This window comes from Heliobacterium chlorum, assembly GCF_014502795.1.
Taxonomy (GTDB): domain Bacteria; phylum Bacillota; class Desulfitobacteriia; order Heliobacteriales; family Heliobacteriaceae; genus Heliobacterium; species Heliobacterium chlorum.
In genome coordinates, this window is sequence record NZ_JACVHF010000001.1 from 403,699 (window position 1) to 461,369 (window position 57,671).

59 protein-coding genes and 1 riboswitch (2 of these 60 only partly in view) are annotated in these 57,671 nt (G+C 51.9%); of the genes, 56 read left to right on the forward strand and 3 right to left on the reverse strand.

All coding sequences use genetic code 11. The annotated features are described in order from the left end of the window. The 10 genes from murB to H1S01_RS01915 all read left to right on the forward strand — a co-directional run. A protein-coding gene (gene murB, locus H1S01_RS01870; protein ID WP_188038414.1) for a UDP-N-acetylmuramate dehydrogenase crosses the window boundary here: on the forward strand, positions 1-391 show its final stretch. It extends 572 nt beyond the left edge of the window; the window shows 391 of its 963 coding nt (coding positions 573-963); the start codon falls outside the window, past its left edge; it ends in the stop codon at positions 389-391. Continuing rightward, a complete protein-coding gene (gene murA, locus H1S01_RS01875) occupies positions 363-1,625 on the forward strand; it encodes a UDP-N-acetylglucosamine 1-carboxyvinyltransferase (protein ID WP_188038415.1) in 1,263 nt (420 codons plus the stop codon). The genes murB and murA overlap by 29 nt, the downstream gene beginning before the upstream one ends. Before the next feature lie 125 nt (positions 1,626-1,750). Beyond that, positions 1,751-2,539, forward strand: a complete 789-nt coding sequence (locus tag H1S01_RS01880; RefSeq protein ID WP_188038416.1) for a cell division protein FtsQ/DivIB — start codon at positions 1,751-1,753, stop codon at positions 2,537-2,539. 178 nt (positions 2,540-2,717) lie between these two features. After that, entirely contained in the window at positions 2,718-3,872 is a 1,155-nt protein-coding gene (gene ftsZ, locus H1S01_RS01885; RefSeq protein WP_188038417.1) for a cell division protein FtsZ, read from the forward strand. Between the two features lie 159 nt (positions 3,873-4,031). After that, entirely contained in the window at positions 4,032-4,850 is an 819-nt protein-coding gene (locus H1S01_RS01890) for a sigma-E processing peptidase SpoIIGA (protein WP_188038418.1), read from the forward strand. A 60-nt stretch (positions 4,851-4,910) separates the two neighbouring features. After that, positions 4,911-5,618 (forward strand): RNA polymerase sporulation sigma factor SigE, encoded by a 708-nt coding sequence (gene sigE / locus H1S01_RS01895; RefSeq protein ID WP_188038606.1) that lies wholly within the window; start codon positions 4,911-4,913, stop codon positions 5,616-5,618. A 79-nt stretch (positions 5,619-5,697) separates the two neighbouring features. Next, on the forward strand, positions 5,698-6,471 hold the full coding sequence (gene sigG / locus H1S01_RS01900) for an RNA polymerase sporulation sigma factor SigG (protein ID WP_170291535.1): 774 nt from the start codon (positions 5,698-5,700) through the stop codon (positions 6,469-6,471). Between the two features lie 135 nt (positions 6,472-6,606). After that, positions 6,607-6,867 carry a YlmC/YmxH family sporulation protein gene (locus tag H1S01_RS01905; protein ID WP_170291536.1) on the forward strand — a complete coding sequence of 87 codons (261 nt, stop codon included), beginning with the start codon at positions 6,607-6,609 and terminating at the stop codon, positions 6,865-6,867. Between the two features lie 302 nt (positions 6,868-7,169). Then, a complete protein-coding gene (gene nrdR / locus H1S01_RS01910) occupies positions 7,170-7,628 on the forward strand; it encodes a transcriptional regulator NrdR (RefSeq protein WP_188038419.1) in 459 nt (152 codons plus the stop codon). Between the two features lie 201 nt (positions 7,629-7,829). Continuing rightward, on the forward strand, positions 7,830-9,959 hold the full coding sequence (locus H1S01_RS01915; protein WP_188038420.1) for an anaerobic ribonucleoside triphosphate reductase: 2,130 nt from the start codon (positions 7,830-7,832) through the stop codon (positions 9,957-9,959). 73 nt (positions 9,960-10,032) lie between these two features. Here the strand turns inward: H1S01_RS01915 and H1S01_RS01920 are convergent, their stop codons facing one another. Further along, positions 10,033-10,704 carry a DUF4397 domain-containing protein gene (locus H1S01_RS01920; RefSeq protein ID WP_188038421.1) on the reverse strand — a complete coding sequence of 224 codons (672 nt, stop codon included), beginning with the start codon at positions 10,702-10,704 and terminating at the stop codon, positions 10,033-10,035. A gap of 148 nt (positions 10,705-10,852) precedes the next feature. Here H1S01_RS01920 and H1S01_RS01925 point away from each other — a divergent pair, with 148 nt between their 5' ends. After that, positions 10,853-11,362 (forward strand): ferritin-like domain-containing protein, encoded by a 510-nt coding sequence (locus H1S01_RS01925; RefSeq protein WP_341479006.1) that lies wholly within the window; start codon positions 10,853-10,855, stop codon positions 11,360-11,362. Positions 11,363-11,402: 40 nt separating this feature from the next. On the opposite strand, the gene recQ is transcribed toward H1S01_RS01925, so the two are convergent. After that, a complete protein-coding gene (gene recQ / locus H1S01_RS01930; RefSeq protein ID WP_188038422.1) occupies positions 11,403-13,541 on the reverse strand; it encodes a DNA helicase RecQ in 2,139 nt (712 codons plus the stop codon). A 200-nt stretch (positions 13,542-13,741) separates the two neighbouring features. On the opposite strand from recQ, the gene H1S01_RS01935 reads away from it, so the two are divergent. The 26 genes from H1S01_RS01935 (at position 13,742) to H1S01_RS02060 (ending at position 37,113) form a co-directional block, all read left to right on the forward strand. Further along, on the forward strand, positions 13,742-14,392 hold the full coding sequence (locus tag H1S01_RS01935; RefSeq protein ID WP_188038423.1) for a histidine phosphatase family protein: 651 nt from the start codon (positions 13,742-13,744) through the stop codon (positions 14,390-14,392). Between the two features lie 137 nt (positions 14,393-14,529). Then, positions 14,530-14,700: riboswitch (cobalamin riboswitch) on the forward strand. 365 nt (positions 14,701-15,065) lie between these two features. After that, positions 15,066-16,070 carry an ABC transporter substrate-binding protein gene (locus H1S01_RS01940; protein ID WP_341479007.1) on the forward strand — a complete coding sequence of 335 codons (1,005 nt, stop codon included), beginning with the start codon at positions 15,066-15,068 and terminating at the stop codon, positions 16,068-16,070. Further along, a complete protein-coding gene (locus tag H1S01_RS01945; protein WP_188038424.1) occupies positions 16,067-16,924 on the forward strand; it encodes an ABC transporter ATP-binding protein in 858 nt (285 codons plus the stop codon). The genes H1S01_RS01940 and H1S01_RS01945 overlap by 4 nt, the downstream gene beginning before the upstream one ends. Next, on the forward strand, positions 16,914-17,672 hold the full coding sequence (locus H1S01_RS01950; protein ID WP_188038425.1) for an ABC transporter permease: 759 nt from the start codon (positions 16,914-16,916) through the stop codon (positions 17,670-17,672). The genes H1S01_RS01945 and H1S01_RS01950 overlap by 11 nt, the downstream gene beginning before the upstream one ends. A 99-nt stretch (positions 17,673-17,771) precedes the next feature. Beyond that, positions 17,772-18,458 (forward strand): zinc metallopeptidase, encoded by a 687-nt coding sequence (locus tag H1S01_RS01955; protein ID WP_155474686.1) that lies wholly within the window; start codon positions 17,772-17,774, stop codon positions 18,456-18,458. 153 nt (positions 18,459-18,611) lie between these two features. Further along, positions 18,612-19,115 (forward strand): anaerobic ribonucleoside-triphosphate reductase activating protein, encoded by a 504-nt coding sequence (gene nrdG / locus H1S01_RS01960; protein WP_188038426.1) that lies wholly within the window; start codon positions 18,612-18,614, stop codon positions 19,113-19,115. A gap of 76 nt (positions 19,116-19,191) precedes the next feature. Then, a complete protein-coding gene (gene pgeF, locus H1S01_RS01965) occupies positions 19,192-20,046 on the forward strand; it encodes a peptidoglycan editing factor PgeF (RefSeq protein WP_188038427.1) in 855 nt (284 codons plus the stop codon). A gap of 9 nt (positions 20,047-20,055) precedes the next feature. Continuing rightward, complete coding sequence (locus H1S01_RS01970) at positions 20,056-20,757, forward strand: response regulator transcription factor (RefSeq protein ID WP_188038428.1); 702 nt, start codon at positions 20,056-20,058, stop codon at positions 20,755-20,757. Next, positions 20,758-22,188 (forward strand): two-component system histidine kinase PnpS, encoded by a 1,431-nt coding sequence (gene pnpS / locus H1S01_RS01975; RefSeq protein WP_188038429.1) that lies wholly within the window; start codon positions 20,758-20,760, stop codon positions 22,186-22,188. Positions 22,189-22,444: 256 nt separating this feature from the next. Beyond that, positions 22,445-22,630, forward strand: a complete 186-nt coding sequence (locus H1S01_RS01980) for a hypothetical protein (protein ID WP_188038430.1) — start codon at positions 22,445-22,447, stop codon at positions 22,628-22,630. Positions 22,631-22,932: 302 nt separating this feature from the next. After that, the gene (locus H1S01_RS01985; RefSeq protein WP_188038431.1) at positions 22,933-24,171 is read left to right on the forward strand and encodes a methyl-accepting chemotaxis protein; all 1,239 of its coding nucleotides are present in this window, start codon (positions 22,933-22,935) and stop codon (positions 24,169-24,171) included. Between the two features lie 34 nt (positions 24,172-24,205). After that, positions 24,206-25,984 carry an EAL domain-containing protein gene (locus H1S01_RS01990; RefSeq protein ID WP_188038432.1) on the forward strand — a complete coding sequence of 593 codons (1,779 nt, stop codon included), beginning with the start codon at positions 24,206-24,208 and terminating at the stop codon, positions 25,982-25,984. 182 nt (positions 25,985-26,166) lie between these two features. Next, a complete protein-coding gene (locus H1S01_RS01995; protein WP_207732123.1) occupies positions 26,167-27,066 on the forward strand; it encodes a phosphate ABC transporter substrate-binding protein in 900 nt (299 codons plus the stop codon). A gap of 119 nt (positions 27,067-27,185) precedes the next feature. Further along, entirely contained in the window at positions 27,186-28,148 is a 963-nt protein-coding gene (gene pstC, locus H1S01_RS02000; RefSeq protein ID WP_188038433.1) for a phosphate ABC transporter permease subunit PstC, read from the forward strand. Position 28,149: 1 nt separating this feature from the next. Beyond that, on the forward strand, positions 28,150-28,995 hold the full coding sequence (pstA, locus tag H1S01_RS02005) for a phosphate ABC transporter permease PstA (protein WP_188038434.1): 846 nt from the start codon (positions 28,150-28,152) through the stop codon (positions 28,993-28,995). A gap of 8 nt (positions 28,996-29,003) precedes the next feature. Then, entirely contained in the window at positions 29,004-29,762 is a 759-nt protein-coding gene (gene pstB / locus H1S01_RS02010) for a phosphate ABC transporter ATP-binding protein PstB (RefSeq protein WP_188038435.1), read from the forward strand. A 28-nt stretch (positions 29,763-29,790) separates the two neighbouring features. Further along, positions 29,791-30,447 (forward strand): phosphate signaling complex protein PhoU, encoded by a 657-nt coding sequence (gene phoU, locus H1S01_RS02015; protein WP_188038436.1) that lies wholly within the window; start codon positions 29,791-29,793, stop codon positions 30,445-30,447. Positions 30,448-30,682: 235 nt separating this feature from the next. Beyond that, positions 30,683-31,954 (forward strand): uracil permease, encoded by a 1,272-nt coding sequence (gene uraA / locus H1S01_RS02020; RefSeq protein ID WP_188038437.1) that lies wholly within the window; start codon positions 30,683-30,685, stop codon positions 31,952-31,954. Between the two features lie 28 nt (positions 31,955-31,982). Further along, entirely contained in the window at positions 31,983-32,972 is a 990-nt protein-coding gene (locus H1S01_RS02025) for a biotin/lipoyl attachment domain-containing protein (RefSeq protein WP_188038438.1), read from the forward strand. 94 nt (positions 32,973-33,066) lie between these two features. Then, complete coding sequence (locus H1S01_RS02030; protein WP_188038439.1) at positions 33,067-33,756, forward strand: YggS family pyridoxal phosphate-dependent enzyme; 690 nt, start codon at positions 33,067-33,069, stop codon at positions 33,754-33,756. Between the two features lie 18 nt (positions 33,757-33,774). Continuing rightward, entirely contained in the window at positions 33,775-34,251 is a 477-nt protein-coding gene (locus H1S01_RS02035; protein WP_155474702.1) for a cell division protein SepF, read from the forward strand. Positions 34,252-34,265: 14 nt separating this feature from the next. After that, complete coding sequence (gene proC, locus H1S01_RS02040; protein ID WP_207732124.1) at positions 34,266-35,090, forward strand: pyrroline-5-carboxylate reductase; 825 nt, start codon at positions 34,266-34,268, stop codon at positions 35,088-35,090. Positions 35,091-35,144: 54 nt separating this feature from the next. Then, complete coding sequence (locus tag H1S01_RS02045) at positions 35,145-35,408, forward strand: YggT family protein (RefSeq protein WP_243236879.1); 264 nt, start codon at positions 35,145-35,147, stop codon at positions 35,406-35,408. A gap of 60 nt (positions 35,409-35,468) precedes the next feature. Beyond that, complete coding sequence (locus H1S01_RS02050; RefSeq protein ID WP_188038440.1) at positions 35,469-36,200, forward strand: YlmH family RNA-binding protein; 732 nt, start codon at positions 35,469-35,471, stop codon at positions 36,198-36,200. A gap of 17 nt (positions 36,201-36,217) precedes the next feature. Further along, complete coding sequence (locus H1S01_RS02055) at positions 36,218-36,808, forward strand: DivIVA domain-containing protein (RefSeq protein WP_188038441.1); 591 nt, start codon at positions 36,218-36,220, stop codon at positions 36,806-36,808. Further along, a complete protein-coding gene (locus tag H1S01_RS02060) occupies positions 36,808-37,113 on the forward strand; it encodes a DUF167 domain-containing protein (RefSeq protein WP_188038612.1) in 306 nt (101 codons plus the stop codon). Before H1S01_RS02055 ends, H1S01_RS02060 begins: the two co-directional genes overlap by 1 nt. A 32-nt stretch (positions 37,114-37,145) precedes the next feature. Here H1S01_RS02060 and H1S01_RS02065 read toward each other — a convergent pair whose 3' ends face one another. After that, entirely contained in the window at positions 37,146-37,301 is a 156-nt protein-coding gene (locus tag H1S01_RS02065; protein WP_188038442.1) for a hypothetical protein, read from the reverse strand. A 178-nt stretch (positions 37,302-37,479) separates the two neighbouring features. On the opposite strand from H1S01_RS02065, the gene ileS reads away from it, so the two are divergent. From ileS to H1S01_RS02160, 19 genes are all read left to right on the forward strand, one after another. After that, entirely contained in the window at positions 37,480-40,209 is a 2,730-nt protein-coding gene (ileS, locus tag H1S01_RS02070) for an isoleucine--tRNA ligase (RefSeq protein WP_243236919.1), read from the forward strand. A gap of 96 nt (positions 40,210-40,305) precedes the next feature. Continuing rightward, the gene (locus H1S01_RS02075) at positions 40,306-40,914 is read left to right on the forward strand and encodes a phosphate propanoyltransferase (protein WP_341479008.1); all 609 of its coding nucleotides are present in this window, start codon (positions 40,306-40,308) and stop codon (positions 40,912-40,914) included. A 127-nt stretch (positions 40,915-41,041) separates the two neighbouring features. After that, positions 41,042-41,332: an ACT domain-containing protein gene (locus H1S01_RS02080; protein ID WP_155474932.1), complete on the forward strand. Its 291-nt coding sequence runs from the start codon at positions 41,042-41,044 to the stop codon at positions 41,330-41,332. Between the two features lie 28 nt (positions 41,333-41,360). Further along, positions 41,361-42,728: a PFL family protein gene (locus tag H1S01_RS02085; protein ID WP_188038445.1), complete on the forward strand. Its 1,368-nt coding sequence runs from the start codon at positions 41,361-41,363 to the stop codon at positions 42,726-42,728. Positions 42,729-43,141: 413 nt separating this feature from the next. After that, positions 43,142-43,453 (forward strand): DUF5665 domain-containing protein, encoded by a 312-nt coding sequence (locus tag H1S01_RS02090; RefSeq protein ID WP_155474708.1) that lies wholly within the window; start codon positions 43,142-43,144, stop codon positions 43,451-43,453. A gap of 18 nt (positions 43,454-43,471) precedes the next feature. After that, complete coding sequence (locus tag H1S01_RS02095) at positions 43,472-44,197, forward strand: TraR/DksA C4-type zinc finger protein (protein WP_188038446.1); 726 nt, start codon at positions 43,472-43,474, stop codon at positions 44,195-44,197. A gap of 160 nt (positions 44,198-44,357) precedes the next feature. Next, positions 44,358-44,639, forward strand: coding sequence for an alpha/beta-type small acid-soluble spore protein (locus H1S01_RS02100; RefSeq protein ID WP_155474710.1), 282 nt, complete (start codon positions 44,358-44,360; stop codon positions 44,637-44,639). Positions 44,640-44,742: 103 nt separating this feature from the next. Next, a complete protein-coding gene (lspA, locus tag H1S01_RS02105; protein WP_188038447.1) occupies positions 44,743-45,261 on the forward strand; it encodes a signal peptidase II in 519 nt (172 codons plus the stop codon). Between the two features lie 34 nt (positions 45,262-45,295). After that, positions 45,296-46,207, forward strand: coding sequence for an RluA family pseudouridine synthase (locus H1S01_RS02110; RefSeq protein ID WP_188038613.1), 912 nt, complete (start codon positions 45,296-45,298; stop codon positions 46,205-46,207). Positions 46,208-46,285: 78 nt separating this feature from the next. Beyond that, entirely contained in the window at positions 46,286-46,477 is a 192-nt protein-coding gene (locus H1S01_RS02115) for a hypothetical protein (protein WP_188038448.1), read from the forward strand. Beyond that, the gene (pyrR, locus tag H1S01_RS02120; protein WP_207732150.1) at positions 46,470-46,991 is read left to right on the forward strand and encodes a bifunctional pyr operon transcriptional regulator/uracil phosphoribosyltransferase PyrR; all 522 of its coding nucleotides are present in this window, start codon (positions 46,470-46,472) and stop codon (positions 46,989-46,991) included. Before H1S01_RS02115 ends, pyrR begins: the two co-directional genes overlap by 8 nt. A 79-nt stretch (positions 46,992-47,070) precedes the next feature. Next, positions 47,071-48,006, forward strand: a complete 936-nt coding sequence (locus H1S01_RS02125) for an aspartate carbamoyltransferase catalytic subunit (protein WP_188038450.1) — start codon at positions 47,071-47,073, stop codon at positions 48,004-48,006. Further along, a complete protein-coding gene (locus tag H1S01_RS02130) occupies positions 47,990-49,291 on the forward strand; it encodes a dihydroorotase (RefSeq protein ID WP_188038451.1) in 1,302 nt (433 codons plus the stop codon). Before H1S01_RS02125 ends, H1S01_RS02130 begins: the two co-directional genes overlap by 17 nt. A 352-nt stretch (positions 49,292-49,643) precedes the next feature. Further along, entirely contained in the window at positions 49,644-50,738 is a 1,095-nt protein-coding gene (gene carA, locus H1S01_RS02135) for a glutamine-hydrolyzing carbamoyl-phosphate synthase small subunit (RefSeq protein WP_188038452.1), read from the forward strand. Then, positions 50,731-53,952: a carbamoyl-phosphate synthase large subunit gene (carB, locus tag H1S01_RS02140; protein ID WP_188038453.1), complete on the forward strand. Its 3,222-nt coding sequence runs from the start codon at positions 50,731-50,733 to the stop codon at positions 53,950-53,952. The genes carA and carB overlap by 8 nt, the downstream gene beginning before the upstream one ends. Positions 53,953-54,043: 91 nt before the next feature. Further along, positions 54,044-54,853, forward strand: coding sequence for a dihydroorotate dehydrogenase electron transfer subunit (locus tag H1S01_RS02145; protein WP_188038454.1), 810 nt, complete (start codon positions 54,044-54,046; stop codon positions 54,851-54,853). Further along, positions 54,846-55,757, forward strand: a complete 912-nt coding sequence (locus H1S01_RS02150; protein ID WP_188038455.1) for a dihydroorotate dehydrogenase — start codon at positions 54,846-54,848, stop codon at positions 55,755-55,757. Before H1S01_RS02145 ends, H1S01_RS02150 begins: the two co-directional genes overlap by 8 nt. Positions 55,758-55,850: 93 nt before the next feature. Then, positions 55,851-57,329, forward strand: a complete 1,479-nt coding sequence (locus tag H1S01_RS02155) for an alkaline phosphatase family protein (RefSeq protein ID WP_188038456.1) — start codon at positions 55,851-55,853, stop codon at positions 57,327-57,329. Between the two features lie 110 nt (positions 57,330-57,439). Then, positions 57,440-57,671 carry the start of an NlpC/P60 family protein gene (locus tag H1S01_RS02160; protein WP_188038457.1) on the forward strand. Its footprint extends 560 nt past the window's final position, so 232 of the gene's 792 nt are visible here — the first part of the coding sequence; the start codon lies at positions 57,440-57,442; the stop codon falls past the right edge of the window.

Below are 57,671 nucleotides of genomic sequence, written 5' to 3' on the forward strand. Positions count from 1 at the left end.
GCTTCGCGCATGTATGGATCTCCGTCCCGGTTCGACTGAAGAAACAGAAGCATTTATGGATACGATTCTAGCCAAGCGAAAAGCGACTCAACCCCTGGAGTGGCCTAACGCTGGCAGCGTCTTTCTAAATCCGCCGGCTGATTCGGCCGGCAGACTGATTGAAAAAGCAGGCATGAAGGGCCTTGCCATCGGCGGTGCGCAAGTATCACCGAAGCATGCCAACTTCATCATCAATACCGGTGAGGCTACGGCAAAAGACGTATTGGCATTGATCGAAGCCGTTAAAGAAAAAGTGCGGGTCACCTGCGGAATTGAACTGAACTCAGAAGTACGTGTCATCGGTGAATCAGGGGGGCAGGTTGATGATAGGGGAACCAAGGATTCGCATTAAGGGGGGAATCCCTCTCACCGGAACAGTACGGATTAGCGGTGCAAAAAATGCCGTACTGCCCATTTTGGCAGCTTCTTTAATGTCTTCAGGCTGCTGTCGGATCAAAGATGTACCGCAATTGACCGACGTCGATGTGATGTTGGAACTGTTGTCAGTTCTCGGAGCGAAAGTCCAGTGGGAAGGGGAGCGCTTAAGCATCGACGCGTCAAAAGCGGATACGGTGGAAATATCGGCCGATTTGATGCGTCGCATGCGCGCTTCCAATCTTGTATTGGGACCACTGCTTACCCGTTTTCGCAAGGTTCGTCTCTTCCACCCCGGAGGCTGTTCGATTGGCAGCCGGCCCATGGAATTGCATCTGCGGGGACTGCAGAAGATGGGTGCTCGCTACGCAGAAAAGCACGGTTACTTCGAGGTAGAGACCGATCACTTGGAAGGTACTGAAATCCATCTTGATTTTCCCAGTGTTGGAGCGACGGAAAACTTGATGATGGCTGCTTGCTTGGCTAAGGGAACCACGGTGATCCGAAATGCGGCCAAAGAGCCGGAAATTGTGGACCTACAAAACTTCCTCAACTCCATGGGCGCCAGAGTGCGCGGTGCCGGTTTGGATATAGTTCGCATCGACGGTGTTGAAAAATTAGGTGGCTGTTCCCATCAAGTGATTCCGGACCGCATCGAGGCGGGCACTTTCATGGTGGCCGCCGCCATCACTGACGGCGATATCACTTTGACGAACGTCATTCCCGAACACCTGGAGCCGATCACGGCGAAGCTGCGGGAGACTGGTGCAACCGTAAAGGAAGAGGGAGACACGATCCGAGTGGTAGCAGCAAAAACCAGCCAATCGGTAGACATCAAAACGATGCCTTACCCCGGCTTCCCGACGGATATGCAGCCGCAAATGATGGCGCTCATGGCTGTTAGTGAGGGAACGAGCGTCATCTCTGAATCCATCTTTGAGAATCGATTTAAGCATGTTGACGAATTGCGGCGCATGGGTGCCAATATTCGTCAAGAAGGACGGCTCAGCATCGTCAAAGGGGTTCATCGTTTGAGCGGTGCTGTCGTGGAATGTACCGATCTGCGAGCAGGAGCCGCCTTAATTCTGGCAGGGCTCTCCGCTGAAAACGGTACAACCGTCGAAAAAATCTATCACATTGACCGAGGCTATGAGAATTTGGTGCAGAAGATGGCTTTCCTAGGGGCCAACATTATCCGAGAAGAACCATAAGGGGATTGAGCCCTGTGTGAAAACTCGGGGCTTTTTTACATTTTAGGCCTATAGACCTTTTACAGTTGAATAAATAGCTGCTATAATAAATATATGGCAGTTTTTCCCACGAAGGGGGCTGAATAATGCGCCGGGGACGCGCCAGCGTGCTCCTTTTCTTTTTTGGTTCACTGTTGTTGCTGGCCGCTTATTATTTTTTACATTCTCCATACTTTGGCGTCTCCCAGGTTAATGTGCAGGGTATCAGCCTCATCAATCAAGAGGAAATCGTCAAGCTCTCCGGGATTCATTCGGGAGAGAACATTTGGCGCCTTGATACCCAACGTATCAAGCAACAGCTCTTGTTTCATCCGCAAGTGGAGACCGTAGAAATTGATCGGCAGTGGCCTTCGACTGTTCTCATCGAGATCAAAGAGCGAAAACCGATCGCTGTGGTCGGACAAGCTGGATCTTTTATACTCATCGATCAGCAGGGAATATTTTTACGCAAGGTGGAAAGCCTTTACGGTATACCTTTGCCGATCATTACGGGCGTCCAGGTGCCACTAAACGCTGGTCCCGGTCAACCGATTGATGCCGAAGGTTTACCAGTGGCTTTGAAAGTGTGTACAGAGCTGACTTCGTCGGTTTTGGCCCGCGTTGGAGAGATTCATGTATCAGCCGGTCATCGCTTGGTCCTCTACACAGAGGAAGGTCTGGAGGTTCGTTTTGGGACTGCCGAGGACATTTCCGCCAAGGGGGATATGCTCACGGAAATGTTGAAGCAGTTAACGAACAACGGCGGTTCGGAAAAGATACAGTATATCGATATTTCTTCTCCTAAAGCACCTGTAGTAAAACCGCGAGAGACCAACGAAACGAAAAAAGAACCTTTGCGGAATCCTTACCAACCTCGTTCGAATAAACGTCAGTAGTGCAAAAACAAGTACATAATAAATATAAAAAAGTAGTCGACAGAGAGAGGAAAATTAAGGTTTTTCGCGAAGATATAGCGACAACAACGTAAAAAGCATATAAAATAATGCCATAACGTACATAAGATTATCTTTTTCGTATCAGATATCAAGCCAGCTTATAAAGGAGGTTCTCCGTGTGTTCGAGCTAGACGTAGATCTGAATCCGCTGGCAGTGATTCGGGTCGTTGGTGTAGGCGGAGGCGGCAATAATGCAGTGAATCGCATGATCTCCCACGGGGTACGTGGTGTACAGTTTATATCTGTCAACACGGATGCCCAAGCGTTGCATCTTTCCAGAGCGGAGACAAAGATGCAGGTCGGTACGAAACTGACTAAAGGGCTTGGCGCCGGAGCCAATCCAGACATCGGCAAGAAGGCAGCGGAAGAAAGCCGGGAAGATCTGCTGAACGCCTTAAAAGGAGCCGACATGGTTTTCGTGACGGCTGGCATGGGGGGCGGCACAGGAACTGGAGCTGCACCGGTCGTCGCTGAGGTGGCCAAAGAACTGGGTGCCCTTACGGTTGGTGTTGTAACCCGGCCCTTCACCTTTGAGGGACGCAAACGGGCGATGCAGGCGGAGAGAGGAATTCAGGAACTCAGAGCAGCTGTCGATACGTTGATCGTCATCCCGAACGACCGGCTCCTGCAGGTTGTGGACAAACATACTCCCATGAATGAAGCCTTCCGGCTGGCTGACGACATCTTGCGTCAAGGTGTACAGGGCATATCAGACCTCATTGCTGTTCCCGGTTTGATCAACCTGGACTTTGCTGATGTAAAGACGATCATGACCGATACGGGATCGGCTCTGATGGGTGTCGGTGTCGCTTCCGGTGAACATCGTGCTGTTGATGCAGTGAAGAAGGCCATCTCCAGCCCCTTGTTGGAGACGTCTATTGAGGGTGCCAAAGGTGTTCTGATGAACATCACCGGCGGTGTCAATTTAGGCATGCTGGAAGTCAACGAAGCTGCCGAGATTGTCACCGAAGTGGCCGACCCAGAAGCCAACATCATCTTTGGCGCTGTCATTGACGAATCGATGGAAGACGAAGTACGGGTCACCGTGATTGCTACAGGATTCGATCAACGACATGCCCAACCGGTTCCACAACCGGTGACGAGAGTGGTATCTCCTGGAATACCGTCGGGTTTTGCTCCTTCGGCTGGAACAAAGGAAAAATTTGTTCAACCTCAACCGGTGGTAACTCCCCAACCGACCATGGAAGTCAAGCCGGTTCCCCTTGTGGACGACATAGATATTCCCGTCTTTTTGCGGAAATACAAAGGATAACTGAAAAAATCGAGAAATTATGAAACCCTACAGCCCCAGGCTGCAGGGTTTTATTTTTTTTACATTTCCTTCATTTAGCGCAGGAACTGACAAATTTTGTAAATTAAATTCGGTATAATTATTCCTGTAAACGGAATGGCACATCGGTGGTGAACCAGTTTGGGCGAAAGCCTGATTATCTATTGGGATATTTTATGGATCATCAACTTTATGATGGACGCCATCCTGCTGAGCATAACCGGCGCTGTACTGCGATTACCGATCCGGCCTCTACGGTTGGCTTTGGCAGCCTTCCTCGGGGCCACCCTTTCTTTAGCTTTTCTTTGGTATAGTGCCGGAATCGTGCTCACCTGGGTGATGAAATTGCTTCTGGGCGGCCTGATGGTCAAAACGGCCTTTTCGTTACAGGGGTGGAGGAAGACCCTTCAGGCCTGGTCGATCTTCTACCTCAGCGCCTGGGTTGCCGGAGGGATCCTCTACTCGTTGGCGCCTTCAGAGACAGGGATAGGAACCTTTTGGTTTCTTTTGCTGCTGGCAGCAGCCTTGACAGCAGCAGGGATGCTCCTCTGGCGGCAAGCCCGCCAAAAAGGTGCCTGGCAGGCTGAATTAACTGTCCACATGCCCGGTGGAGTATCAACCATACGGGCGCTCATTGACAGCGGCAATCGGCTCGTAGACCCCCTCACTGGAGCACCAGTCATCGTCGTCGAACAAGACAGCCTGGATCCGTTCCTTCCGGACGGATGGAAAGAGAACTCCATCGCCAGTGAATCTCCCCTAAGCCCTCGCTTTATCCCCTACAAATCCATAGGCAATCCCGACGGACTGATATTAGGGTTCCGCCCGTTGCGGGTGGAGCTGCGTTCCGCCGAGGGACGAAAGATGGAGTGTACCGGTGCGCTCATCGGTATTACCCGGCAAAAACTTGATCCGTCCGGTCAATATAGGGCCCTGGTGCCTGATGCCTGGGGATGGTGATTCCAAAGGAGGATGTCAAGCGTGAACAAATCTGCTGTAACCAGTATATCGCCAAAGGCGGTGAAAAATTACTTCCAATCAGAATTTTACAATCTTTTGCGCCGGTTTAACCTCATTCCTGAGGTCCACTACATCGGTTCCAGCGAGACCTTGCCGCCGCCCTTAAGCAATGATGAAGAACATCATCTTTTAGACGCTCTAGAGAGAGGCGATCTGACGGTCAAGTCGATTCTGATCGAGCGCAATCTCCGCCTTGTCGTCTATATCGCCCGTAAATTCGAAAACACCGGTGTGGGCATAGAAGATCTCGTCTCCATCGGTACTATCGGTCTCATCAAAGCGGTGAACACCTTTGATCCCTTAAAAAAGATCAAGCTGGCCACCTATGCCTCCCGGTGCATTGAAAATGAAATTCTCATGTACTTGCGGCGCAACAATAAAACCCGCTCGGAAGTGTCCTTTGACGAGCCTTTGAACATCGATTGGGATGGCAACGAATTGCTCTTGTCCGATGTCCTCGGCACGGAAAATGACATCATCTATAAATCGATCGAAGAAGAAGTGGACCGGAAACTCCTGCAGGCGGCCATGAGTAAACTAAGCACACGGGAACGGCGCATCGTCGAATTGCGGTTCGGTCTGCGCGACAGCCGGGAAAAGACGCAGAAAGAAGTGGCCGACATGCTCGGCATCTCCCAGTCTTACATATCACGGTTAGAGAAACGGATCATCAAGCGCTTGCGCAAAGAAATGAATCGGATGGAATAAGTTCCTGACGGCGGTATAAGGCAAAAAGGCCGGGTAATACTAGAGGGTGTAATGAATGCCGCCGTCGGGAGGGTTGCCCATGATGGTCAACAAGGTGGAAATCTGCGGCGTGAACACCTCTAAGTTGCCCGTGCTCACCAATGCAGAAATGAGAACCTTGTTTCAGGCCATGCAGTCAGGGGAAACGCATGCCCGGGAAAAGTTAATTAGTGGCAATTTGCGATTAGTATTAAGTGTCATCCAACGCTTCACCAATCGCGGTGAATACGTGGATGACCTTTTTCAAGTCGGATGCATCGGACTGATGAAAGCCATTGATAACTTTGACCTTAGCCAGAACGTAAAATTCTCCACCTATGCCGTACCGATGATCATCGGTGAAATTCGCCGCTACCTGCGGGACAACAACCCAATTCGGGTCAGCCGTTCCTTGCGGGATATCGCCTACAAAGCCCTCCAGATTCGTGATCAACTGGTCAACCAACTGTCTCGGGAACCTTCTGTATCAGAGATTGCTGATGCGCTCGGTTTTCCCCGGGAAGATGTGGTCTTTGCCCTCGATGCGATTCAGGAGCCTATCTCGCTCTTCGAACCGATCTACCATGACGGAGGAGATCCCATCTTTGTCATGGATCAGATCGGCGATGAGAAAAACCAGGACACCCAGTGGCTCGAAGGCATTGCCGTCCGGGAAGCTTTGCGGCGATTGAACGACCGGGAGAAGCTCATCCTTACGTTGCGATTCTTCGAAGGCAAGACGCAGATGGAGGTGGCCGACGAGATCGGCATCTCCCAAGCCCAGGTGTCACGACTGGAGAAGGCTGCTTTGACCCATATGCGCAAACATGTTTAACAAAAAAAGATTTAACAAAAGAGAGATTTAACGAAGACAGGCCATAAATAAATATGTCTGGTTTTTGGTGGAAATGAAGTCACGGTTCAGCCACTTTCCTCATAATATGTAGCAGCAAGAGGGAGGTGGCAGACTGTGATTAAGATTTCGGACTTGCGCTTGCGTGATATCGTCAACGTCGCTGATGGGCGCCGGCTAGGGATGATCAAGGATATCGACATCGATCCGGAGATGGGGAAGGTAAAGGCGATCGTACTACCGGGACAAGGAAGAATGAACTTCTTCAGTCGGGGAGACGACCTGGTTGTTCCCTGGGACCGGATCCGAAAAATCGGCGTTGATGTTATCCTGGTCGATGTGAGCAATTTTAGCGAATCGAATATGGACTTCGGATGATCGGTAAATCAAGGAAAGCGTCAAAAACGAAAAGAGAAGCTAAATCAAATAAATGTAAAATATCATTGGGTATCGTAGAAGGTACCCGTTTTTTTTATGGATTTCAAGCCTTGCTGATTCTGTCGGAGAGAGATAGAATTACAGTTGTCTTTCTGGCGAGGGGCCTTTATGCCTACTTTTTGCACGAAAAAACGAGACGAATGTCCCAGGAGATTTGGAAAAATGCTCCTTGACCGTCACAGATATAGGGGTTTATAATAAAACCGCTCCTAGATCTAGTGTCGGATAGGAGGAAAAAGTCGATGCGGTGTATCTATTGTGGTCATTCGGAGTCCAAAGTTTTAGAAACTCGCAGTCTCGAAGAAGGCCGTGTCATTCGCCGTCGACGGGAGTGCATGGACTGCAGCCGCCGTTTCACTACCCTTGAGCGTGTCGAAGAGACGCCCTTAGTGGTTCGCAAGAAAGACGGTTCCTTAGAGACGTTTGATCGCAATAAACTTCTCTCGGGCCTGCTAAGAGCTTGCGAAAAGCGGTCGATCCCCTTACATACGTTGGAAGAACTCGTCTCTGCCATCGAACGGGATCTGCGCAGCCAATCGGAACGGGAAGTGCCCAGCCAACAGATCGGCGAGCTGGTTATGCAGCGGCTGCGGAGTATCGACGAAGTGGCCTATGTTCGTTTTGCCTCGGTCTACCGTCAGTTTACAGATGTGGGCCGTTTTTTGGAGGAATTGGAGACTCTCCTGCATCAGAAGCGGTAGCGATCGACGACAGATCCAATTCATCAGAGTTTTTGTGGGAAGGTTCCCTTGATACTGATTTTTAATACATAGGTTATAAAACAGCTTGTGAAAGCAATCCAAGACGGATAGGGGCATGTTCTGTCCTTTTTAATAAATAATCACACTGTGTTAATAGTAAAAAACATTGCCGCAACTAGGGCAATGGAGGAGGAGTACCGATTGTTCAGTAAGATTCGGAAACGGGACGGACGGGTAACCGAATTCCACGAATCAAAAATCACCGATGCCATCTTCAAGGCGGCTCACGCCGTTGGGGGAGAAGATCGGCAGTTGGCCATGGAACTGACATTGCAGGTCCTCAAGGCTTTAAAGAGCAAGTACAACGGCAATATCTTCTCCGTCGAAGATGTACAAGATATGGTAGAAAAGGTGCTCATCGAAAGCGGACATGCTCGGACGGCGAAAGCCTATATCCTCTACCGAAATCAGCGAAATCGCATCCGCGACGGAAAATCGGATCTCATGGACACGGTGAGCGAAATCCTAAAAGAGACGAACCGGGAAAACGCCAACGTCTCGAACAGCCCTTCGGCAAAAGTTCTCCAGATCTCTGAAATCGCTTCAGTCAACTATTATTTAAACCGGGTTATCCCTGAAGATGAATCCGCGGCCCACCGCGATGGTGATATCTATATCCATGATTTGGCTTGGTATGGAAAAACCCTCACCTGCCTGCAAATCCCTCTAGGACAGCTGTTGAGTGAAGGCTTTGATAACGGCCATGGCTACATCCGCTCGCCCAAGAGTGTCAAGACGGCTGCTGCCCTGGCTGCGATCATCCTTCAATCCAATCAAAACGATATGCACGGCGGACAGTCCTTCGCGTATTTCGACCGTGACATGGCGCCCTATGTGCAGGCCGAGTACGTACGGCAGGAGAGGGATCTTCGGCAAGCGATAAAGGCCTTGGCTGTGGAGGCCGATGAGGACAAGCTCTCTAAATTGATCATGGAACGGGTCGAAAGCGAGACCTATCAGGCCATGGAGGGCTTCATCTACAACCTGAACACCATGCACAGCCGGGCCGGCGCGCAAGTTCCCTTTTCGTCGATCAACTTCGGCACCGATACGTCTTGGCAGGGGCGATTGATCACCAAATCCTTTCTGATGGCTTATGAAAAAGGCTTAGGCAAAGGGGAGGCGCCTATCTTCCCGAACGTTTGCTTCAAGATCAAAAAAGGTATCAACTACGAACCGGGCGATCGCAACTACGACCTTTTCCAGCTATCGATGAAGGTAGCCTGTAAACGCCTTTTCCCCAACTTTGCCTTCCAAGACGCCTCTTTCAACAAGGACTATAACGAGCAAGGCCAAGAAGTGGCATACATGGGCTGCCGGACCCGGGTCATGGCCAACCTCAACGGTCCTGAAGTGACCGACGGTCGTGGCAACCTATCCTTTACCAGCATCAACCTGCCTCGGTTAGGGCTGCGTGCGCAAGGAGACATGAAGGAATTCTGGAAGCTGCTTGACGAGACGATCGATCTTGTCATTCAACAGCTGCTTACCCGCTATGACGTGCAGAAAAACTTAAAAGTAAAGGATTTTCCCTTCCTCATGGGACAGAAGCTCTATTTAGACAGTGAAAAGCTTGGCTGGAACGATAAAATCGAGCCTGTCATCAAGCACGGCACCCTATCGATGGGCTTCATCGGACTCGCCGAATGCCTCATCACCTTGATCGGCAAGCACCACGGCGAATCGAAAGCTGCTCAGGAACTCGGCCTCGAGATTGTGAAGCACATGCGCCAGCGGATGGATGAAGCAGGGGATGAAAACGGACTGAATTTTTCCTTATTGGCTACACCGGCCGAAGGCTTGTCAGGGAAATTTACCAAAAAGGATCGGGAACGCTTCGGCATCGTCGAAAGAGTTACCAACCGTGATTGGTATACTAATTCCTTTCATGTACCTGTGGACTATAAAATCAATGCCTTTGAAAAAATCGCTATCGAAGGCCCCTATCACCAATATACCAATGCCGGACATATCTCTTATGTGGAACTTCCATCAGCGCCGGAACACAACTTGCAGGCTTTTGAAGCGATTATTAAAGCCATGTATGAGGCCGACATGGGCTACGCTGCCGTCAACTTCCCCGTAGATATCTGCAAACGCTGCGGCTACAACGGCGTCATTCCGGAAGATTCCTGCCCCAAGTGTGACAGCGGTGCCATCTCCCGGGTCCGGAGGATCACCGGCTACCTGTCCACCCTCGACCATTTCAACGATGCCAAGAAGGCCGAAGAGTCGAACCGGACGAAGCACGAGTTTTTATTGAGAGAATAGAAATTGAATAAAGGAAAAAGCACCCAAGAGGCCTTGCGCGAAATGGGTGCTTTTTTCTTTGCCGATAAATTCTTTACCGGGTAAAGCGGCATACCGGTAAGTAGGCATTGCCATCTAGTGGGATGAGCACCTGCAAAGGAGGCTGACCTCCAGACAAGCCGATGGCGTAGACCGAGAGAATTCGATTCGCCGCTATACGTACATTCGGTACGGTCAATACAACTTGATTGGTCCCGGCTGGTCGAGCTTCTAAGGTATACAGGCCCGGCTGGACGGGGATGTAGTCGGTTACTTGCGTATAACTCACGTTCCGGAACAGTTGGACCCCTGTCGAGGTGGCGATGTCCACCGCCGGCGTGTTGGGGGAGAGGTGGACAAAACGGACATAGGATTGGCCAAAGCCCCTGGCGATACAAGGATCAGCGATGGGAAGCAAGCGAAGATTGGGCAGCGTTCCGATCGCCGCGGCGGTGTAGATAGTTCCCGCCGGGATGGAAAGGGTCGCATCGATGACAGGGCTGGTCCGGGAACCTGCGGGAAAAACTACGATTCGATAGCGGCCCGGGAAGAGGGGTAGGTACTGCGTAAATTGCCGGTAGGTCAAGTTACGGACGATGAGAACATTATTGGCATAGACATCTACTGCAGGGGCACCAGGGGCTGCATGGAGAATACGGACAAACGACTGCCCGTCTACAGAAGCATGGTAATCACTGTCTAAAGGGTAAAAGAAATCGTCATGCATCCAACGGTCATCCTTTCCCAATGCGAACTCGTTTCCTGTAGCATCCATATGCTGCGAACGGGCAAAGAGTGAGAGCAGGAAGATGTAAGAAGTGACGCACCGAGATAGGGGCGGTGCATAATCTACTCAAAAAAGAGGAGTTGAGACGGTGAACTCGTCATACCTCAAGTCACCATACCCGGGCTACCCCTATACCACCTACAAGTACTATCCCACTTTTATGTATGTCCCTGTATACGCCTACCCTGAAGCGTTGCAGATCATCATCCAATCGGTCAGTGCAGAAAAAGAAGATGAGTTGTTTTACAACTATCTGCTCAATGCAGCACCACAAGATCAAAAAGAGATTGTGGCATCTATCCGAGATGATGAATTAAAGCATTTCAAGATGCTGCGTCAGATATACTGGGAGGTGACCGGCCAAGATATACCGCAGACGACTGAGGTATCCTTCGAAGAACCGAAGAGTTTCTGTGAAGGCATTAAAAAGGCTCTCTTCGGAGAACTAGCGGCGGTAGAACGGTATCGAAAAGCGCTGAACGGTTTCGAATTCCTCCCCTATCGGAACATGATCACAGAGATTTACACGGATGAACTGAAACATGGGTCTAAATGGAACTTTCTATATACGTTGAATTGCCTATCGGGCCAGCGATAAAAAAAGAAACCTGTGACGGTTTTGTCACAGGAGTCGATCGTTACGAAAAGGTAGTCAATATTTTTTCGCACAATATACGATTATAATCTTTATCCTCTTGAAGGAGGATTTTTTTTATTTCCGATAATACGGAGGTACATCTTGATTCTAACACAGCTTTTAATGCATATTGACGGACCTGAGGTTCTTCCGCATGTAGGCAGGGGATAATATTAGCAACAATATGAGGGTCTTTTAATTTGGCGGCGGCAGAACAGGCTCTTCGGCGTACTTCATAATCGGGATGAGAAAAGAGGGGAATCAATGATTCTCGATCGTTTCCAGTATGACCGATGGTCAAAACAGCTTCCCGCAAGGTCTTTATATCGTTAACGGTATTATCTTTCGGTTCAACCGGGTTTTCGTTCTTTGTACCGGAAAGATAGTCGCGAATCTCGGCAAGAAAAGTCTCGCCATACTGATTGAGCTTGCGTTCGCCGATACCGCTGATTGAAAGCAGCGATTGTCGATCGGTCGGGCAACGCTCACTCATCTCCCGCAGGGTACTGTCGGGGAAGACGATGTAGGGGGGAATACCGGCTTTATCGGCGATAGACTTGCGCAAGCGGCGCAGACGCTCGAATAGGGTCGAATCGGCTTGAAGCTTACGGGTGCGCTTGCGGGTTTTCTGGAAGACTTGCTCCTGCCCTTTCAGTACGGGGATAGCTTTATCTAAAAGACGGACGACGGGAAACTGGCCTTCCGTCACATAGAGGTATCCCTCTGACACGAGGATGTTGATCATATCGGTAATCTCTTTTTGTTTATACTCTTTCATCAACCCGTACGTGGACAAGCGGTGAAATCCGAACTGGTCCACTTTTTTGTTTTTAGAGCCTTTTAACACTTCCGCCACGGTGGACATGCCAAAGCGCTCTTGCATGCGTCGGATACAGGAAAAGATTTTCTGAGCCTCTACGGTGATGTCCGTCTCTTCGACAGCGTCGTTACAGGTACTGCAGTTGTTACAGAAGTCGGGACCTTCTTCACCAAAGTAAGCCAGGATATTCTGACGCAGGCAACGCTGGGTATGACAATAATCAATCATGGACTGCAGTTTCCGGTATTCCATGCTTTTTCGTTCCGGTGTCATCTGGCTCTGCTCAATGAGATATTTTTGGATGTGTGTATCTTGGGGGCTGTAGAGCAGAATACACTCGCCTGGCTCGCCGTCTCGACCTGCCCGGCCTGCTTCCTGGTAATAGGACTCCATGTTCTTTGGCATATTGTAATGGATCACGAAACGCACATTGGACTTGTCGATCCCCATGCCGAAGGCGTTGGTAGCGACCATAATCCGGATATTGTCATAGAGAAAAGCATCCTGGCCGCCGGCCCGCTCAAGATCGCTGAGACCGGCATGATACTTACCAGCGGTGATCCCTTTTCGGCGCAAAAACTCATAGAGGTTATCCACTTCTTTACGGGTAGCCGCATAGATGATTCCAGCCCGTTCCTTGTTTTCCCCGATGTACTTCAAGATGAAGTCCTTCTTGTTTTCGCCGCGAACGACTGAGAAGGAGAGATTCTGTCGGTCGAAACCGGTGACATAGAGGTGGGGTTCAATTAAACCTAAGTGTCGTACAATATCGTTGGTCACCAATTCGGTGGCTGTGGCCGTGAAGGCGGCCACGGGGGGACGTTGGGCGAAGTCGGCGATCAGTGAAGCGATCGAGAGGTAACTGGGGCGAAAATCATGACCCCATTGGGAGACGCAGTGGGCCTCATCGACAGCCACTAAGGACACCTTCTGTCGCTGCAACAGGGAACGGAAATAGGATGACTCCAGTCGTTCTGGTGCCACATAGAGCAGCTTATAGGAACCCTGGGCAAGGTGATAAAGGCGAGATTCCTGCTCATGAGCCTCAAGGGAACTGTTGATGTAGGTGGCTGCGATGCCGAGGTTGTTCAAACTGTCTACCTGATCTTTCATCAGCGAGATGAGCGGTGAAATGACCAGCGTCAACCCCGGAGAGAGCAGCGCCGGAATTTGATAACAGATGGATTTTCCACCGCCGGTGGGCATGATGCCGACCGTATCGTATCCAGCCAGCAGACTGCCGATGATTTTTTCTTGGCCTGGGCGAAAGGCAGGATAGCCATAATATTTTTTTAATAATTCACGGGCTTTTGTGAGCACCTTTGTCCACTCCAGAAATATTATATCGAAAAGAAATGTCGTTGATGATCAAGCAATGTGCAGGTTTATTGGTAAAATCGTCGCTAAGATCCTTATGCTATTCGACAAAGAAGGTAAACCTTCCTTCTTTGTCGGTGGAAGAGTATGGAAGAAATCTCTTGACGGCTTCATACACCCATACTAAACTAAAAGTATTTGATATGACGAGGTTGGTCAACCTGAAAATATATTTTATTCGACATGGACAAACCGATGAAAACATAATTCCCTTACAGGCCCGCTTTACGATTGATACGTTCAACAGCATGATGGACTCTTCTCCGTCGTCGATCCGGTTGAATCCAACTGGGATCAAACAAGTGGAGTCGGTAGCTGCACAACTGGTACATATCCCCTTTCAGACCATCGTAGCGAGCCCCTTTCGACGCGCCCAGGAGACGGCGGCCATATTGGCCCGCCGCTGGAACAGGGACGTGGTCACCTTGGACAACCTGGGGGAGATCGTATTGGCCAAGGTGCCTTGGAGCGGGAAAGAAATGGAGATTCCCTTTTGGTTGCTGATTACGATGACGACTTGGCGCCATGTCTGGCCTTGGACTGACGATGAAGAAACCTTGTATCAAGCTTTCGGGCGTGCCCGCGAAGCTTGGGCAGAACTGCTCAACTTGGCAGTGCAGCGGGGGCCCATCGTCGTCGTCTCCCATCTAGGGTTTTTACGGGTTCTTCTTCTTTTCATCCGTACTCGTAAGGGCTGTCAAGTGCTAAAAAAGGATCTTGGCAACGGTGGGATATCTATCGTGCAGGTAGATGATCTGGCCGAGGCGTTACAGATGCCGGATCGGCAAAGGTAAGAATTTGTGTAACTACTCGAGATTGAAACTAATTACGCAATCAAGCGAGATAAATGGATGAAATGAGGTAAAACAATCAATTTTTTGCCTTTACAAGGCAAAAATACTCCGGTAAGATAGCGCTGAAAGCACAACCGCATAAGCTACGGTTACAGGTGCCCGCGAGGGAGAATAGGGAACCGGGTGAGAATCCTGGGCGGTCCCGCCGCTGTATGGTCGAGTTTGTTGCAATGAGCCACTTCGTATGAGGGAAGGCGCTGCAAACGATGAAGCCGAGCCAGAAGACCTGCCTGTACACTGTTCGACATACCCTTCCCGGAAAAGGGTAGTGTCTTTGTGGGATGATGGAAAAGTCCCCAGATCTGAACATGCAGATCTGGGGACTTTTTGCTTTTTAGAAGGAGTGATGAGATTGTGGTACTGACCCAGCGTGAAGCAGCCTGCCGGAACATCACTACACCGGAAATGGTGGAAGCAGCTTGGCGGGAGCAAGTTTACCCCGAGGTGATCCGCCAGGGACTTACCCCATGGCGTACACAGTCAAAGGGGGTCTTTTTACAGAGGGAGGATTTTTACATAGGATTGGACAAAGGGCAGGGGAAGGAGAATGAACACCCTTGTCGAAATACCCTTATTTGTGTTATCAACATCACAAAAAGGAGCGCTGTAATCCATGGGTATGTTCAAATCGAATCAATTTTCCCGCACCTTGCTGATCGCTGGGATGACCGCCCTTTTAGCCGTACAGGCGGTTGCTCTGACCGGTTGCGGTACCAAAACCGACCCAGCTTCACCAGCAAAAACAGAAATTTCCGGACCCGTTAAACTAGGGGTTTTGCCGATCGAAGACAACCTGCCCTTCTATGTGGCCGAACAGGAAGGGATGTTTAAGAACAAAAATATGGATGTGACGCTGGTGCCCTTCGCCTCAGCGCAAGAGCGGGACGCCGCTTTGCAGGCTGGTCAAATTGATGGGGAAGTGGCAGACCTGGTCGCCGTGGGACTCCTGCAAAAGAGCGGTACACCAGTTAAAGTGGCCGCTGTCGGTCTCGGCGTAACGCCCCAGGAAGGCCGTTTCGCTTTGCTGGCGTCGCCTAAATCGGGAATCAATTCGGTAGCGGACTTGAAAAATGTCCCCGTCGCTGTTTCGGAAAACAGCATCATTGAGTTTGTCGACGACCAGTTGTTAAGCGATGCCGGTTTCCATGCTGACGAGATGAAAAAGACGGCCATTCCCAAGATGCCGATTCGCCTACAGATGCTGCTGAGCGATCAGGTGAAAGCAGCTATTCTTCCGGACCCATTGGCTTTTCTCGCTGAGAAGCAAGGGGCCAAGCTGATCGCGGACGATACGAAGAAGAACATCTCCCAGACCGTTCTGCTTTTCCGCCAGGATAGCGTAGAGAAAAAAGGGGAAGCTTTGAAAAAAGTCGTCCAAGTGTATGGTGAAGCCGGGGAGGCCATGACCAAGGAGCCGAATAAGTACCGCTCTTTGGTCGTGGAGAAAGCTAACATCCCGAAAGAGATTCAAGGCAGTTATGCTTTGCCGACCTTTTCCAAACCGGTGCCGCCCACGAAGGAGGAAGTCGCCTCTGTGATCAATTGGATGGTCAGCAAAAAGCTGCTCGATAAGGCATATACCTATGAAGAACTGGTGGATACGACACTCGCGCCATGATCGAACTGACTGATGTTTCCCTCCGCTATGGTGAAACGGCGGAAAGCGTACAGGTGTTGGAACGTTTGTCCCTCACAGTGCCGCCAGGAGAGCGCTGTGTCTTGATCGGCCCCTCTGGATGCGGAAAAAGTTCCTTGCTTCAAGTGTTGGCCGGACTCATCCCTCCTCAAGCGGGAAAGATCAACGTCGGCGGTCAGGCCATCACCGGTCCTCGACAGCAAACTTCCTATATCCTTCAGGATTTCGGTCTTTTTCCTTGGAAGACGGTAGAGGAAAATGTGGCTTTAGGTTTGCGCATCCAAGGGACAGGCCGGTCTGATGCGTTCAGAGCGATTCAGCCGATCCTGTCTCGATTAGGCCTGGCGGGGATGGAGAAGCGTTATCCTCGACAACTGTCAGGCGGACAGCGGCAGCGAGTCGCCGTCGGCCGTGCCTTAGCGACAAAACCGGATCTGTTATTGATGGACGAACCATTCTCAGCGCTAGACGCGCTGACCCGGGAGTCTTTACAGAATTTAATCCTGGAAATAGCCCAGCGCGAAGGGCTCACAGTTCTTCTCGTCACACACAGCATTGAAGAAGCTGCTTTGCTGGGTCAACGCATCTTGATCTTTGATGGGCCTCCATTACGGCTTTTAGACAACATCGAGAATCCTTGTTCGGGCCGCCCCGACTATCGCCGGGATCGTGCCTTTCACGAGACCTGCAATCGCATTCGCGCCGTCCTCGACAAGCTGATCAAAGTTGGTGATCTGCAGCAAAAGAGGCAAAACTTCTGCAATGGGATAGATCTTGGCGAGGACGCTCGAAAAGCTCCGTTTTCGGCAGAGGAGGTCAGCTCTGATGAACCGTAAGCAAGGTTGGCGCGATCTGACCGGCATAACCGGAGCGACCCTATTTCTGCTCGCCATCTGGCAGGTGGGAGCCCTGATGGTGAACAATCCCATGCTGCCTACACCAAGCCGGGCCATTGAAGCTTTTTTCACCGCCCTAGCGGGAAAACTGGCCTTACATCTTTGGGTAAGCACCTACCGGGTGATGGCCAGTATCGTCATATCGGTCCTCGTGGCCGTTCCCTTGGGTCTTTTTTTAGGCCGAAACCGTGCTGTCGACCGGTGGGTGGCGCCCCTCGTTTTTCTCACTTATCCCATCCCGAAAATCGTCTTTCTGCCGATTGTGCTGCTCTTTTTAGGCATCGGTGATAGTTCGAAGATTTTTCTGATCACGCTCATCGTTTCCTATCAAATCCTGGTGACAACTCGAGATGCCGCCAAGTCTGTCCAAGAGGCGGACATCTTGTCACTGCGATCCTTGGGGGGAGGGCAGTGGAACCTCTATCGCCATGTCATCATCCCGGCCTGTATCCCCGACATTTTAACGGCCTTGCGCATTAGCGCCGGAACTACGGTGGCTGTACTCTTCCTCGTTGAATCTTTTGCTACGGCAGAAGGTCTCGGGTACTACATCATGGACGCCTGGAGCCGGGCGGCTTCCGCTGATATGTTTGCCGGGATCATCGCTATGGCACTGTTAGGATTCGCCCTGATCCTTTTGGTGGACGCTGCCGAAACATGGCTATGTGCTTGGAGAAAGGTTGAATAAACCAGTTTTTACCATTTATTATTGACCACTCTAAAGGAATAAGTTAAAATAAATGGCGTGTACCTTTTTCTCCATTGATGTGAAAGGATAGGTGAGCAGATGTTTTTCCATCCCCTGGATTTTATGGTGCTTCCCTTTATGCTCTTGGCCATGTACGCCCAGTACAAGGTATCGAGTACGTTCAGCAAGTACTCGTCGGTTTCAGCGAGGAGCGGAAACACCGGCGCCCAGGTGGCAAGGGGAATTCTTGACGCGAATGGACTGTACGACGTACCGGTCGAGATGGGGCAGGGAATGCTGTCAGACCACTATGACCCTCGTGCGCGGGCAGTTCGCCTGTCGCCGGATGTATACCACGGTAACTCTGTAGCGTCCCTCGGTGTGGCCGCTCACGAAGTGGGTCATGCCATCCAGCATGCGAAAGGTTACGCGCCATTAGCCCTTCGCCATGCCTTTGTGCCTGTAGCGAATCTTGGATCCATGGCTGCGATGCCGCTATTTCTGTTGGGGTTTTTCCTTCACTTTCCTACTCTGATTCTCTTCGGGATCATCTTCTTCAGTGCAGCTGTACTTTTCCAAGTGATTACGTTGCCAGTAGAATTCAACGCCTCCAATCGGGCCATGCAGATGCTTTCTCACTACAACTATGTTGGCCGCGATGAGATGGGCAGTGTCAAAAAAGTCCTTGGCGCGGCGGCGCTCACCTATGTGGCCTCAGCCTTGGTTGCAGTCGCCGAATTGTTTAAATATGTGTTAATTTTCTCCTCGGTCAACCGTGACGAATAATCTGACAGGCCTTTTGAGAAGCCTCCTGCTTTGGCGGGGGGCTTCTCACCGTTTATCCCCTATCCTATAATGAAAATGGCTTCTTTTTGAAGTCGTTCCATAGACTGCTCTTCTGGATTATATTTTTACAAATGTAGGCAGGTGGAATCACCGATGAAACTTCGCATCGCCGGTATCGTTACAGACAGTATCGTTGACGGACCTGGGATCCGGGTGGCTATTTTTGCCCAGGGTTGTTTTCATGCCTGCCCAGGTTGTCACAATCCTCATACCCATGATGCCAATGGGGGTACCGAGATGATTGTAGACGAGATCATGACCGAAATCGGCCAGGCCCGCTACATTCAAGGGGTAACCTTTACGGGCGGTGAGCCCTTTTTACAAGCGAAGGGTTTTGCCGAACTGGCCCGTCGAGTCAAGGCTGCTGACTTACACCTGGTCGTCTATTCGGGGTATACCTTTGAAGGTCTCATCGAAATGGGACGAAAAGAGCCTGAGATTATTCAAATTCTCTCCATGGCCGACTGGCTTGTCGACGGACCCTATAAGGCTGAACAGCGAGACTTGACCCTTCCCTTTCGCGGTTCAAGAAACCAGCGAATATTGTTGAGCGCTCAGTCGCTCGCCTCCGGTCAGGCCATCCAGGCGATCAAGTGATCGCCATGGATTTGCTTGCGTAAACCGAAAAAGTAAAAGGGGAGACCATTTTTTACTTCGATACGAGAAGCGACGATTGTGTTTTACTCATGATGAAGGGATGGCTGGGAAAAAGATGTGGGAGAAAAAAAGCGTCCGTTCCCTCGTTCTATATCAATTCGATTGGCCCTGCGGAGTGGTCCAGGCGATCTCCACACGCAAAGGCGGCATGAGCGAGCCTCCCTTCGATGAACTAAACTTGGGTTGTCACGTCGGCGATGATCTGGAACGAGTCTACGAAAACCGCCGTCGTCTCTCAGCGGTGCTCAATCTCAAAAGTGATCGCTGGATCACTGTCAACCAGGTTCACGGAGATCGTATCCTTTGGGTGGGAACTGGCGAGGACATCGATCCTGGTCCGAGAAAAGGGCTGCCCATCATGGAAGCAGACGGTTTAGCGACAGAACTACCGGGAGTCCCTTTGGTTGTTTTTGGCGCTGACTGTGGCCTCTTGCTCTTTTTTGACCGCAAGGCCCGCCGTATCGGTGCCGTTCATGCCGGTTGGCGGGGTACAGTCATTGGACTTCCGCAGCGCATGATCGAGCAGTTTGTCGAGAGAGGAAGTCGTGCGGAAGACATACTCGTCGGCATCGGGCCTTGTATTGGACCTTGCTGCTACCCCGTTGGAGAGGAAGTGGCAGAAGCTTTTAAAACGAAGTGGAGCTTCTCTGAGGAGGTTTTGGGACCTCCGAATAAAGAGGGAAAGCGCGCCTTAGACCTTAAGGCGGCTCAACGGCTGCAGCTTCTGCAGGCTAACGTTCCCGATGTAAATATTCAAACGATGGATCTATGTACTTCCTGCCAGTCGGCAGAACTCTTTTCATATCGTCGGGATAGTGGAAAAACTGGGCGCCAAGGGGCCATTATAATGATGACAGAACAGGCCGATTGAGGAGGAACTATGGCAAAGATCCTTGTAGTGGAAGATGATCAGCACATATTGGAACTGGTGCGGTTCAATCTGGAAAAAGAAGGCCACGAAGTGGAGACGGCCATGGATGGTGAAGCGGCTTTGGAGCGTCTCCAAGAGGACCTTCCCGATGCGATCGTTCTCGATCTGATGATGCCACGCCTAGACGGCTTGGAAGTCTGCCGCCGGGTCCGTTCACGGGCCCGCTCGGCCCATCTCCCCATCTTGATGTTGACGGCCAAGGGAGAAGAGGTCGATAAGGTGATCGGACTGGAAATGGGCGCTGATGATTACATGACCAAGCCCTTCAGCCCCAGGGAACTGACGGCCCGGATCAAGGCACTCCTGCGGCGAACCTTGCGGACGACTGAGACTAAACCAGGCGGTTCCATGCAGATCGGTGAACTGGCTGTCGATACAGAAAGGTACGAAGTCCGCGTCAACGGGCAGAAGCAGGAATTGACGCCGAAAGAGTTTGAACTGCTCCGTTGGCTGGCATCTCATCCCGGTAAGGTCTTTACGCGGGAGTTTCTGTTGGAACGAATTTGGGGCTATGACTTTTTTGGCGATAGCCGGACCGTCGATGTCCATATTCGCCACCTGAGGCAGAAGATTGAACGGGACCCGGGCAATCCGAGGTACATTGAAACGGTGCGAGGCGTAGGCTACAAGTTTCATGACCCGGAGGTCTAAATGGGAAGGGACCATTTTGCTGAGCGGTTGCTGAAGCTGGCCCGGGGGAGCTTGCAATGGAAACTGACCTTTACCTACATCCTTCTCGTCATGCTGCCCTTAAGTTGGCTCTATTTTTTTCATAATGAAAACAACATGGGTTTTACCGGCCTGATGGCCACGCTCTTTTTCTTTTTCTGTTTCTCCGCCGGTGTCGTCTACGTATGGGCCGGCCAACTAGCCCACACGCTGAATGAATTGACTCGGGTAGTCAGCCGGATGGAATCAGGTCAAGCGTCACGCTATTATTGGCTTGTCCAGCCTGATGAGTTGGGGACCCTCGCCCAGACGATCAATCAGACTGTCGAGTCTGTTCGGACAAGCATTCATGGGCTTCACCAGGAAAAGACCAAGTTCGAAACCATCCTCGAATCGATGGTGGAAGGGGTCATCGGATTCGACCAGATGGGGCGCATCCTGCTTGTGAATCGTGCGGCCGAGCGCATGCTCCGTATTCGTTCAGACCAGGCCATGGGAAAACTGATGGTAGAAGTTTTCCGGCACCGGGGACTCGATGAACTGCTGGAAATCTCCTTGCGATCGGGCGAACTGGTCAAGCAGGAGATCCATCTATGGCCGAACCGTGCGCAGACCTATCGAGTGCAAGTCGTCCCCGTCTGGGCAGAAAACCGACGGCTCCTGGGAGCGGCCATGGTTATCGACGATGTGACCGAAGTTCGCCGGTTAGAGCAGATGCGAACCGAGTTTGTAGCCAATGTATCCCATGAGTTGCGTACCCCCTTGACATCGATCAAAGGGTTTGTGGAAACGCTTCTCGACGGCGCCCTAGAAAATCCGGTCATCTCCCGGCGGTTTCTGACCATCATCGATGAAGAGGCCCAGCGGTTGCAGCGTCTGATCGAAGACCTGCTGTACCTGTCTCGCATCGAGAGCTACGGTGATATTGTGCAGGGAGAAGCCCGAGTAGAACCGGAAGCGATACAGGTGAAAAACCTCCTTGAGCCGATTGCGGCCGACAAGAACATCACCCTTCATGTGGCTATCGAGAAGGAATTGCCCTCTGTGCCGTTGTCCAAGGATAACTTGAAGCAGGTTCTCGTCAACCTGGTTGAAAATGCGATCAAGTACACTCCCAAAGGCGGACAAGTTTGGTTCAGCATCAGGCTGGTAGATGTTGATGTGCTGATCGAAGTCCGCGATACAGGTATCGGTATCCCCGAAGAGAGCCTGCCCCGTATCTTTGAACGTTTCTACCGTGTCGACAAAACCCGCTCCCGGGAGATGGGCGGTACAGGCCTAGGGCTGGCTATCGTCAAGCATATTGTTGAGAAAAGCGGTGGCCAGGTAAGAGTCAACTCTAAAATCGGGGAAGGGACAACCTTTGTTGTCAGCTTACCAGTTGTGAAGGAAACGGAATTACCGGTAAAATAGATACAGGACGATTGCATTTGAGGAAAAATCTAGGGCGTAATAGCAAAAAGCCTGAAACATGCTGTTTAGCAAGTTTCAGGCTTTTTTGGCGCTTATCGCCTCGGCGGGTATGGTGGGAATGGAGGTCCGGGCGGAAAGGGCGGACGAGGAGGATAAGGGGGATAAGGCGGATAGTACGGCGGATAGGGTGGATAGAAAACCGGCGGTCTTGGTGGGTAGTACGGCGGAAAGGGCGGATAATAGGGCGGATAATAAGGTGGATAGCCAGGACGCTGTGGATAGCCGGGCCGCGGAGGATAGGGCGGGCGAAAGGGAGGTGGATCTTGGTGGTGCACTATCTTCCCTCCTTGTTAAAGGAATCCATCGAGGGCTCTTGACGGTGCAATATATTCATCGAAGGGATCTGCTGTTACAGGATGAAAAGAAAAAACCGCCCGAGTAGATGGTCTCGAGGCGGTGGGAATAGGAGATCAGTTCTAGAGTATCAGATAGATTTGAAGAATTTATGAATTTCGGACCGAAACAGTGATTTTGGAAAATAGGGGCTTTATGTAGGTCCTTAACAGAATCTTAACGGCATCTTTAAACACCAGTAATCCCTATAACCTACTATTACATGGGAAGGTGTCTTATGTATGGTAGTTGATTTCTCCAACTGTCTTGCTTTCTCCGAGTCTTTATGAAGGAAGCTTTTTCGGGTCAGACATCACTGTGACAAAATTTCATTTGAAAGGGGTTATGGTAGTGACCTATCTAGATTCAACAACAGCCGTGACTGCTCGTAAGGATATGAGTCGCGGCGGCAAACTGCGTTCAGATACAGCACTAAAAGCCGGACAAGAGATTGTTGTCGCCCAATCCATTGCCTCGCAGCCCATCGGCCATTATGCTGAGCCGGTGCAGATGATGGATCATCATGTAAAGACCCGTTATGTGGCTGAGTTTTTTGAGTGGGCAGCGCTGTCACACTGTGCCGTGATTGTGCAGAATCAACGGCCCGTCGGTTTAATCATGAAGGAAAAGTTTTTTGCCCATCTAGGCAAGCGTTACGGTGTTTCAGTGTACTACGACCGCCCCGTCGAACTGGTCATGGATAGAGATTTTACCCAGGTCGATGCTGATGCGACGGTGGAGCAGGTTTGTAAACTAGCCACTCACCGTTCGGCCAATAACCTTTACGACAGTATGGTCATCACCGAAAAGGGAAAGTGTGTCGGTGTTGTCACCATCAAAACGCTCCTCGACCTGACCACGGGAAATCAGGTCGAACTGGCTCGAGGACAAGCTGACATCTTGATCAAGACAGCGGAAATGGTCGGCAATATCGCCGAACTGGCTCGATCTATCGAAGGGGCCGGAAGCCAGGCCCAGGAAAATTCCCAGTCTATGCTCGTTTCCACGGACGGTGGTCGCAGTGCTGTCAATGAGACGATGCAGGTTATCTATAGGATTGGCGAAGCTGTCGATAAACAGGTCGAAATCATGCAGATGCTGGAGGGTTACTCCCGGCGCATCGAACCGATTTCGAATGTCATTCGCAAGCTCGCTGAGCAGACGAACCTACTTGCATTAAATGCATCCATCGAGGCGGCTCGGGCCGGCGAGCACGGACGGGGATTTGCGGTGGTGGCCGAAGAAGTGAAAAAGCTGGCTGATGAGACGAATGAATCGGCTCGAAATATATCCTCACTGATTCAACAGAATCTCAAAGGGATTAAAGCGGCCGTTGAAACAGCCCATAGCTCCAAAGCCCATACCGATGAAGGGATCCGGGTGGCAGATCGTGCCCGCATAGCTTTAGAGGAGATCTTCGGTGCCATCGAAAAGACGAGCGGCAATGTAGGGGAGATCTTTGACTTAGCCGGAGAGATCTCAGCGAGCTCTTCTCATTTGTTACGGGTGATTCAGTTTTTAGCCCAGCAGGCCATGGAAACAGCCGGACTGACGGAAGAGCATCAGAAAGCGGGCGCGAAAACCGCCTGAGGTCATTTTGAAAAAGAACGGGAGGACCTTATGGGTGGGACCGATAGACATACTTGAGGACTGGCTAAAAGGGCGAGGTCAGCTCGATTCAAAGCTGGTGAATTATTATTCCCCTGCAGCATCGATGACAGAGGTGCTGAAACAACTCGAACAGATCCTTGATGACCATGAGAGTTTAGGCCTCGTCTATTTAGATATTGTCAATTTTACCGGCATTGAGCAGGCCTATGGCTTTTCCCTATGCAAACGCATCCTCACTGAACTGACGAAGACGATACTTGAAGTCAAGCCGCATCTAGGTGTCGGTCGAGGTATGCTCACCCATAACTACAGCGGCGATGATTTCGCGGTTTACTGTTCACTGCCTCGGGGCGAAATCGGACTAGTTCTCGACTTTCTTGAAGAATATGCCGAAGAATTGCGCAGGCAGATCTTAAAACAGGTAAACGAAAGCTTACGAGGCATCTTGCGGGATCCCCTCGATTTACATATCGGATGGGCCATAGTCAAACCTAATAGCCAACTGAGTTTGGAAAGCCTGGTCTACAACGCGATCAAAGAAGCCTTAGCTATGGCCAAAGGGCACAGTGACGCAAAGTGGACACGTCGGGTTTGGGAACTAAAAGATGCCATGGTCAAGGGGAACTTTGAAGTCCATTATCAACCCTTAGTCAACCTGGAAAGCGGCAGTCTTATCGGGTACGAAGCGCTGGCGAGGGGTCCAGTCAACAGTTACTTTGCTTCTCCAGGTATTCTCTTTCCCTTCGCCGAAAAAGCGGGGCTGCTATATCAATTAGAGCGGATCATTCGAGAAAAAGCGCTGAAAGGATGCCATAACCTCGATCAGGATCGGCTTCTTTTCTTAAACATCAGCCCTTCTGTGGTCAAAGACCCTCTATTTGCGAAGGGATATACGCGAGGATTGATGGCCTTATACGGGCTATCTCCCTATAACGTCGTATTTGAAATCACGGAACGGACAGCCATTCAAGATTTTACCGGGTTTCGAAAGATACTCCAGCATTACCGCGATCAAGGGTTCCGGGTCGCTGTCGATGATGCCGGCGCCGGCTATTCGAGCCTGCAAGCCATCGCCGAACTGCAGCCGGACTTCATCAAAATCGACATGTCCCTCATCCGGGATATCGATGCCTCTCCGGTCAAGCAGGCCCTTCTAGAGACTTTTGTCACCTTTGGAGAAAAGATAGGGGCCAAGATCGTGGCCGAGGGGATCGAGACAGAGAAGGAACTGCGTCTGCTCGCTCAAATGGGGGTTCACATCGGCCAAGGCTATTATCTGGGCCGGCCGTCACCGGAGAAAAGAGAGCCGTCGCCAGAAGTAACACAGTTGTTGTCGGCTATGAAATCCCGAGGAAGAGGGGAGATAATCCATTCGCTGACGGTTGGCCATCTCGTCGAGGAGTGTAGTTCCTTGCCGAAAGAAGCGTTGACCAAAGAGGCGATGAAATACTTTCAGCGACATTCCGATTGTAACAGCATTGTCATTCTCGATGGTATGCGACCGGTGGGCTTAGTCATGCGTGAGAAGATGTATTATCACCTGGGAAATCAGTATGGTGTCGCCCTTTATTCAGAGCGACCCATATCGCTGGTCATGGATCAAGACCCGCTGATCGTCGATGCATCGATGCGCCTAGAAAAAGTATCCCAGATGGCCACATCGCGACCGTTCCAGCGGCTCTACGATCACATCATCGTAACCGATGAAAACAGATGCCTCGGCGTAGTCACTGTGCGCAGTCTTTTGGATCAGATGACGAAAATAAGAACGGGGAAGCTGCAGCAGAAGTGAAAAAAAGGGCCAAACATTATGCCGGCAGCATATATGTCATCGATGGTGAATCGGCAAGGGACTTAACCGTTTCTTAATCTGACCATAATTCTGACCTAACATAAAACCGTTATTGTTGTATAGGAACAACGGACATGCGTAATGCGTGAACGTCAAATTTAGAGGAGGTATTTTCGGTAATTATGAACCTGAAGAAATTCTCCAAACTGATCGCCCTGACCGCCATGGTCGGTCTGCTGGGCACTGTAGCCGTAGGCTGCGGCGGAAACTCCGCCAAAGAAACGAATGCGGACAAACCAGCCGCCAGCGCTCAAAAAGGATCGATACAAGTAAAAGGTTCCGACACAATCGTCAACTTAAGCCAAAAGATGGCTGAGACGTACATGGAAAAGAATAAAGACGCCAATATCGCGGTCACCGGTGGTGGCTCCGGTACCGGTATCAAAGCTTTGATTAACGGCACCACAGACTTGGCTAACGCGTCCCGGGAAATGAAGGACGAAGAGAAAAAAGAACTTAAAGAAAAAACTGGTAAAGATACGAAAGAGATCGTCATCGCCCGCGATGGCATCGGTTTTATTGTTAACAAAGACAATCCCGTTAAAGAACTGACGATGGACCAACTGTCTGATATCTATACGGGCAAAGTGAGCAACTGGAAAGAACTCGGCGGCCCTGATGAAAAAATCGTAGTCTATGCCCGGGAAACCTCTTCCGGTACACACGTTTTCATCAAAGAGCACGTGATGAAGAACAAAGATTATCGGACCGATGCACTGCTGCAATCGTCCAACGCGGCCATTGTCAAAGAAGTCGAAGCTAACAAAGGGGCTATCGGTTATGTAGGCCTCGGTTACTTGAAAGATACGACGAAAACGCTCGGTGTGAAAAAAGATGGCCAAAGCGCAGCCGTTATGCCTTCCGAAGCTACTGTGAAAGACAAATCTTATCCGGTCTCTCGTCCGCTCTTCGTCTATGCCGCTGGTGAACCGGAAGGCTTAGCCAAATCTTTCGTTGACTTTATGCTGAGCGATGAAGGGCAACAAATCGTCAAATCGATGGACTTCGTCACTGCAAAATAACCGGACCAAACTTGGTTTAAATGTAGAATCCAATTAGGAAGGTGGGCAGAGTCGACCGATCGCCTCTGCCCTTTTTCCTGTCAAAAACCGTTTTCATCATTGAGGGGGCTGAATTTTTGATGAGTCCCAATGGAGAACACATGGCCATTAAAGATGTCGTGACCGTTGAAAAGCCTTCCTTGGCGAAGAGCGCTTCCAAACGCCGTCGCGCTTGGAACGCATTTGAAAAAGTATCGGAAGGAATTTTGTTTGCCAGTGCATTTATCGGCGTCGTCACGATTATTCTGATTTTCCTCTTTCTTTTTAAAGAGGCGCTGCCAGTGTTATTTGATGCGAAAACTGCAGCTTCCTTGACGGCGAGCAAATGGTATCCTATCTCGCAGCCGCCCGTCTTTGGGCTGATTCCGCTGATCGCAGGTTCTCTGATCGTGACTGTCGGTGCGATCGTGATTAGCGTCCCTTTAGGTGTAGGTGCCGCCATATACTTGTCCATGGTAGCCAGTCCTATGGTCAGGGAGATCCTTAAACCGACGATTGAAGTGCTGGCTGGTATCCCTTCTGTCGTCCTCGGGTTCTTCGGAATGGCCTTCTTAGCACCCGTCGTAAAAAGCCTTTTTCATTTGCCGACCGGATTGACAGCCCTCACCGGTGCTATCACTTTAGCCCTGATGGCCCTGCCGACGATCACCTCCATTTCCGAAGATGCCATCTCGTCCGTACCTGGAAAGTACATGGAAGCCGCCTTAAGTCTCGGCGCCACCCGTTGGCAAGCCATTGTTACGGTGATCGTTCCGGCAGCCTTTTCCGGTATCACCGCGTCGGTCATGCTTGGAATTGGCCGTGCTATCGGTGAAACGATGACCGTATTGATGGTCACAGGGAACGCAGGCATCATTCCCGATTCCTTCCTGGTTCCTGTCCGTACGATGACGGCGACCATCGCCGCCGAGATGGGCGAAGTGGCCCGGGGCAGTGACCATTATCATGCCTTGTTCGTCGTCGGTGCTGTTTTGTTTATCATGACTTTTATCATCAACCTGATCGCTGATATGGTCAGCCGGCGCATGAAGGAGGTCGAATAAGTTGTCTCCAAAGATGCAAGAAAAAATCGCTTTTCATGTGCTCCGTGCGATGACTGCCTTGATCGTTCTCTGTTTGGCCGTCGTCTTATGGGATCTTTTTTCGAAAGGTTTTCCGGCACTTACTTGGGAGTTCATCACAGAGAACCCCAAGAAGGGTATGACGGCAGGCGGAATTTTTCCGGCGATTGTCGGTACTTTTTATCTCATCGTAGGGACGATTCTCTTCGCTCTCCCTGTAGGCGTCATGACGGCTGTATACTTGGTCGAGTATGCTCGCGAATCTTGGGTCACCCGGGTTATCCGACTGGCCGTCGTCAATTTAGCCGGTGTTCCCTCTGTCGTCTTTGGTCTGTTCGGCCTTGGATTCTTCGTGCTCTTTCTGAACTTCGGCGCATCTATCTTAGCCGGTTCATTGACATTAGCCCTGATGGTCTTGCCGGTCATCATCACGACATCCGAAGAAGCGCTTCGCGCGGTGCCTAACGGCTTCCGGAAAGCCAGTTTAGCCCTCGGCGCGACGAAACTGCAAACGATCCTATTTATCGTGCTTCCGAATGCGCTGCCGGGAATCATGACCGGTTCCATCTTGGGTTTGGCCCGTGCAGCTGGTGAAACGGCGCCAATTTTGCTGACGGCTGCTGCTTTTTTCTTGCCTCGTCTGCCAAACAGCGTCTTTGACCAAGTAATGGCCTTGCCGTACCACCTCTATGTGATCGCCACACAAGTTCCTAACGCCGATGAGAAGATTCCTTATGGAACAGCGACAGTGCTGATGCTGCTGGTGTTGGGGCTCAATTTAGCGGCTGTGCTCTTACGGTCCTATTTCCGCCGCTTACGTAAGGTGTAGGAGGAAAAATGATTAAAACGAAAATTTCTGCAGAAAATCTCAATTTATTTTATGGAGACTTTCATGCGTTAAAAGATATCCATATCTCCATGGGAGAGCGTCAGGTGACGGCCCTCATCGGCCCTTCCGGCTGTGGAAAATCCACTTTCCTCCGTTGTCTCAACCGGATGAATGATATTATTCCCACCTGCCGTGTGCAAGGCAAGCTGATGTTCGAAGATACTGAGATCTATCATCCCGACACCGATGTGGTAGCCCTGCGCAAGCGCGTAGGGATGGTCTTCCAAGCGCCCAACCCTTTTCCGAAATCGGTTTATGAAAACGTCGCCTATGCGCCCAAGCTGCATGGGTTGAAAGACAAAGCCCGTCTCGACGAGATCGTGGAAACATCATTGCGCCAGGCCGCTCTTTGGGACGAAGTGAAAGACCGCCTCCACAAACCAGCGTTAGGTCTGTCCGGCGGGCAGCAACAGCGTCTCTGTATCGCCCGTGCCTTGGCGATTCAACCGGAAGTTTTACTCATGGATGAACCGACTTCTGCCTTAGACCCCATCTCTACCTTGAAGATCGAAGAGTTGATCCGCGAATTAAAGCAGTATTACACGATTGTCATTGTAACGCACAACATGCAGCAGGCCGCCCGGATCTCAGACAAGACAGCCTTTTTCCTCGTCGGTGATCTGGTCGAGTTTGATGATACGGAAGTTATCTTCACGAATCCGAAGGATCAGCGTACCGAAGATTATATTACGGGCCGCTTCGGTTAAGCGGTTAGAGAGGGGCGGGAGCCATAAGATGCATTGCATAGAGATGGATCATCTGTTAAAAAACCTACAGCACGACCTGCTGCGCATGGGGGCGATGGTCGAGGAAGCGATTTACAACGGTGTACAATCGCTCGTCAAACGGGATGCCGACCTGGCGTCAGCGGTACTCGATGGTGACGAAAAGATAAATCAGCTACAACTAGAGATCGAAGATCGTTGTATCAAGCTGATCGCCACCCAACAGCCCATGGCGAAAGATCTCCGGAAAATCTCCGCCACTTGGCGAATTTCGGTCGACTTGGAACGGATGGCTGATAATGTGGGCGATATCTGCAAAGCGGTGATCCGCCTCAATGGTCAAGCCTATTTAAAACCCTTCGAGCATATCCCCCAGATGGCGGATCTATGTCAAAAGATGGTCAAAGACGGCCTTGATGCCTATATCAATGAAGATGTAGCGCTGGCCGTGCAGATGAGCGAAATGGATCATCAAGTAGATACTCTCTACCGGGAGATTTTCAAAGACCTAATGGAAATGATGTCGGCCAACTCCAACGTGGTGAACCAGGGGAATCAACTGATTTTCATCGCGCGGTTCCTGGAGCGTTTCGGCGACCATGCGACTAACATCGCCGAGTCTGTCGTTTACTTGGTCACAGGTCAGCGCAAAGATCTGAATAAATAAGTCCCGAAGGATCGGCGCAAGCTTTTGGTGAGCCATTTCTCACCGAAAGCTTGTTTTTCTTTGTCTGGAGACTTTGTTGCTCAGAAAAATCCGGTATAATATAAACTGGTATTTACTGAGCATCAAGGAAATCACGCCAAAAAGGAGGGGGAATTAGGCCGCGACCCCATCACTTTAACCATCGAATGAAAAATGACAACTACATAACGACATTTGTAAGGAGAGAGCAATTGCAATGAAACGCGAGATCCAAGTTGACGAACGTTTACCGCTGCTACAGACGATTCCTTTGAGCCTCCAACATCTTTTCGCCATGTTCGGTGCCACGGTTCTCGTACCTCTGCTATTTCAAGTGAGCCCAGCCACTATCCTGCTGTTTAACGGAATCGGCACTCTCCTCTATATCCTCATTTGTAAAGGTAAGATTCCTGCTTATCTGGGGTCTAGTTTCGCCTTTATTTCTCCCGTTCTGGTGGTGATCCCTCAATATGGATATGAGGGAGCCCTCGGTGGGTTTATCGTCGTTGGCCTCATCTTCACTTTAGTTGCCTTACTGATCAAAGTGATTGGGACAAGCTGGATCGACGTCGTTTTCCCGCCGGCAGCCATGGGCGCCATTGTGGCCGTAATCGGTTTAGAACTCGCGCCAGTAGCCGCCAAGATGGCCGGCTTTCTTCCCGACCCGGGAACCGCCTTTGATCCGAAAGCCATATTCGTCTCCGTCTTTACCTTGGCTATCACTATCTTAGGATCTGTCGTTTTTCGAGGCTTTTTAGCGATCATTCCCATCTTGATCGGTGTCCTGGCCGGGTATACCTTGTCCAGCGGTCTCGGGATGGTCAATTGGACCCTTGTGGAGAATGCCAAATGGGTAGCGGCACCGGCTTTCTATACACCCGTATTTAAGTGGGAAGCGATCGCTGTGATCATGCCGGCAGCCCTGGTGGTTATCGCGGAGCATATCGGTCATTTGGTGGTGACCAGCAATATCGTTGGCAGGGACTTGTCGAAAGATCCCGGCTTACACCGTTCGCTGCTCGGAAATGGTCTGTCGACCTTGTTATCGGGCTTCTTCGGTTCCACTCCCAACACGACCTATGGGGAAAATATCGGTGTCTTGGCCATCACCAAAGTCTACTCCACTTGGGTACTCGGCGGTGCCGCCATCTTCGCTATCATCCTTTCCTTTTTCGGTAAGCTGGCTGCGGCGATCCAAGCGATTCCGAGCCCGGTTATGGGCGGTGTGTCAATGTTGCTATTTGGGGTCATTGCCGCATCGGGAATCCGTATGCTCGTCGAGGCCAAAGTGGACTACTCCAAAGCGACCAATCTAATTTTGACTTCTGTGGTGCTCATCATCGGCATTAGCGGCGCGAGCCTCACCTGGGGTCCCATCGCGCTGAAGGGGATGTCTTTAGCCACCGTCGTGGCGATTCTCTTAAGCCTCATCTTTAAAGTATTGGACGTGACCGGTATGTCCAATGAAGGCCCTACGCAAGGGGACTAACGTAACATGTAGATAGAGGGGTGGATCCATGTCCCGGCTGACCATGGTTCCAGTTGGAAAAGAGGCGTTGAAGAAGCGGCGACGCCTAGCGTTCCTGCGCCTCTCAGCCCTGTTTGCCGTCTTGCTGTTAGCTGGATTGGGTGGTTGGTGGTTGAAAGACAAGATCACAGGGATGTTCGTGAAAGTCGTCGTTGAGGTGCAACCAGCCAAAATGGGGCAACTCTCGGAAACACGTCCGCTGCCGGGATGGGTTATCCGCGATGAATTTATCGTCAATGCCCCCCTTTCCGGTCGTGTTCAACGGCTGGTGAACGATGGGGAACGAGCCCGTGTCGGCGCCCCGGTCGTAAAAATTAAGGAATTAAATCCCTCCGGAAGCGAAATGGGTTCTCTACAGGATGTCTTTTCTCCTCGGGCCGGTCTGATCAGTTACCGCATGGACGGACTGGAGGAAGTGCTCAACTCACGGGTGCTTGATGAACTCAACCCGGAGCAACTGGCCACCTTACGGGAAAAGCCCTGGGAGGTCAATCCCGATTCGGTAGTCCAAAAAGGAACGCCCCTATTCAAAGTCGTCGATAACCTGGAAAAAGCCTATTTTCTCATTCATTACAACGTGAAAGATCTGGGCGGTCCTCTCGTTCCGACGCGCCGGGTGACCTTGGCGATAAATGCTGCCGGGCCGAATTTTTACGGGAAGGTGCTCAATGTCCGCGGCGGCGACGATGTGTGGGCATTGATTCAATTGTCTAACCCGCCCATGGATGTGCTCAAGGCCCGAACGATACCTTTGTTGCTGGTGGACAAGGTCCATAAGGGCGTACTGTTGCCCAAGAGTGCCCTTGTGGAACGTAACGGAGAACAGGGTGTCTGGGTCAGTGTGAAGAACCGAGCTGAATGGCGGAACGTCAACCTAGTCTACGCCGTCGGCGAACAGGTGATCGTAGAGGGCCTTGACGAGGGCCTGCTCGTCATTCAAAATCCGACGCTCCTCAAAGAAGGACAAGAAATTAAATAAAAAACTTAAGAAAAGGTTAGAATTCAAGGTAGAAGTTAGCAGGATTTCCCTGTTGGACGGCGAAATACGAGCGTAGTGAAGGGATTGAGCGATCATGGGCCATATTGTAGAAAATTTGGACCGTGTACGCCAAAAGATTAGAGAAGCTGCCTTGCGGGGCGGCCGAGCACCAGAAGAGGTCCAACTGTTAGCCGTCACAAAAACAGTCCCTGTGGAGACGATTCAACAAGTCGTCGATGCGGGCCAGTTTCGTCTCGGCGAGAACCGGGTACAGGAACTGCTCAGCAAATACCCTCATGTCCAGGGACCTGTGCGATGGCACATCATCGGCACCCTGCAGACCAACAAAGTGAAATACATTTATGACAAGGTAGAACTGATTCACTCCTTAGACAGGCTGTCCTTAGCCGAGGCCATCCACAAGCATGCGGGCCTTCTACAGCGTTCCATCGACTGTTTAGTCGAGGTCAACGTCTCCGGGGAAGAGTCTAAGCATGGCGTACCCAAGCAAGAACTGGTTCCTCTCTTGAGGAGTCTCTCCAGTCTGGACGGGGTACATATTCGCGGACTGATGACGATGGCTCCCTTTGTGGACAATTCGGAGGAGATCCGCTGGGTCTTTCGAGAGTTACGCCAACTGTCTCTGGAAGTCCGTGAACTGAACTTGGCTCGGGTAGAGATGCAGCATCTGTCCATGGGAATGACGAACGATTATGAAGTTGCCGTTGAAGAAGGCGCCACCATAGTTCGGGTCGGTTCAGGCCTCTTTGGTGAACGCCGATAGGGAGGAGGAGCATTGGCAATGGCCAAAATCATGGAAAAGTTCTACAGCCTGATGGGGCTGGGGGACGAAATCGAGGAAGTTGAGGAACAAGAACCTCAAGCACAAAAGACGGAGGAAAAGGAATCTTCCTTCGCCCGACGGATGGTGGAGCGGGTCGAACGACCGGCAGCACCCGTTGTCAGTCTCGTATCGGAACGGCAGAAGAAGGAGTTGAAGGTTGTGGTCATCGAACCGAAAACCTTTGACGAAGCAAAAAATGTAGCCGACCATCTAAAAAATCGCCGTCAGGTTATCCTAAACTTGGAGAAGGCTGATCGCGAAATGGCCCAGCGGGTCATCGATTTTGTTTGCGGCACTACCTATGCACTGAACGGATCGATGCAAAAAGTGGGCGCTCATATCTTTGTATTTGCCCCGAGCAACGTCGATATCTCCGGCGAGATCAGTGTTGAAGACACTATCCGCACTCCTCTGGCTTGGGCCAGCAAGGGGTAAGGAGGAATAGAAGGTTGAACGTTTCCCTGTTAGAAAACCGCCGTATCGGTTTTATCGGCGGAGGAGCCATGGCGGAAGCCTTGTTGCGCGGTTTGGTCCGTCTCATGCCACCTCAAGCCATCACCGTTTCAGACCCCAACCCATCTCGCCTTGCTTATCTGCAAAGCGAGATGGCTGTGCAGACGACCTCCGATAACTCAGTTGTCTGTCAGCAAAGCGATATTGTCGTGCTGGCCGTAAAACCGCAAGTGTTGCCTGCGGTGCTGGCACCCTTGAAGTCAGCTATTCGCTCCGAGCATCTCGTGATTTCCATCGCCGCCGGAATTACGCTGGCGCAGTTGGAAAGCTGGCTTTCACCGGAAGTTCCGCTGATTCGAGTGATGCCCAATACGCCGGCCTTGATCGGCAAAGGCGCCTCGGCCCTCTCGGGGGGAAGGGCGGCAGCGGAACAGGATGTACAGACTGCGAAAGCTTTATTGGAAGCCGTAGGAATCGCTGAAGTTCTTCCGGAAACTTACCTCAATGCCGTGACCGGTTTAAGCGGGAGCGGTCCAGCCTATGTATACCTCTTCATCGAAGCGTTGATCGACGCCGGTGTAAAAGAAGGTTTAACGAGGGATCTGGCTCGCAAACTAGCGATTCAGACGGTCATCGGTTCGGCCCAACTGCTGATCGAGACTGGAAATCATCCGGCCGTAGAGCGAGACAAAGTGACATCGCCTGGTGGAACGACGATCGCTGGCGTGCAAGCGCTGGAAGACGGCGGTTTCCGTTCGGCCATCTATGCCGCCATCCATGCCGGAACCAAACGAGCCCGTGAACTGTCGGGTTCCCAATAAGCTAAAAGGACCCGGCGGCAACGCCGGGTTTTTTTAGGAAACGGGGGTTTACTCTTGAGTTTTACTGCCTATGACATCGTACGGACTGCCTTTGACGTGATGAAGTTCCTCATCGTCGTTCGTGTGATCATCTCCTATTTTCCTCACAATCCAGAGAGCACCATTTTTCGTTTCATCTATGATTTGACAGAACCTGTTCTCGGACCTTTGCGCCGCATCATTCCGGTTCCCCGCAGCCTGCCTCTCGACTTCTCACCGATTTTAGGCTACTTTCTGTTGGAACTGCTGGAGTCTGTCCTAATCCGGTTGATCCTCTAAATGGGGTTTCATCGAGAACGGATGCTCTCTCACCTCCCGCCGGGAGAGGTCAGGGAGAAAATGGCACGCATTATCGACCTTGCTGAACTGTGTCGGCGGTCCTCTAAGCAGCAGGTTACAGACTTTTTGGAACCGTTTCTGCTCAAAACAGCGATAGATATCTTGCGGGGCCTTGATGATGTATCTGTCGTGGACGATGGGGGCTATCCTGAAGCAGAGCGGAAACGATTGGTTCTTTTGCCGGGAGAATGGGAGTTGCTGGACAGCCGAAGTTGCTGGCTCATAGGAGAAGTTCGGGGAGAAGTTGACAAAATCGGTCACCGCGATTATTTAGGATCTTTGTTGGGTCTAGGGATCCGTCGAGAAAAAATGGGCGACTTGAAGCTGACCGAAAAGGGTTGTGCCGTTCTCGTGGACCGTGATGTGGCCGCGTATGTGGAAGCTCACTGGAACCAAGTTCAACGGTTCCCCTTATCGGTGCGCTTATGGGATGGCGATGAAAAGCCGGACTTTGTCGAAAAAGGTGAGGAGAAGTCGGTCACGGTGGCGTCCTTACGATTTGACGCTATCGTGGCGGCCATTTGGCATTTATCTCGCTCCAAAGCCGATGAAGCCATCTCGCGAGGATTGCTGCGTGTAAACGGGTTAGAGACGAGCGACGGAAGCCGCATGGCTTCCGTCAAAGATATCTTGTCTTTGCGTGGTTTCGGTCGTGCTATTCTGCGGGAAATCGGCGAACCTACGAAAAAAGGACGCATCCGAATAACGATTTGGCAGCCTGTTGACCGGTAGCCAAGGAGGTTTTGCAAATGTTGACCCCATTGGAGATTCATCAGAAGCAATTTCGGAAAGGCGCCTGGGGTTATAAGCCGGAAGAGGTGGAAGATTTCTTGCGGCAGGTTTCTCAGGCTCATGAGGAATTATACAAAGAGAACATCCTGCTGAAAGAGCAAGTGGCCCATACGGAGGAAAACTTACTCCGCTATCGTCACCTCGAGGAGACCTTAAACAATACACTGGTATTGGCTCAGCGTACGGCCGAGGAAGTACGCCTTTCGGCGGAGCGGGAAGCAGAACTGCGAGTGAAAGAGGCTCGCATGCAGGCAGAGAAGATCTTAGAGTCGGCCCGAGCCAAGAAGTCCGAAATAGAACGGGAATATGAACATATGCGCAACCAGGCACGCCAGTTTCGAGTCCAATTCCGGGCTATGCTGACTTCTCAACTGGAAGCATTCAAAGAAGAGGCGCGCGACGAAGCGGCAGTGACCCTCGAGGCCACGATACCCCCTGGAAAGATCCCCTTTTTGAATCAGGATGTTCGGCTGCCCGGCGGGCATAAACCCTATTCCGTCGAAGACGTTCAGGTGCCAAGCCATTTCCATGAGGACAGTGACGATTGATGTTGTGGGTCCAAGAAGTGCCTGGTGGCGTTCGCTTTAAGATTCGTGTTCAGCCCCGGGCATCGAAAAATGAGGTTTGCGGTCTCTTGGACGACGCCTTGAAAGTTCGCCTGACGGCACCTCCTGTCGATGGGGAAGCGAACGGGGCTTGCCAAGCGTTTTTTGCCAAAACCCTTTCGCTGCCGAAGAGCCAGGTGCGGTTGGTCGCCGGGGAGACTTCGCGCACGAAAACAGTAGAGGTCATCGGCATGAGTAAGGAACAGATCTTGAAACTGTTTGACAGCAAACAGATTTCCTCGGTATAATACTAAAGATATCTTTTGTTCGACATAATCGCTTACATGGCGTTGAACGGGACAGGTGCGAGTAGAAGGTCGTTGACAGCGAACCTGGGACGGTGGAAGCCAGGCCAAGGACGCTGCCCGCATATCCCCCGGGAGCTGCGTTGCCGAAAGAGGGAGTAGGCGGCGCCGGCGGCGGCCGTTACCCGCATACACGAGGTCTCACCTCTTCGTAGGCTGAGATGATCAAGGGTGGTACCGCGAGAACACTCTCGCCCCTTTCTACAGGGGTGGGAGTTTTTTAGTTTTAAACGAGGTGAGATAACTGTGAGTGGGAAAGAACCCCTCGATTACAGCAAAACGTTGAATTTACCCCAAACGGAATTTCCGATGCGGGCCAATTTGCCAAAACGGGAACCGGACATTCAAAAGTTCTGGGAAGAGATCGACCTTTATGAAGCAGTGGCTAAGGCGAACGCCGGGAAGCCGAAGTTCATCCTCCATGATGGCCCCCCTTATGCCAACGGTGATATCCACCTAGGTCACACACTGAATAAAGTCTTAAAAGATTTTATCGTCAAGTTTCATTCCATGGATGGCTACGATGCGCCCTATATACCTGGCTGGGATACGCATGGTCTTCCCATCGAACAGCAGGCGATCAAGGCATTAGGTTTAAACCGTCATGCTGTGTCGACGGTCGAGTTTCGCCGCCGCTGCCATGACTACGCCATGAAGTACGTCGGCATCCAGCGGGAGGAATTTAAACGGCTTGGTGTTCGTGGCGACTGGGACCATCCCTATCTGACGCTGCAACCGGAGTTCGAGGCGGCTCAGATCGGTGTCTTCGGCGAAATGGCCAAGAAAGGCTATATCTATAAAGGCCTTAAACCGGTTTACTGGTGCGCTTCCTGCGAAACGGCCTTAGCCGAAGCAGAAGTGGAGTACGGAGACAAGGAATCGCCCTCCATCTACGTGAAATTCCCTGTGCTGGACGCAAAAGGGCTCTTCCCCGTAGAAGATGCCTATGTAGTCATCTGGACGACGACCCCCTGGACCTTACCGGCGAACGTTGCCATTACGGTCCATCCTGAATTTGCCTACGTGCTCGTCCAGTTCGGCGACGACAAACTGGTCGTTGCGAAAGAACTGCTGGCGCGCTTTATGGCTGACAGCGGTCTCGAAGGCGGCCAGATTTTGCAGGAATTCGAAGGGCGCGATCTGGAAAAATCGATCTGCCGCCATCCCTTTGTGGATCGGGATTCCTTAGTCATCCTTGGAGACCATGTCACCTTGGAACAAGGTACCGGCTGCGTTCATACTGCGCCCGGTCACGGCGTCGAAGACTTCCAGGTGGGTAAGGTTTATAACTTACCTGTCATCTCTCCCGTTGACTTCCGGGGTAAATTCACCGCCGAAGGCGGCATCTTCGCCGGCATGTCGACGACACAAGCCAATCCGGCCGTCGTTGAAGAGTTAAAAAACCGCGGCTTGCTGATCAAGGCCGATAAGATTAAGCACCAGTATCCCCACTGCTGGCGTTGTAAGCACCCGATCCTCTTCCGGGCTACAGAGCAGTGGTTTGCCTCCATCGACGGATTCCGTAAGGAAGCCCTCGATGCGATCGATCAGGTCCGCTGGATCCCTGCTTGGGGACGTGACCGCATCCATAACATGGTTGCCGATCGGGGAGACTGGTGTATCTCCCGGCAGCGAACCTGGGGTGTTCCCATTCCCATCTTCTACTGCGCCGATTGCGGTGAAACGATCATCAATGACGAAACCATCTGCCATATCCAGGGGCTTTTCAAAGAGCATGGTTCTGACGTCTGGTTCGCCAAGGAAGCGGACGAACTCGTTCCGCCGGGACTGTCCTGCGGCAAGTGCGGCCATCAGCACTTCCGCAAAGAGACCGACATCATGGACGTGTGGTTTGACTCAGGCTCTTCTCACCAGGCGGTCTTGGAAACGCGGGAGAATCTTCATTTCCCGGCCGACCTCTATCTCGAAGGTTCAGACCAACACCGCGGCTGGTTCAACTCCTCCTTGTCGACAGCCGTCGCCACGAAGGGAACGGCTCCCTATAAGGCCGTCTTGACCCATGGCTTCCTCGTCGATGAGCAAGGCCGCAAGATGTCCAAATCCCTCGGTAACGGCGTCGATCCTCTGGCTGTCATCAAAGACATGGGTGCTGACATCTTGCGTTTGTGGGTCGCTTCCGTCGACTACCGGAACGATGTTGCCGTGTCGCCCAATATCTTGCGGCAAATCGCCGACGGCTACCGGAAGATCCGCAACACCTTCCGCTATTTCCTCGGAAATATTGCCGACTTCGATCCAAAAGCGGACACCGTTCCCTTTGAACAGATGACCGAGTTGGATCGCTGGGCTATGATGGCGCTCCATAAGCTCATCCAACGGGTGACGACAGCTTGCCGGAACTATGAGTTCCACGTGGTCTACCATGCGATTCACAATTTCTGCGCCGTCGACATGAGCGCCTTATATCTCGACATCATCAAGGATCGACTCTACGCATCACCGGCGAAATCGCCGGAACGCCGCTCGGCCCAGACTGTTCTTTATCGAACAGCTGATGCCCTCGTGCGTATGCTAGCCCCCTTCATCAGCTTTACGGCCGAAGAGGTTTGGGGATACCTGCCCGGCGCCAAAGAACAGTCGAATACGGTTCAGACCGCCGGTTGGCCTCAGTTTGACAGCAAATTTATCGACGATGCATTAGCCGAAAAAATGGATCGGATGTTGGAAATCCGTACCCGCGTCTCGAAAGCCTTAGAGAATGCCCGCCAGTCGAAAGTGATCGGGCACTCGCTGGAGGCAAAGGTGACTCTCTATGTCGACGAAGAGCTACAAGCTTTCCTGAGCAAAGAAGATCTGGCCACCTTCTTCATCGTATCGGTGGTACAACTGATCTCCTTGAAGGATGCACCCGTTGAGGCTTTCCGGGATGCCGAACTGCCTGGAGTCGCCGTCACCGTAGAAAAAGCGCCAGGACAAAAGTGTGAACGCTGCTGGAACTACAGCGAACAAGTGGGACAAAGCGAAGATCATCCCACCGTATGCCCCCGTTGTGCTGCCGCGATTGGCGAATCAGTGTGAGCTAAACCAATAACTCCTACCCTTCCTGACTCATAGCATCAAAGTCCTCGGTCATCCTAAACGATGACGAGGACTTTGATGAGGGGGAAGGAGAGCGTGCTCGAACTGGCGGTCGATAAGACAGGCACGGGAACGATAAAGCAAGTCAGCGTAGGAATATCCAACCGGCATTTCCATTTGGCGAAAGAGGATCTGGTTCGCCTCTTTGGCGAGGGGTATGAACCGGTTTTTATGAAGGACCTCTCCCAGCCGGGCCAATACGCTACGAAAGACGTAGTTACCTTAATGGGACCGAAGGGACTGATCGAAGGGGTGCGTCTCTTGATGCCCCTGCGCAAACAGTCCCAGGTTGAGATCTCTGTGACCGATTGTTATAAGCTGGGGATTCCGCCGGTGATCCGCGACTCTGGCGATTTGAAGGATACCCCAGGCATTACGCTCGTGGGCCCGAAAGGGGAAGTGGCATTACCGGAGGGGGCTATCGTTGCGGCCCGTCACATCCATCTCAATCTCCAAGAGGCATCTCAACTTGGCGTCAAAGATAAGCAACGCATCTCCGTGGAAGTCAGCGGACCTCGGGGAGTGCGCTTTGACCAAGTCCTGATCCGGGTCCATGAATCTTTTGCGTCGGAGATGCATGTCGATACAGACGAAGCGAACGGAGCCCTCATGAAAAATGGCCAGTTCGTGAACCTACTGCTTTGAGCTTTTTCGACAAAATAAGAGTGCTTGCAGGAGTTAAGGGTACTACCCCGAATATATTGGGATGACCGATTCCAGGTATTCCAAGGGGGCGGTGCCCCTTTGATATTTCTAAGGAGTGAATGAGTCAATGTCGGAGAAAAAGGAAAACCGTGTCATCGTGACCGTGCTGGGTCAGGACCGTGTAGGGATCATTGCCAGCGTGGCGACCATTATTGCCGATGCCGGAGCCAATATCTTAGATATCAGCCAGACGATCATGCAAGGGGAAATCTTTTCGATGATCATGGTCATCGATATGGCCGTTGCCACGATCAGCTATGATCAATTGCGGGCGACTTTAGAACAAAAGGGTAATGAACTTGGTGTTCAAATCATGGCTCAACACGAGGACGTTTTTAAATTCATGCACCGGATTTAATCGATCCGGGTTGGAGGGATAATCACTCATGCCTCTGTCAATCACAACTCAGGAGATCCTGGAAACGATACGGATGGTTCAGATGGAGAATCTCGATATCCGGACCATCACCATGGGCATATCCTTGCGCGACTGCTGCCGGACCGATGCGAAAGCTACGGCTCAAGCTATCTACAATAAAGTCACCCGGACTGCCAAAAACCTCGTGCCTGTCGGGGAAGAGATCGAACGGCGCTACGGCATCCCTATCATCAACAAACGGATTTCGGTAACCCCAATCGCTTTGGTGGCTGAAAGCATGGGCTTAGAGGGATATACCATCGTGGCCCGCGCTTTAGATGAGGCAGCCAAAGAAGTGGGCGTCAACTTTATCGGCGGATACTCAGCCCTTGTTCACAAAGGGATGACTCCCGGAGATAAGGCGCTCATCGATTCGCTGCCGGAGGCGTTGAGCACGACGGACCGGGTTTGTGCTTCTGTCAACGTGGCGACGACCAAAGCAGGTATCAATATGGACGCTGTCGCACTGATGGGACGAGTCGTCAAAGCGGCTGCGGAAGCTTCTGCCGACCGGGATGGCTTGGCCTGTGCGAAGCTGGTTGTCTTCTGTAACGTGCCTGAGGACAACCCTTTCATGGCCGGAGCTTTTCATGGCATTGGAGAGCCCGAGTGTGTCATCAACGTCGGTGTCAGCGGTCCCGGTGTTGTGCTCAATGCTGTCCGCAAGGATCCCCACTGCGATTTTGGGACCTTAGCCTCAGCGATCAAACATACGGCCTTTAAAATCACCCGCATGGGTGAACTCGTTGGCCGAGCTGCCTCAGAGAGTCTCGGCGTTCCCTTCGGCATCGTCGATCTATCCTTAGCGCCGACGCCGGCCATCGGTGACAGCGTCGCCGACATTCTCGAGGCGATGGGCCTGGAGCGTTGCGGCACCCACGGTACCACAGCAGCCTTGGCTATGTTGAACGACGCCGTCAAAAAAGGCGGTGCCATGGCCTCCTCCTATGTTGGCGGCTTATCAGGCGCCTTTATTCCCGTCAGTGAAGATGCCGGCATGATCGCCGCCGTGGAAGTGGGGGCGCTTACGCTCGATAAGCTGGAAGCGATGACCTGCGTCTGCTCTGTCGGCTTGGACATGATCGCTGTTCCCGGCGACACGCCGGCGGAAACTCTCTCAGCGATCATCGCTGATGAAGCGGCTATCGGCATGATCAACCGCAAGACCACAGCGGTGCGCGTCATCCCCGTCCCCGGAAAAAAGGTGGGCGACCATGTCGAGTTCGGCGGTCTCCTCGGCCATGCCCCCGTCATGCCCGTGCATAACTTCAGTTCGTCCGCTTTCATCTCCCGGGGCGGTCGAATCCCCGCGCCTCTGCAAGCGCTGAACAATTAAGGATTCCTTTTCCATAGACCTTATCGGTGATTATTTTTGCCATCTTCCAATAGAAGATGGCTTTTTATATTTATGGGCAAGTATTAACAGGATTATTGTATTTAAAGGCAAAATCTGGGTGTAATGACGGAGTGAGCGTTTTGGGCGGAGTGGCGCCGCGAGCGAAAGTTGCGCAGCGGAAAACGGCGCCACGGTTTACATGCAGAAAAGCCCAGAGGTTTGGCGCGCCCGCGTAGCAACCGAGCGAACAGCCGCGGAGCCCTTAGTGAGCGGAGTCATTACACCCCGATTTACCACGATGTACCATTCAGTATGGAGCTTCTGTTGCACAGCGGAGATGATCAAATAACTTGGTCGATCACGGATGAAACAAGAAAAAGTTTACAGATACTATGGTCGGGTAGGTGGGCAAAATGAGCAGTGATCACCGTCGACTCGATCATGCCTTAATCGAACAACTGAATGAACGCATGAACTCCCTATCGGAGGATATTGAAAAAATCAAAGTATCCGAATATGTAGAGATGCTCAATAATCCCAAGCGGATGATGTACTTGAATTTTCTAGCCGGTATGGCCCGCGGACTAGGCATGACCGTCGGATTTACCATACTTGGTGCCGTGGCCCTTTACATTCTCCGGGAACTGGTGGTACTAAATCTTCCGCTCATCGGCGGGTTTATCGCTGAGATCGTTCGCATGGTTCAGGTTCAACTGCGAATCTAAAAGAAATGAGGGATGGCTGTGACCGAATTGTCTCCTCATGAAGCCGCTTGGTGGCGTCTGAACGCTATGGAAACAGAGATCCGGGACCAACTCTACCATATGACCCATAACCACCTCGGTGAGTCACTGGACGAATCGATTCAAGAGCTAAGCGCTTATGACAACCACCCCGCCGACATCGGCTCGGAAGTTTTTGAGCGGGGCAAAGACCTGGGCACCCGTGACCGGCTCAGCCGTGAACTCGATGAGGTGTTAGAAGCGAAACGCCGCATCAGCGAAGGCAAGTACGGCTTTTGCCAGCTCTGTGGAAACAGCATCTTTCAGGAACGATTGGAAGCGATGCCGACAGCGTTGCTCTGTATCGATTGCCAGCGACATGAAGAGGAAACTCACCCTGACCGGCATCCACGGCCCATCGAAGAAGATGTTCCTCCCTATCCCTGGGGCGGTCAGTCTGATCACCTTTTTGTCATCGGCGAACACGGCACCGACCGTGATGAGAACGATCCGATCATGTTCGATGGAGAAGACGCCTGGCAGCAGGTGGCCCGGTACGGCAGTTCAGACACACCGAGCGATGTGGAGTTTACGCCGGAATATAACCCCGGTATCTATCCCGATCACGGTGAACGCATCGGTGGGACAGAAGCTATCGAGATGATTCCCGTTGAAAAAGGGGACGACGGAGTCTTCTATCAGGATATGAACGGAGTCGACGACGATGAGGGGCCGAAAAGGCTGTAAAGCCAACTCTTCGCTTTTATTCAGTCAATTGATCCCCAGCGCTGTCATAGCCTGGTCATTCGACCAAAGCCTAAGGAAATTAACAATAGCTTCATAATATGAAAGGGGCCCCTTTGAGGCATTCTATGCCTAGACAACGAGGAGGGAGGTGAGAAAGAGGATGCCTAACCGCAGAAGAGCCGCGTTCCCTGGCGCTCAGAGCGCTCTGGATCGCTTCAAGTATGAAGTTGCTTCTGAAATCGGTCTTGCCAACAAGGTCCAAAGTGCTGGCTGGGAGAATATGACGACTCGCGAAGTTGGCTCCATCGGTGGATTTATGACCAAGAAAATGGTCCAATTGGCTGAGCAACAGCTAGCTCAAAGCAACGGTGTTTCTGCTACGCTTGCCCAGTCTGCCGGTCAGGATGCCCAACAAGGCGCTCTGCAAGACTCCGGCCGATAAGGGTTACCATAGGGTCAGCCTTCGGGCTGACCCTTATTGTTGCGTCCAGATAAGCCGTTATGCTAAAATTAGGCAGACCGCTAAGATGGAAGGGGTCTGAACAATGAAATCGAATCCTAAATGGAAGGTCAGTGACCGAGTTTTCTGGCTGATTCTGTTGGGCGCCATGGTTGTCGACCAATGGACGAAATACATTGTCCAAAGTAAAATGGCTGAGTACGAATCGATTCCCATCATACCGAACATATTTCACTTGACCTATATTCTCAATCCTGGCGCCGCTTTCGGAATGATGGCCAATAAGACCATCTTTTTCGTGGCGGTCACGATCATCGTCATCGCTGCGATCCTTTACTTTTACCGAACCGTACCACCGGAACAGTTTTTATTTCGCCTTGGATTAGCCTTACAAGCCGGTGGAGCCGTCGGAAACTTGATTGACAGGCTTCGAACTGGACTCGTAGTGGACTTTTTTGACTTCCGTGTTTTTCCCGTCTTTAACATGGCCGATACGGCGATTACGATCGGTGTAACTTTGATTTTAATCAGTCTCGTCATCACGCCAGAGACGAAAGATAAAAAACTTGCGCAGCAGGAAACGGTGGGATCTGGTGAATCATAATGCGAAAAATGTAGAGACAGATGAAGATTTTCCGATGGTTTTTTCAACTCTTCCTGAAGAGGTAGACAGCCGTCTAGATGTCTGGTTGGTAAACCGGGAACTCGTTCCGTCGAGAACTCATGGTCAAAACTGGATCAAAGAGGGTCTTGTCAAAGTGGAAGGGACGACCGTAAAAGCCAACTATAGACTTCGACCGGGAGACCGGATAGAAGTGGTTCCTCCAGAACCGGTCATCACCGAAATCGTTCCGGAGAACCTACCGATAGACATCGTCTATCAAGATGCTCATGTGGCCGTGATCAACAAACCAGCTGGCCTGGTCGTTCATCCGGCCGAGGGCCATGCTTCAGGAACCCTGGTCAACGCCTTGCTCTATCACATCAAGGATTTGTCGGGAATCAATGGTGAACTGCGACCCGGTATTGTTCACCGAATTGATAAAGACACTTCGGGGCTCCTCGTGGTAGCCAAGCATGACGAGGCCCATATACACTTGGCCGAACAAGTGAAAGACCACTTCGTTCGCCGGGAGTATCTGGCGATCGTCCATGGGATTATCGGTGCTGAGACCGGTCGAATTGATGCTCCCATCGGCAGAGATCCGAAGGACCGCCAGAAGATGGCCGTGGTCCCCAACGGGAAACCTTCCGTAACTCACTTTCGTGTCTTGGAGCGCTTTCCGGAAATTGGTTTTACCTTAGTGCGCTGCAAACTGGAAACAGGCCGCACCCACCAGATTCGTGTGCATATGGCTTACATTGACCACCCTGTAGCAGGAGATCCGAAGTACGGCCCAAGAAAAGCGGCCTTCGGTCTGGAAGGACAGGCATTACATGCCCAACGACTTGATTTTACCCATCCTCAAGACGGCCAGAAGATGACTTTTCAGGCCGATCCGCCTAAGACGTTTCAAAAGGTCCTTGAGACATTGAGATCAAACAAATGATTGACATGCGTCGACGATATGCGGTACAATATCTTAAGAACAACCCCCTTTAAATCGGTCCCGTGAGGCCGGCAAGGTATGGGTATCGTGACAGAGGAATACATGTACACCGTTGTCGAAATGAGTCGAATTTCGAAACAGTGGCATCCTTCTATAGACGATAAGCCTATCTTTGCCGGAGAACCGGTATGGATAGGCTTTTTTGCTGTCCACCGGCGAAAGGAGGCAGGGTTACGTGAATTTAACGGACAAAGCTCAACTGATGAATGAAGAGACGATTCGCCGTGCCATCACCCGCATCGCTCATGAAATCCTGGAGAAAAACCAAGGTGTCAAAGATCTGGTTTTGATCGGGATTCGTCGGCGCGGAGTTCCCCTGGCCCTTCGACTGCAACAGAAGATTCAAGAAATCGAAGGCGTCCAAGTCCCTTTGGGAGCACTGGATATTACGCTCTATCGAGACGACTTGACGACGCTGGATGTACAACCAGTGATCCACAAGACGGAAGTTCCTTTTTCCCTCACGAAAAAAACGGTTGTCTTGGTTGATGATGTGCTCTATACCGGTCGGACTGTTCGAGCCGCTTTAGATGCATTGATCGATATTGGCCGCCCCCAGGCGATTCAACTTGCCGTACTGATCGATCGGGGCCATCGTGAATTGCCTATCCGAGCCGATTTTGTCGGCAAAAATGTTCCCACATCCAAACGAGAAGTGATCTCTGTTCGCGTCGCAGAAGTGGACGGAGAAGAAGGCGTTTCGATTCAGGATATGGCTGAATGATGCGCCGGGCCTCCCGGGATTTTCCCCGGAGGTTTTTTTATGACATCCGTCGGCATAGGAAAAAGGAGGATACACGCAGATGAGTTGGCGCCACAAAGATTTGCTGGGATTGCGGGGCCTGGAAAAGAAGGATATCGAACTGATTCTCGATACAGCCGCACCCATGAAAGATATCATCGGTCGAGACATAAAAAAGGTTCCTACGATGCGCGGAAAATCGGTGGTATGTCTTTTTTACGAAGCGTCGACAAGAACCAGAACCTCCTTTGAACTGGCTGGAAAGTACATGAGTGCCGATACGGTCAATATTGCCGCCTCTAGCTCCTCTGTCGTCAAAGGGGAGTCGCTCATCGACACCGGCAAGACGATTGACGCTATGGGGACAGACATTATCATCATTCGCCATGGTGCGTCCGGGGCTCCCCACCTGCTCGCCAAACATGTAAAGGCCCGTGTCGTCAACGCTGGCGACGGTGCCCATGAACACCCGACGCAAGCCTTGTTGGACATGTTCACCATCCGGGAACGAAAAGGGACCCTGCAGGGATTGACCGTGACCATCTTAGGCGATATCTTTCATTCTCGCGTAGCCCGTTCGAACATCTGGGGGCTGCGGACCATGGGCGCCGACGTCCGTGTCTGCGGACCTTCCACACTGCTCCCTCCTGATATCGCTGAGCTTGGCGTCAAAGCCTATACCCGAATCGATGAAGCTTTGGAAGGTGCCGATGTGGTCAACGTACTAAGGCTTCAGCTAGAACGGCAACAGAAAGGTCTCTTCCCAACGATCCGTGAGTATGCACGTACCTTCGGCTTGAATCAGGAACGGTTAAAACGGTGCAAAGAGGACGTACTGGTGCTGCACCCCGGTCCGATGAACCGCGGTGTGGAAATCGCCGATGATGTGGCTGATGCCGACTTCGCCGCCATCGAAGAACAGGTGACGAACGGTGTCGCTGTGCGAATGGCTATTTTGTATTTGATGGGAGGGACGAGCAGTGGAATTGCTCATTAAAGGCGGCCGTGTCGTCGACCCGGCGAACGGAGTCGACCAGATCGCCGATATATATATCGAGAATGGGGTCATCAAAGCGGTAGGTAACTCCTCCGGCGTGTCAGCTTCCGAACAAGTCCAAGTGATTGATGCGACAGGAAAGCTGGTCATCCCTGGCTTGATTGATATCCACTGCCACCTTCGGGAACCTGGGGGCGAGGCGAAGGAAACCATTGTCTCGGGAACTCGTGCGGCTGCTCGAGGCGGATTCACTGCGGTCTGCGCCATGCCCAACACAAGTCCTGTTTGCGACTCTCAAACCGGTATCGAGTTTTTGAAAGCTCGTGCCCAAGCCACCGGGGCTGTCCGGGTCTATCCCATCGGTGCGATTACAAAAGGATCTTCCGGTCAGGAACTGGCTGAAATGGCCGATATGGCTGCCTGTGGTGCTGTCGCTTTCTCTGACGATGGCAAACCAGTGCCTCGTTCCGATATCATGCGTCTCGCCATGAGCTACGCCCAGATGGTCGGCAAGGTCATCATCAGCCACTGTGAAGACCCAGAATTGGCTAAGGACGGCGCCATGCATGAAGGCTACTGGTCCACTGTGCTCGGCTTGCGGGGAATTCCCTCAGCAGCGGAAGAAATCATGGTGGCTCGTGAAATCTTGCTGGCCGAGAGCGTCGGTGCCCCCGTCCATATCGCCCACGTCTCTACAGCCGGTTCGGTAGAACTGATCCGTCAAGCTCGCCAGCGCGGTGTCGACGTAACCGGGGAAGTTTGCCCCCACCATCTCGCTTTGACCGATGCTGCGGTAGAAGGCTACGATACATCGACGAAGGTCAATCCGCCCCTCCGTGCGGACAAAGACCGGGAAGCATTGAAACAAGGTTTAAAAGAGGGCGTGCTGACCATCTTGGCGACGGATCATGCGCCCCATACGGCCGAAGAAAAGGCCCGCGAATATAATTACGCTCCCTTCGGAATTTCCGGACTAGAGACAGCCTGGCCCCTTTACTGGAAAGAGCTCATTGAAACAGGCTGCCTGACGGTGAATGAGATGGTCGCCATGCTTACAGTCAATCCGGCTCGCCGGTTGGGACTTGATGGCGGCACCTTGACCGTCGGCTCTCCTGCTGATGTCACTATCATCGATACGGAACGGGAAGAGACAGTCACTTTAGAAGGCTGGCAATCGAAAGGGCGCAACACTCCTTATGTGGGATGGACACTGCGCTCCTGGCCGGTGGCGACGATCGTGGGCGGCCAGGTGGTTATGACGAACCGTCAGTTAGTACAAGGCTAGACGAACCCTTTATTACCTTATATAGAAATATTTCAAGATAATTGTACATGATGGAGAAATCTGGGGTGTAATGACGGAGTGAGCGTTTTGGGCGTAAGGTTGTCGTGAGCGAAAGTTGCGAAGCGGAAAAGTGCGTCACGGTTAACATGCAGAAAAACCCAGAGGTTTGGCGCACCGGCGGAGCAACCGAGCGAACAGCCGTGAAGCCCTTAGCGAACGGAGTAATTCCGCCCCAGATTTACCATAATGCACCATTGACTGACAGATCTATTGTACAAATACAGATAAAGAATGAACAGCTATCACAGGGCCGCTGGCCCATTCACGTATAAATATAGGGAGGTTATCCATAGTGAAAGGGTACTTGGTCCTGGAAGACGGTTCCGTGTGGGAAGGCCAAGCTTTCGGTGCCGTTGGGGAGCGAACAGGAGAAGTTGTTTTTAATACGGGGATGACTGGTTATCAGGAACTGCTGACCGATCCCTCTTATTGCGGGCAAATCGTCGTGATGACCTATCCGCTCATCGGCAACTACGGCGTAAACCCTGAAGATTTTGAATCACGGCGGCCTTTTCTCCGTGGATTTATCGTCCGGGAGTGGGCCGAAGAGCCTTCCAACTGGCGTTGTGAAGAGACGGTCGATGCCTATCTGAAACGGACCGGTGTCATCGGCCTTTCCGGTGTAGATACCCGTGCCTTGACCCGCCGGCTGCGCAACCATGGAACGATGCGGGGCATCATCGGTTGCGGCGAAGTGGTCGATTTGGAAGCCCTGAAAGCGCAAGCCCAGCAGGCTCCTCATATCTCCGGGCAGCCCCTCGTCGACGAAGTGACGACAGACAAAACCTTCACCATGGATAATGACGGCCTGAATGTGGTGCTCATGGACTTCGGTGCTAAAGAAAATATCGCCCGGTCCCTCCATCAACGGGGATGCCGGGTCACCGTCGTGCCGGCTCGTACATCGGCTGAAGAAGTGCTCGCCATGAATCCCGATGGGATTATGCTGTCTAACGGCCCTGGGGACCCACTGGATGTACCTTACGCTGCGGCGACCGTCCAGAAACTGCTCGGTGTCAAACCGGTCTTCGGCATCTGCCTGGGCCATCAGATTATGGCGCGAGCCATCGGTTGTAAAACCTTCAAATTGCCCTTCGGCCACCGCGGCTCAAACCATCCCGTCAAAGAGTTGAGCACGGGCCGCGTCTATATCACCAGCCAAAACCATGGTTTTGTCGTCGACGGGGACCAGATTCCCGAAGGTGTTACCGTGTCCCATATCAATCTGAACGACGGTTCTGTCGAAGGGCTCTCCTTCCAGAACATTCCCGCCTTCTCCGTACAGTATCACCCGGAAGCCAGCCCTGGACCGGATGATTCGGGATATCTCTTCGACCGCTTTGTAGAAATGATGAAACAATATGAAGGGGGGGCTTCGAATGCCTAAGGATCCTACACTGCACCGCGTGATGGTCATCGGCTCCGGCCCGATCATCATCGGCCAAGCTGCCGAATTTGACTATGCCGGTACACAGGCATGCCGGGCCCTGAAAGAAGAAGGGCTGGAAGTCATCCTGGTCAACTCCAACCCGGCGACCATCATGACTGATGCCAACATCGCTGATCGGGTCTATATCGAACCGCTGACGCCGGAATTCGTCACCCGCATCTTGAAAAAAGAGCGCCCCGACGGTTTACTGCCTACCCTGGGTGGTCAGGTGGGCTTGAACATCGCCCGTTCCCTCGCCAAAAGCGGTGTTCTCGATGAACTCGGCGTACGCTTGTTAGGAACGCCCCTGTCCGCCATTGAAAAGGCGGAAGACCGGGAATTGTTTAAGGAAATGATGGAACAGATCGGCGAACCGGTACCTGAGTCGACGATCGTTGAAACACTAGAGGCGGCTCTCGAATTTGGTGAAACAGTAGGATTCCCTCTTATTATTCGTCCCGCCTACACCCTTGGCGGCACTGGCGGCGGCATCGCTCATAACATGGAAGAACTAAAAGCGATCTCCATTAGAGGGCTAAAACACTCCGCTATCCATCAAATCCTGGTCGAGCGCAGCGTCGCCGGATGGAAAGAAATCGAGTATGAAGTCATCCGCGACAGCGCCAATAACTGTATCACCGTATGTAACATGGAAAACATCGACCCGGTTGGGATTCATACGGGCGATTCCATCGTCGTGGCCCCGTCGCAAACCTTGGCCGACAAAGAATACCAGATGTTGCGCACCGCTTCTCTAAAAATTATCCGTTCCCTCGGTATTCAAGGCGGTTGCAACGTCCAATACGCCTTGGATCCCTACTCTTATAAATATATCGTCATTGAAGTCAACCCCCGGGTCAGCCGTTCTTCGGCGCTGGCGTCCAAAGCTACAGGCTACCCCATCGCCAAAGTGGCTGCGAAAATCGCCATCGGCAAAACCCTCGATGAAATCAAGAACGCCGTCACCGGCAAAACCTACGCCTGCTTCGAACCGGCTCTCGACTACGTGGTCATGAAGATCCCCCGCTGGCCCTTTGATAAGTTCGAAGATGCTCGCCGGACGCTGGGAACACAGATGAAAGCGACCGGTGAGGTCATGGCCATCGACCGGGCTTTTGAACCGGCCTTAATGAAAGCTGTTCGCTCCCTCGAAATGGGTGTCGTCGGTCTCTGGCATAAAGGCATCGATGAATGGGATGAAGAGGCCCTGGAAAAAGCCATGGTAGAAGCTGACGACCGGCGGCTCTTTGTCCTGGCCGAAGCGATGCGACGCGGTTGGGTCAACGATCGGATTCACGGCCTTACCAAAATCGACTATTTCTTCCTCAGCAAGATTCGCAACATCGTCAACATGGAGAAGGAACTCTCCCAGTGGCATGGAAAGGGCATCGAAGCAGTACCGGCGGAGACACTGAAAAAAGCCAAATCAATGGGCTTTGCCGATGCAGACTTAGTCCGGATTATCGGTGTCGACGAACTCACCATCCGCAATCACCGCTTTGATCAGAACCTTCGTCCTGTCTATAAAATGGTCGATACCTGTGCCGCAGAGTTCGAAGCGGAAACGCCTTATTTCTACTCTTCCTACGACCAGGAAGATGAAGCCGGCCCGACTGAACGGCCGAAAATCGCCGTCATCGGCTCCGGTCCCATCCGCATCGGCCAAGGGATCGAGTTTGATTACTGCTCCGTTCACTCCGTCTGGTCGATTCGCGACGCCGGCTATGAGTCGGTCATCATCAACAACAACCCTGAGACCGTATCGACTGACTTTGATACCTCTGACCGGCTCTATTTTGAGCCGCTCCTCCCGGAAGACGTCATTCATATCTTGAGCAAAGAAAAACCGGAAGGCGTCATCGTCCAGTTTGGCGGCCAGACGGCGATCAACTTAGCAGGTCCTCTCGAGAAGGCTGGCTTCAAAATCCTAGGAACTTCCGTCGAAGATATCGACCGGGCCGAAGACCGGGACCGCTTTGACCAAGTGCTCATCGAACTGGGATTGTCCAAGCCCCCCGGACGGACGGCCACCTCTGTGGAAGGCGCTTTGGAAGTGGCTCAGGAGATTGAATATCCCGTCCTGGTTCGTCCTTCCTATGTGCTCGGCGGACGGGCCATGGAAATCGTCTATAGCGATGATGAACTGATCAATTATATGTCCACGGCAGTGAAAGTGAACCCCAACCACCCTGTCCTCGTCGACAAATACCTCGTCGGCAAGGAGATCGAAGTGGACGCGATTGCCGACGGTGAACAAGTCCTCATCCCGGGGATCATGGAACACGTCGAACGGGCTGGTGTTCATTCCGGTGACTCCATCGCCGTATATCCCGCCCATGGTTTGACGAAAGAGCAGATCGACGTCGTCATCGATTACACTACGCGACTAGCCTTGCACTTAAAGGTCAAAGGCGTGCTCAATATCCAGTATGTTCTCCATGAAGATCAAATCTATGTCATCGAAGTCAACCCTCGTTCCAGCCGGACCGTACCCTACCTGTCCAAAATTACGGGCATCCCGATGATCACCATCGCCACCCGGATTATCTTAGGTGAAACACTGGCTCAGCAGGGATACAAAGGCGGCTTAGCCCCGACACCGGCTTACACGGCAGTGAAAGCGCCGGTCTTCTCCTTCGGAAAGCTTCTCGATGTGGAAACATCGCTCGGACCGGAAATGAAATCGACGGGCGAAGTTTTGGGTGTTGACGCCGACTTCCACAAAGCCTTTTACAAAGCCCTGGTCGCTGCCGGCATGGATATCCCCACAGGCGGCAACATTCTCGCTACTGTAGCCGATAAGGACAAAGAAGAGTCAATTCCCCTGCTGAAAGAATTCGTCGACCTGGGATACTCTTTGGTCGCCACGGCCGGTACGGCTGACGCACTACAAGCAGCTGATGTTCCGGTGCAGCGGGTAAACAAAATCGGGGAAGGCTCGCCCCACCTGATCGACCTCGTCCGGGAAGATAAAGTGCAACTGATCATCAATACCTTGACGAAAGGCAAACAGCCTGAACGGGACGGCTTCCGTATTCGCCGGGCTGCTGTGGAGCACTCGGTGCCTTGCTTGACCTCTTTGGATACTGCCCGCGTGCTTTTGCAGACCTTAAGTACCATTCAAAGCGGCGGAAATTTCGATATGATCCCACTGCAGGAATACTTGAAGTAAGGAACAGCTTCAAATACGTCCGGCCCCTCAGGGGCCGGACATATTTTCAGGTATCCCCTTCAGTTGAAAGCCTATGGAAGGAGCGATGACGATGAAACCACTTTTGACGAAAACTGTTGTGTTGGAACAGGAACAGATACAGCCGGGATTTTTTCGCATGGTCCTTTCGGCGCCGGAAGTAGCTCAACGGGCCGAACCTGGTCAGTTTGTGCAGATACGTGTCAACAATGGGCTCGATCCCCTCTTACCGCGTCCCATCAGCTTGCATGACATCGATCCCCTTAAGGGGACGATCACCCTTTTATACCATAGTGCCGGCAAAGGGACGCGCATCTTGGCAACGGCTGTTGTAGGGCAAGAGCTTCCTCTTTGGGGACCTCTCGGCAAAGGATGGAAGATGACCGAAGCCGAAGAAGATTTTCTTCCTATCTACGTGGCGGGAGGTATCGGTATCGCCCCACTGCTTCCCTTAGCTGCAGCCTGGAGCCGCCGAGAAGAACCAGGTATCCTGCTCTACGGTGCCCGTAGCGCCGGACAAGTGATGGCGGTACGAGCATTCGAAGCTCTTGGTGTAGAGGTACAAGTGGCTACGGAAGACGGATCATTCGGCATGATGGGCCGGGTGACCGATCTGTTGGAACAGTCTCCTTGGGGGGAACGACGCCCCTTGCTCTATGTCTGTGGACCGAAACCGATGTTAAAAGCGGTGCACAAAATGGCGGAAGCGAAAGGCTGGGCTTGCCAGATCTCTTTGGAGGAACGCATGTGCTGCGGTCTCGGCGCTTGTCTCTCTTGCGTCTGTAAGACGAAAGCCAAGGCTGCCGGTAAAGCTTGGACCCATTCGAAGGTCTGTACGGACGGACCTGTGTTCTGGAGCGGGGAGGTGGTTTGGGATGAGTAACCTGGCTGTAAATCTCGGCGGTCTCTTGATGAAAAACCCGGTGACCACGGCATCAGGCACTTTCGGTTTTGGTGTGGAATTTGCACCCTTTATCGATCTGAACCGTCTGGGAGCTATCGTCGTCAAAGGGACAACCTTAACACCAAGAGAAGGAAATCCGACGCCCCGTATGGCTGAGACACCAGCAGGCATGCTAAATGCGATTGGTTTACAAAATCCGGGGATTCAAGGTCTGCTCGAAGAACACTTGCCCCCATTGCAATCGATAAATTCGCCGGTCATCGTCAATATTAGCGGCAACACCGTTGAAGAATATGGGCAATTGGCCGAGATCATCGATCGAACAGAAGGCATTGCAGCGATCGAGGTGAACATCTCCTGTCCGAACGTAAAACAGGGAGGCATCCAGTTCGGTACCGTCCCTGCGTCAGCGGCAGCAGTGACCCGATCAGTCCGGGAGAATACGAAAAAACCGGTCATCGTCAAGCTCTCTCCAAATGTCACTGATATCACGGAGATGGCCAAAGCGGTCGTCGACGCCGGTGCTGACGCTTTGGCTTTGATCAACACACTGCTCGGAATGGCTATCGACATTCGCACTCGCCGGCCGGTGATCGCCAACGTTTTTGCTGGCCTATCGGGGCCTGCCGTTAAACCGGTGGCGTTGCGGATGGTCTACCAAGTGTACAAGGCCGTTTCGGTGCCCTTGCTGGGAATGGGCGGGATCTCGAACGCCGATGACGCCATAGAGTTTATCATGGCTGGAGCGACATCCATCGCCGTTGGGACTGCCAATTTCACCAATCCCCGGGCGACGATGGATATTCTTGAGGGGATCGAGGCTTTTTGCCTCCGCGAAGGGGTCCGGGATATTTCAGAGATCATTGGTGCAGTTCACCACTAATTCCATAAATGAACCTGTCCATTTACGTTAAAGTTGATTTGAGTTATTATATATAGGCAGATGATAACGATTAGCAACTGGGGAGGTGGGACAGTGCGTAGGAAGAAAGTCATCATGTTTATCATCGATTCCCTTCATCCCCGCGTATTGGACGACGTGACCCATGATGGTTCCGCGCCTGCCCTCTCTTTTCTTCGTCGCAAAGGATTCAGCCACGACCGAATCGTTTCGGCTTTTCCGACGATGACGCCAACGGCGCTCAGTTCTATCGCCACGGGCACCTATGCCGACCAGCATAAAGTCCCCGGTTTTATTTGGTTCTCTGAGATGAGCCAGCGGTTGGTCAACTACGGCGCCACCCCGGGAGCCATCGTCAAACTGGGCGTGTTTCAATCGGTTAAAAACCTGCTTTATAATTTAAACCAAGAACATGTAAACCCCTTGATCAAGACTTGTCATGAGGTCCTTGAAGAGAGGGGCTATTCATCAGGGAACATAAACTTTTTTATTTATCGCGGACGCAAACGGATGGAACCGAAATTGCCCTGGTTGATCCGTTTAGCCGCCTGGCTCCGCCTGAAAGGGCCTGTTTTTGGGCCAGAGAGCCTTGTTTTGGGGGAATGTTGTCTTTCCCCTGGGCTCGAAGGATTTCGAGGTCCTGCCGGGCCCTTCAACAAGTTTGGCTTTAACGATACCTTCTCCTGTCTCGCTGCCCGGGAACTGATCCGCCGTGGAAGACAGCCCGATTTTATGGCTGTCTACCTGCCCGATAACGACGGCTATTCCCACCGCGTAGGCCCTTTAAAATCCCACCCTTGTGTGCGGAAAGCCGATCAGATGATCCAACAAGTGCTCAATGCCTTTCCCTCCTGGGAGCATGCTATTGACCAGAATTCTATTCTGGTCACCGGTGATCACGCTCAATGCTCGATCGGAGCAAAACATTCCACCATTTTGCTAGAACGGATGCTCTCCCGGTTTAAACAGCTTCGCATGCTCTCCTGGGGCGGCATCGGTCGCTATGACATCACCATCTGTCCGAACGAGCGCATGGCGATTATCTATATCTTGCGAAACGTCGATACGGTGCAAGCGGAAGTGATCGACACCCTTTCATCGGATGAGCGGATTGCACAGATCATGTGGCGGGAAGGACAAAAATACCGGATCATGCAGCCACGAAGCCGCAAGACGCTGTCTTTTTGGCGGTCAGACAAATATGAGGATCCTTACGGTGTCCGGTGGGATTATGAAGGCGATTTATCTGTCGTAGACGGAACGATAAAAGAAAACCGGATCGAATTCGGTGAATATCCAGACGCCTTTTCCCGCATCATATCAGCCTTTGAAAGCCAATCATCGACACGGGTGCTCCTGTCGGCCCGGCCTGGTTATGAGTTCTACGCGGAAGACGCCCCCATATTCCCTGGCGGCGGCAGTCATGGTTCTCTCCACGAAAGCGATTCGGTCGTTCCTGCCATCTTGGCCGGAGCGGAGCGGGACCTGTCCTATCACCGCATCATCGATTTTTTTCCCTGGATCATGGAATCACTGCCGGCCACAATCCGATAAATGGTATGACAAAAAGACCTTTCGAAGTGACGAAAGGTCTTTTTTCATTTTCACTTGATAAATATTGCAGGCGATCCTCGAATAATTTGTTACGAATGGAGGGAGACGCAGTGGAGGACAAATACATTTCCTGTCCCTTGGCGGACCTTTGGAATCGACCAGACGAACCGAGGCAGCGTGTTACCCAAGGTTGGCTGGGCAGTCCCGTGGAAGTCTTAGAATCCCAAGATGGATGGCAAAAAGTCCGCCTGCCCGAACAAGGTGACTACGAAGGGTGGATTAAAGCAGACGATCTGGAAACAAAAAGGGGTCCCTCCGTAGAAGGACCGCAGGTGATCGTTG

Coding starts and splice junctions, on each gene's coding strand:
- murA (WP_188038415.1), top strand. CDS start 363: ATGATAGGGGAACCAAGGATTCGCATTAAGGGGGGAATCCCTCTCACC.
- H1S01_RS01880 (WP_188038416.1), top strand. CDS start 1,751: ATGCGCCGGGGACGCGCCAGCGTGCTCCTTTTCTTTTTTGGTTCACTG.
- sigG (WP_170291535.1), top strand. CDS start 5,698: ATGATGGTCAACAAGGTGGAAATCTGCGGCGTGAACACCTCTAAGTTG.
- nrdR (WP_188038419.1), top strand. CDS start 7,170: ATGCGGTGTATCTATTGTGGTCATTCGGAGTCCAAAGTTTTAGAAACT.
- H1S01_RS01920 (WP_188038421.1), bottom strand. CDS start 10,704: ATGCATGACGATTTCTTTTACCCTTTAGACAGTGATTACCATGCTTCT.
- H1S01_RS01935 (WP_188038423.1), top strand. CDS start 13,742: ATGACGAGGTTGGTCAACCTGAAAATATATTTTATTCGACATGGACAA.
- H1S01_RS01940 (WP_341479007.1), top strand. CDS start 15,066: ATGGGTATGTTCAAATCGAATCAATTTTCCCGCACCTTGCTGATCGCT.
- H1S01_RS01945 (WP_188038424.1), top strand. CDS start 16,067: ATGATCGAACTGACTGATGTTTCCCTCCGCTATGGTGAAACGGCGGAA.
- H1S01_RS01950 (WP_188038425.1), top strand. CDS start 16,914: ATGAACCGTAAGCAAGGTTGGCGCGATCTGACCGGCATAACCGGAGCG.
- H1S01_RS01955 (WP_155474686.1), top strand. CDS start 17,772: ATGTTTTTCCATCCCCTGGATTTTATGGTGCTTCCCTTTATGCTCTTG.
- nrdG (WP_188038426.1), top strand. CDS start 18,612: ATGAAACTTCGCATCGCCGGTATCGTTACAGACAGTATCGTTGACGGA.
- H1S01_RS01970 (WP_188038428.1), top strand. CDS start 20,056: ATGGCAAAGATCCTTGTAGTGGAAGATGATCAGCACATATTGGAACTG.
- pnpS (WP_188038429.1), top strand. CDS start 20,758: ATGGGAAGGGACCATTTTGCTGAGCGGTTGCTGAAGCTGGCCCGGGGG.
- H1S01_RS01995 (WP_207732123.1), top strand. CDS start 26,167: ATGAACCTGAAGAAATTCTCCAAACTGATCGCCCTGACCGCCATGGTC.
- pstC (WP_188038433.1), top strand. CDS start 27,186: ATGAGTCCCAATGGAGAACACATGGCCATTAAAGATGTCGTGACCGTT.
- pstB (WP_188038435.1), top strand. CDS start 29,004: ATGATTAAAACGAAAATTTCTGCAGAAAATCTCAATTTATTTTATGGA.
- phoU (WP_188038436.1), top strand. CDS start 29,791: ATGCATTGCATAGAGATGGATCATCTGTTAAAAAACCTACAGCACGAC.
- uraA (WP_188038437.1), top strand. CDS start 30,683: ATGAAACGCGAGATCCAAGTTGACGAACGTTTACCGCTGCTACAGACG.
- H1S01_RS02025 (WP_188038438.1), top strand. CDS start 31,983: ATGTCCCGGCTGACCATGGTTCCAGTTGGAAAAGAGGCGTTGAAGAAG.
- H1S01_RS02030 (WP_188038439.1), top strand. CDS start 33,067: ATGGGCCATATTGTAGAAAATTTGGACCGTGTACGCCAAAAGATTAGA.
- H1S01_RS02035 (WP_155474702.1), top strand. CDS start 33,775: ATGGCCAAAATCATGGAAAAGTTCTACAGCCTGATGGGGCTGGGGGAC.
- H1S01_RS02050 (WP_188038440.1), top strand. CDS start 35,469: ATGGCACGCATTATCGACCTTGCTGAACTGTGTCGGCGGTCCTCTAAG.
- H1S01_RS02055 (WP_188038441.1), top strand. CDS start 36,218: ATGTTGACCCCATTGGAGATTCATCAGAAGCAATTTCGGAAAGGCGCC.
- H1S01_RS02060 (WP_188038612.1), top strand. CDS start 36,808: ATGTTGTGGGTCCAAGAAGTGCCTGGTGGCGTTCGCTTTAAGATTCGT.
- H1S01_RS02065 (WP_188038442.1), bottom strand. CDS start 37,301: ATGCGGGTAACGGCCGCCGCCGGCGCCGCCTACTCCCTCTTTCGGCAA.
- ileS (WP_243236919.1), top strand. CDS start 37,480: ATGCGGGCCAATTTGCCAAAACGGGAACCGGACATTCAAAAGTTCTGG.
- H1S01_RS02080 (WP_155474932.1), top strand. CDS start 41,042: ATGTCGGAGAAAAAGGAAAACCGTGTCATCGTGACCGTGCTGGGTCAG.
- H1S01_RS02085 (WP_188038445.1), top strand. CDS start 41,361: ATGCCTCTGTCAATCACAACTCAGGAGATCCTGGAAACGATACGGATG.
- H1S01_RS02090 (WP_155474708.1), top strand. CDS start 43,142: ATGAGCAGTGATCACCGTCGACTCGATCATGCCTTAATCGAACAACTG.
- H1S01_RS02100 (WP_155474710.1), top strand. CDS start 44,358: ATGCCTAACCGCAGAAGAGCCGCGTTCCCTGGCGCTCAGAGCGCTCTG.
- lspA (WP_188038447.1), top strand. CDS start 44,743: ATGAAATCGAATCCTAAATGGAAGGTCAGTGACCGAGTTTTCTGGCTG.
- H1S01_RS02110 (WP_188038613.1), top strand. CDS start 45,296: ATGGTTTTTTCAACTCTTCCTGAAGAGGTAGACAGCCGTCTAGATGTC.
- H1S01_RS02115 (WP_188038448.1), top strand. CDS start 46,286: ATGGGTATCGTGACAGAGGAATACATGTACACCGTTGTCGAAATGAGT.
- pyrR (WP_207732150.1), top strand. CDS start 46,470: ATGAATGAAGAGACGATTCGCCGTGCCATCACCCGCATCGCTCATGAA.
- H1S01_RS02125 (WP_188038450.1), top strand. CDS start 47,071: ATGAGTTGGCGCCACAAAGATTTGCTGGGATTGCGGGGCCTGGAAAAG.
- carB (WP_188038453.1), top strand. CDS start 50,731: ATGCCTAAGGATCCTACACTGCACCGCGTGATGGTCATCGGCTCCGGC.
- H1S01_RS02145 (WP_188038454.1), top strand. CDS start 54,044: ATGAAACCACTTTTGACGAAAACTGTTGTGTTGGAACAGGAACAGATA.
- H1S01_RS02150 (WP_188038455.1), top strand. CDS start 54,846: ATGAGTAACCTGGCTGTAAATCTCGGCGGTCTCTTGATGAAAAACCCG.